Origin of the sequence: Halorubrum sp. GN12_10-3_MGM (genome assembly GCF_005435235.1) — an archaeon.
GTDB lineage: Archaea > Halobacteriota > Halobacteria > Halobacteriales > Haloferacaceae > Halorubrum > Halorubrum ezzemoulense.
The window spans coordinates 54059-107190 of record NZ_SGUB01000011.1 but is presented as its reverse complement, the minus strand read 5'-3'; the positions used below and the strand labels follow the sequence as shown (position 1 = coordinate 107190).

Genomic DNA, 53132 nt, shown 5'->3' with positions numbered 1-53132 from the left:
CATCGTAGTGTTCGCTGTCCGCGGTGGATTCGAGTTCGACGACGACGTCGAAGACCTCGTGTTCGGCGTTCTCGCCAGCGCGCTTCGCGGCAGCGAGAGTATCGCTGCTCATCGGCCCAACCTCCCGGGTATCTTCGCCCTTCCGGCATTAGTCCTCGATATGATATTTATCTCACTGCCACTGTACGCCCGCACAGTCGACTCAAGAAGGAACTTCCGAGCGATAGACGCTCGGTCGCGATCAGCGTCATCTCGCTGTTCAAATTCACCTGCGAGCAGCTGATATATTTCTGTGTTTTCGCAAGAGCTATGCTTAATCCTACTGAACAATCTACTGGTGTGCTTGACACACCATGTCAGAGGCAGGTCCTCGTGCCCGCGCTCTTCCCTCACCTCGGTTCCGGTGTGGACACGCTGATCAGCGTCTTCATGGTTTTCTCTGACTCTCTCAGTCATCACGAGGCTCACCTCCGTAGAGCGCGTGACGAGCGTCTGCGTCGAGGTCGTGAACGCCCTCGTGTTCACGGAACCAGTTCAGGAACTCGCCGGCGGACAATCGGCTGATCTCCACCGACTCCCTGGGCTCGAGATTCCGATCGACGGTCACGAATCGGACTTTCCCGTCGTCATCGGGCTCAGCGCTGTCGAACAGCGCCCAGCCGTCGACAGCGAGCGCGACGCGGCGCATCCTCTCGCCGTCGACGGAGATCTCCTTGGGGACTTCGTCGAGCGTCAGGAAGCGGTCGCCGGCGACGGCGTGGACGTCGGGGTCCTCAACGTCGTCGAGGCTACGGAGACGCTCCCAGAGCTCGCGGTTGTGATGTCGGTACCGGGCGACGTGGTACCCACAGTACGCGACGTCGCCCCCGACCTCGGGCCAGGGCAGCCGGTAACGCTGTTCGCGGTCGCAGTGGCCGCACTCGCAGAGACCGTGTTCGTCGACAGGCCCGACCTCGGGTTCGAGCGCCCGATGGGCGCCCGAGTACCACGGCTGGCTGCGCGGGCGACTCATCGGCTACCTCCGTCGGCGCGCAGAGCGGCACCGACACGCTGACCGCGGTTACGGTTCGGATCCTCGGCGGGGTCGACGAGGTCGACGTCGACCCCGGCGGCGCTGCCGCGGCTGATGCGACGGAAGCAGTCACACCCGAGGCACCGGTGTGCGACGTCGTCCTCATCACCGAAGACAGCCCGGAACCTATCAGAGACGTGACCGTCGCAGTACCGGCACTGCGCGGTTTCGTCGGAACCGCCGGGTTGGCGGTTCATAGCGCACCCCCTGAATGCGGTTTTCGGGCGTTAGAAGGCCCTGAGGCTGCTGATAATGAGAAACCATAAAGAATCTGATGGGACCGCTGAGAGTCGAACTCAGGTCATACGGACCCCATCCGCATAGGATACCACTACCCCACGGTCCCTGACTACACGCTGAAAAACGACGGTCCGGTAATTAAGGACTTCGCTTCAGTCGTCGCCGTCCCGCGGGACCACGAGGTCGCCCGCGTCCCGCACCGCGAGGCTCCCGACCGCGTCGCCCTCGTAGACGGCCAGCCCCTCGGCGCGACCGAGGACGTACCCATCGCGGTCCGCCTCGACCGTCCCGCGCTCCGCGCCCGCGGCGTCGACCACGCTCGCGAGGACATCTCCCTCGTCGAACGCGTCCCCGGCCGCCACCCGGTGCCGGACGAGTCCGGAGATATCGGTCGTCGGCCCGCGGAAGCGCCGCACGGGAAACTCGACAGGGGCCGGGGCCACGCCGACCCCGGGCTCGCTAGCCGACTCGGGTACTTCGTCAAGGAGCCCGAGTTCGACCGCGACGCCGACGACGCCCGCGACGCCAGCGTCGAGGAGCGCGTCGTCGACGACGCTGTGGGCGCCGAGCTCCGCCGTGAACGCCGGGATCCCCGCCTCGTTGAGTACGGCGCCCGCGGTCGATCGCTGGAGGTTCTCTTCGACGTACTCTGCGGCGGGATACTCCCGGACCACCGGAAGCCCGAACGCCTCGACGAGTCGGCCGAGGTCCTCAGAGAGCGCGGCCGCCTCGGCCTCATTCCGTCGGTCACCGTACAGCACGCGGTCGCGGATGGCGAACGGCTCGCTACCGACGCCCGCGGTGTGACAGTCGATCAGCGCGTCCGCGGTCGCGTCGGTGCCGACCGCGTCGACTGAGAACTCGTTCCCCTCGACCGACGACTCGCCGGTGATCGCGGCGTACAGCCGGGCGTCGATCCGCTCTTGGAGCTTCGGCGGGCGGGCCGACTCCGCGTCGGCGTCCGGGAAGTGCCGGTTCGGGTCCTCGTCGGCGTAGTACGTCTCTCGCGCGTTCCGGCGCAGGCCGGCCGGGGAGACGACGGGCACGACGACGACAACGCCGGCGAGGTCGGCGAGGCGGTCGCCGAAGGTCGCGACCGCGTCCTGGACGACCGCGACGCCCGTCGCCTCGTCGCCGTGGACGCCGCCGGTGAGCCACAGCGTCGGCCCGTCGGCGGCACCGTTCGCGACCGCGACCGGGAGCCGTTCCGTGCCGCCGGTCGGCAGGTCCCCGACCGTGAGCCACCCGCGGTCAAGCGTTCCGGGCTCGGCGCTCGCGCTCCCGACGGCTACCACTCCGCCTCCGTCTGCGTCCGGCTCGTCCATGTCCGCATCTGGGGGCGGCGAATTTATAAAAGAACGCGCTCCAAGGCGACGACCGTCCCGTTCTCGGCGTCCGGGTCGCCGACGACGCGCCCGAGGCAGACCGCGGTGCCGTCCGGCGTGAAGCACGCGGCGAGCGGCGGGTCCGGGTCCGTGTCGCGGTCAGTCGGCGCGTCGCCATCCGTGTCGGTCGGCGCGTCGCTATCGTTCGACGCGTCGTCGCGGACCGCCGCCGGGATCGCCGCGTCGTCGACGTCGATCACGCCGGGCGCGTACACGGGAGCCCCGGTCGCGACGCTGCGGGCGGCCGACCGGGCGACCGTCACCGCGGGGAGGTGGGCGAGGGCGTCCTCCGCCGGGCGGACCACCTCGCGGAGGAGCGCGTCGTCGCCGTCCCCGGCCCACGCGAGCGCGTCCACGAGGTCCTGAAGCGTGCGGAGGTCGCGGTCGTCGAACGGGTCCGTGGCGCTGCGCCGGAGGTGTCCCATGTGCGCGCCGCCCCCCGTCGCGAGTCCGATGTCGTGACACAGCTTCCGGACGTACGTCCCCGACTCGCAGCGGATCCGGAGGAGCGCCCGGCGGTCGGCGACCTCCAGCAGGTCCAACTCGTGGACCGTCCGCGTGCGGAGCCGACGGCTCACGGCGCTCTTCCGCGGCGGCTTCTGGTAGATCTCGCCCTCGAACTCGGCGACGACTTCCCGGAAGTCCGACGGGGGTGACCCGTGGAGCTCCAGCACCGCGACGTACTCCTTCGCCCCTTCGAGGAACACCTGCGCCATGCGCGTCGCGTCGCCGGTCAGCGTGGGGAGACAGCCAGTGACCTTCGGATCGAGGGTCCCCGAGTGAGCGACGCCGCGGGTCGGCGGCCCCTCGGGGTCGAGCGTCGCGAGCGTCTCGTCTATGGCGTCCCGCACCCACGCCGACACTTGGTGCGAGGAGGGCCCGGCGGGCTTGTCGAGGTTGACGACGCCGAACCGGAGCAGCTCCGGCACCGACCGCTCTCCGGGAGGCGCTCTGAGCGGGTCGGGGTCGGCGTCGGAAGGATCTGTCATGCGGAGGTCAGTCGCGGGTTCAGAAGTCGTACACGACGCCGTCGACGGGCGCTTTCCCCTCGTCGTCGTCGGGGTCGTACGCTTCGACGGTCGCGACGAGGACGTCGAGGAAGCGCTCGGGCCCCCAGCGGGCGGTGTTGTACGCGGCGTCGTAGATCGAGAGGTCTTCGATGTCGATGTTGTAGTACTCCCGGTACCGCTTGCGCTCGGAGGCCTCGCGGCGCTCCGTCTCCGTTCGCGCGCGGTCGGTCGGCTTCGCCTCGCGCTCCGCGATCCGCTCCGCGCGGACCGACAGCGGCGCGTCGAACCAGAACCGGAAGTCGGCGTGGTCGGCCGCGAGCCACCCGGCGAGCCGCGATTCGAGGACCACGTCGTCGCGCTCGACGGCGATCTCGCGGAGCCGGCGGTCGAGGTCGCGGTCGATCTGCGGGTCCTCCTCGGCGAACTCGTTGAACTCGACCGGCGTCATGTCGCGTTCGGCCGCCATCTCGCGGAAGATGTCGCCGCCGGAGACGTGCCCGAGACCGAGCGCGTCCGCCAGCTGGACGGCGTTGGTGCTCTTCCCGCTTCCAGGCGGGCCGGAGACGGTGATCAACATATCACCACTGCGCGGGTGTCGTTCAAAACGGTTGTCGTTCGGCTGCGGGAGCGCGCGCCCGTCGGCGCCCGTGTCGAGGACTCGCTCGCCGTCACCGACCCGGCTCGCTCACGCCTCGGGGTCGGCCGTCGCGGCCGTCATCGACCAGACGGCGACGAGGCCGAGCAGGAGCGCGGGGACAAGCGGCAGCACGAGGTACGTGGAGAAAAAGGGGAGCCCGAACCACCCGGCCGCGTACGGATACGCGTAGATGATCCCGGGGATGACGATAGCGCAGACGAAAAGCGCCGCCGTCAGCGCCCACCCCTCGCGGCCGAAGCCGTCGGCCGCCGGCTCCCGACCGGCCGACTCCGACGGCCCCGTACCGTCGGCGCCGCCGCTCTCGCCCTCCGGGGCGTGGACATAGCCGCCGTCGGTAGTGCCGTCGGCGCCCGCGGCCGCGTCGCGATCGGCCGCGTCGCCGTCGGCCGCGTCGGTCTCAGAGCTCACTGTCGGGTCTAACCACCACTTTGCCAAAGCCCTCACGGTTCTCGATCATCTCGTGTGCGCGCGCAGCCTCGCTCATCGGGAGGACCTCCCGGACGCGGGGCTCGAAGGTCCCGTCCCAGACCAGTTCCAGGACATCGTCGACCTCGCCCGGCGTCGCCATCGTCGAGCCGATGACGGAGAGCTGGTTCCAGAAGATTCGGTTGAGCCCCGCGCCCGGGTTCGGGCCGGTGGTCGCGCCGCAGGTGACGAGCCGGCCGCCCTTCGCCATCGACTTCAGCGAGTTCGGGTAGGTCGCCTCGCCGACGTGGTCGACGACGACGTCGACGCCTCGTTTGCCGGTGAGCGCCGCGATCTCGTCCGCGAAGTCGTTCGCCTCGTAGTCGATGACGTGGTCGGCGCCGCAGTCCTCGGCGTGCGCGAGCTTCTCCTCGGTGGAGGCGGTCGCGAACACCTCACAGCCCGCGTGGTCGGCGATCTGGACCGCGGCGTGGCCGACGCCGCCGGAGGCGCCCAAGACGAGCACCTTCTCGCCCGCCTCGATGTCCGCGCGCGTCTGGAGCATCCGCCACGCGGTCTGGAACACGAGCGACGCGGAGCCGGCGACCTCCCAGTCGACGCCGTCGGGGACCGGGACGAGGTTCTCGGCCGGGACCGACGCCTTCTCGGCGTGGACGCCGCGGACGTGTTCGCCGATGATGTGGAAGGAGACGCACAGCGACTCCTCGCCGTTCCGGCAGAACTCACAGTTGCCGCAGGAGACGCCGGCGCTCACGGCGACGTGGTCCCCAGGCTCGAAGCGCGTCACGCCCTCACCGACGGCCTCCACGACGCCCGCGGCGTCGCTCCCCGGGATGTGCGGCATCTCCACGTCGATGCCGGGCATTCCGCGGCGAGTCCAGACGTCGAGGTGGTTCAACGCCCCCGCCTTGACGTCGACGAGCACCTCGCCGCGGTCGGGGTCGGGCTCGGGGAACTCGCCGTACTCGATCACGTCGCGGTCGCCGTGGTCGGCGAACTGAACGGCCTTCATATTCGGACCCTCCCGCGGGACCCACTAAACAGTACGCCTCACGGAAACGAGCGACGCGACCATCGAACCGGCGCGGCCACCGGACTGACGCGACCATCGAACCGGCGCGGCCCGCGGGACGACGCTCGCAGCCACCGTGCGAGTCGCCCACAGCGACCCGACCGTTTCGTGATGTTTAAGTACCGAAAGCGGGAGCATACGAACGCACGAACTGTAGGGGCGTCGGGCCCCGAGTCCGAGAGGGCGATGATACAACGCGGGTTGCGGTAGCCAAGCCTGGCCCAAGGCGCAGGGTTGCTAACTCTGTGGCGTCACTGCCTCCGGGGTTCGAATCCCCGCCGCAACGCTCGAACGGACGAGTACCGCCGGATCGCGCCGGTAGGGCTCACCACAACCAACACATGAGCACGGAAGAACCACAGGACGACTCGCCGGAGGAGGAGGAAGACCTCCAGTACTTCGTTCGGATCGGGGGCGCGGACCTCGACGGGACGAAGACGGTCGAGCGAAGCCTGTCCGAACTCGACGGCATCGGCACGCGCACGGCGCGGCTGGTCGCCGAGAAGGCCGACGTGGACCGAAACGCCACGTTCGGGCTCCTCGACGAGGAGGATATCGACGCGGTGGTCGACATCGCCGAGAACCTCGAAGACCACGTCCCGTCGTGGATGACGAACCGACAGAACGACTTCTTCACCGGAGAGACGACGCACCTCGTCGGCACGGACGTCAACGAGAAGCGGCGCCACGACATCAACCGGATGAAGATCATCGAATCGTACAAGGGCGTGCGCCACAAGCGCGGGCAGAAGGTCCGCGGCCAGCGCACCAAGTCCACGGGTCGCTCGGAGGGGACCATCGGGGTCAACGTCGAGGAGATCCGCGAGGAGATGGAAGACGACGAGGGCGGTGACGACGAATGAGCACCGGAAAGAACACCAAGGGCTACGAGACGCCGAACCACCCGTATCAGGGCGAGCGCATCGCCGAGGAGTCCGACCTCCTCTCGCGGTACGGTCTGAAGAACAAAGAGGAGTTCTGGCGCGCCCAGTCCGAACTGCGCAACATGCGCCGAGAGGCCCGACGGCTGCTCGGCGAGGCGCAGGGTGACGTCGACGCCGCACAGGACGCCGGCGCGGAGTTCGTTACGCGGCTCCGCCGGATCGGCATCCTCGGCGACAACGACGACATCTCGACGGTCCTGTCGCTCGACGTGACCGACCTGCTGGAGCGTCGCCTCCAGACGGTCGTCTACCGACAGGGCTTCGCCTCCTCAACCCAGCAGGCCCGCCAGTTCATCGTCCACGGCCACATCACCGTCAACGGCGCCCGCGTCACGCGCCCGTCGGTGAAGGTGGACGTCGACGACGAGGGCGCCATCGCCTTCGACGAGACGAGCCCGCTCGCGGACGATCTCCACCCCGAGCGCGCGGAGTCACAGGAGTAACCAACCATGAGTGAATCCGAGGACGGAAAGTGGGGCATCGCCCACGTGTACGCGTCGTTCAACAACACGCTCATCACGGTCACCGACGAGACGGGCGCCGAGACGATCGCCAAGTCGTCCGGCGGCACCGTGGTGAAGCAGAACCGCGACGAGGCGTCGCCGTACGCCGCCATGCAGATGGCGGAGGTCGTCGCCGAGCGCGTCAAGGACGCCGGTCTGGAGGGCGTGCACGTTCGCGTGCGCGGTCCCGGCGGCAACCTCAACAAGTCCACCGGTCCCGGTGCGCAGGCGACGATCCGCGCGCTCTCGCGGGCGGGCGTCGAGATCGGGCGCATCGAGGACGTCACGCCGATCCCGCACGACGGGACGAAGGCGCCGAAGAACAAGCGAGTCTGACATGACCGAAGACGAATTCGACGTCCAGTACGTCGAACGGGACGAACGCAGCGCGCGGGTGCTGATCCGCGGGCTCACGCCGGCGTTCGCCAACGGCATCCGCCGCGCGATGATCGCCGACGTCCCGACGTTCTCGATCGACACCGTCCGGTTCGTCGAGAACTCCTCGGTCATGTTCGACGAGATGATCGGCCTGCGGCTGGGGCTCGTGCCCCTGACGACGCCGCTCGACGACTTCGAACTCGGCGACGAGGTCACCCTCGCGCTCGACGTCGAAGGTCCGGCGACGGCGTACTCCGGCGACATCGAGAGCAGCGACCCGCTCGTCGAGGTCGCCGACGAGAACGTTCCGATCATCGAGCTGAAGGAGGGACAGCGGTTGGAGTTCGAGGCCGACGCGGTCCTCGACACCGGCAAGGAGCACGCCAAACACCAAGGCGGCGTCTCCGTCGGCTACCGCCACCTCCAGCGCGTCTCGGTCGAGGGCGACCGCGGCGAGTTCGACGACGACGAGCCGAACATCCTCCGCGGCGTCATCGAGACGCCGGACGGGGAGATCGAGCTCACGGACGAGTTCGACAACGACCTCTCGGAACGGTTCCCCGGCAAAGAGGTCGCGGTCGAGGACGTGCCGGGCGCGTTCGTCTTCCACATCGAGACGGACGGCTCGTTCGACGTCGAGGAACTGTTGCTCCGCGCGATCGACTCCATCGAGGAGCGCGCGGACGAACTACAGACGAAAGTCGCAGTATAAGGAAATGACGGCCCTTCGAACCACCCCCCTGACCGTCGCCCCCGCCGGCAGCCGCGGCGCCGCTCCGACCGACGGAGCGCCCGCGGCCGACCGCGGGGACGCCGGGACCGAAAGTGGTTTGAAGGGAGCCGGAATACGGTGGAGTGCACGCAGGGATAGCCAAGTCAGGCCAACGGCGCAGCGTTCAGGGCGCTGTCCTGTAGAGGTCCGCAGGTTCAAATCCTGCTCCCTGCACTCCGTTTTCCACGAACTCTCCGTTCAGGAGGGACAGCTATGAGTAGCAAGACGAATCCGAAACTACAGAACCTCATCGCCGATCTGAAGTCGGTCTCGCGTGACTCCGGTGCCAACGTGTGGCAGGACGTCGCCGACCGACTGGAGAAGCCACGGCGCACGCACGCTGAGGTCAACCTGGGCCGTATCGAACGATACGCGCAGGAAGACGAGACGGTCGTCGTCCCCGGCAAGGTGCTGGGCAGCGGTGTGCTCGAAACGAACGTTACCGTCGCCGCCGTCGACTTCTCCGGAACCGCCCGGACGAAGATCGACCAGGCCGGCGAAGCGGTGACGCTGGAACAGTACGTCGAACAGAACCCCGACGGAAGCAACGTGCGGGTGATCCGATGAGTCTCGCGAAGATCGACGCGGACGTCGTCGTCGACGCCCGCGACTGTATCCTCGGTCGCGTCTCCTCGGAGGTCGCCCAGCGCGTCCTCGCCGGGGAGACCGTCGCCGTCGTCAACGCCGAGCGCGCCGTCATCACCGGCAACGAGGAGGCGACGATGGAGACGTACCACAAGCGCGCGGAGCTCGGCTCGGACAGCGGGCCGTACTACCCCAAGCGCCCCGACCGAATCTTCAAGCGCGCCATCCGCGGCATGCTGCCGTACAAGTCGGAGGACGGCCGCGAGGCGTTCTCGAACGTGCGCGTGTACGTCGGGAACCCCTACGAGCGCGACGAGGACGTCGAGAGCGTCGTCCTCGACGGCACCTCGCTCGACCGCCTCTCGAACATCAAATTCACCACGCTCGGGGAGATCTCCGAGTCTCTGGGAGCCAACGTCACATGGTAACGAACACCTCAGGCAAGAAGAAGACGGCCGTCGCCCGCGCCACCGTGCGCGAGGGCGAGGGTCGCGTTCGCATCAACTCCCAGCCAGTCGAGCTGGTCGAACCGGAGCAGGCGCGGCTCAAAATGCTGGAGCCGTTCCGCATCGCGGGCGAGGAGCTCCGCGACGGCGTCGACATCGACATCGACGTCGAGGGCGGCGGCTTCAGCGGGCAGGCGGACGCGACGCGGACCGCCATCGCCCGCGGCCTCGTCCAGCACCTCGGCGACGCCGAGCTGCGCGACGCGTACATGAACTTCGACCGCACCCTGCTGGTCAACGACGTGCGCCAGTCCGAACCCAAGAAGTGGGGCGGACCCGGCGCGCGCGCTCGCTACCAGAAGTCCTACCGCTGAGGTGATCCAGTCATGATGATCCCCGTCCGGTGTTTCACGTGCGGCAACGTCGTGGGTGAACACTGGGAAGAGTTCAAAGAGCGGGCTCGCGAGGGCGACGAAGACCCCGGCGAGGTGCTCGACGACCTCGGGGTCGACCGGCACTGCTGCCGGCGCATGCTGGTGAGCCACCGCGACCTCGTGGACGTCGTCTCGCCGTACCAGTAACCATGTCAGGACAGCGATACAATCGATACGAGAAGGCACGCATCCTCGGCGCGCGAGCGCTACAGGTGTCCTACGGGGCGCCCGTGCTGATCGACACGGACCAGACGGAGCCGATACTCGTCGCCGCGGAGGAGTACGACGCGGGCGCGCTCCCGTTCACCGTGCGGAGGGAATCCAACTAATGACCCGAATTACCAGCGTCTCGTTGCGTCGCGTGCTCGACTCGCGCGGAAACCCGACGGTCGAGGCCGACGTGCTCACCGAGTCCGGCGGCTTCGGCCGTGGGGCGGCGCCTAGCGGGGCCTCGACCGGGGAGTACGAAGCGATCGAACTGCCGGCGAGCGAGTCCATCGCGAAGGCCCGCGAACACGCGGTCCCGCGCCTCGAGGGCGTCTACGCCGGCGACCAGCGCGCGGTCGACAACGCACTCCGCGCCGCCGACGGGACGGACGACTTCTCCGCCATCGGCGCCAACAGCGCGGTCGCCATCTCGATGGCGGCCGCGAAGGCCGCCGCCGACGTGCTCGGCGCACCGCTGTACCAGCACCTCGGCGGGGCGTTCCGCGGCGAGAACTTCCCGATCCCGCTTGGCAACGTCGTCGGCGGCGGAGAGCACGCCAAGGAGGCGACCCACATTCAGGAGTTCCTCGCGGCGCCCGTCGGCGCGCCGAGCGTCTCGGAGGCCGTCTTCGCGAACGCCGCGGTCCACGCGGCGGTCGCGGACGTGTTAGACGAGCGCGGCGTGCCCGCGGCGAAGGGCGACGAGGGCGCCTGGGCGCCCCCCATCTCGGACGCCGACGCGTTCGAGGTCGTCGACGAGGCGGTCGACCGCGTCGAGGAAGACGTGGGCTTCGAGATCCGCTTCGGTCTCGACATGGCCGCGGCCGAACTGTACGACGACGAGGCCGAGGCGTACGTCTACGGCGACGAGACGAAGTCGGCCGACGAGCAGATCGAGTACGTCGCCGGCCTCGTCGACGAGTACGACCTCGCGTACGTCGAGGACCCGCTCGACGAGAACGACTACGAGGCGTTCGCGGACCTGACCGACCGGGTCGGCGACCGGACGCTGATCTGCGGGGACGACCTGTTCGTCACCAACGTCGAGCGGCTCCAGGACGGCATCGACGCCGGCGCGGCCAACAGCATCCTCATCAAGCCGAACCAGATCGGGACGCTGTCGGACGCGTTCGACGCCGTCGAGCTCGCCGCCCGCAACGGGTACGAGACAGTCATCTCTCACCGTTCGGGCGAGACCGAGGACACCACCATCGCACACCTCGCCGTGGCGACCGACGCCGGTTACATCAAGACCGGGACGGTCGGCGGCGAGCGAACCGCCAAGCTGAACGAACTGGTCCGCATCGCGGACGACGCGGTATGACGGGCCCACACCACGCATGAGCGAAGACAACGACGCGGTCGAACTCGACGACGACGCGGAGACCGAGGCGGTCGACGCGGCGGTCGAGGAGGAGGCCGACACGACCGAGGAACCGACCGCCGACGCGGCCGAGACGGCCGCCGACGCCGAGAGCGAGACCGCCGCGGGCGACGACGAAGCGGACGAGGAGGAGGCCTCCCCGTTCGACGACGACGTCATGCCCGACGACGACGTCGACCTGCTGATCCCCGTCGAGGACTACCTCTCCGCGGGTGTCCACATCGGGACCCAGCAGAAGACGAAGGACATGGAGCGGTTCATTCACCGCGTCCGCGACGACGGGCTGTACGTCCTCGACGTGAGCCTGACCGACCAGCGGATCCGCACGGCCGCGGACTTCCTCGCGAACTACAACCCCGAGCAGATCCTCGTCACATCCTCGCGGCAGTACGGTCGGTTCCCGGCCGAGAAATTCGCGGACGCCATCGGCGCCCGCGCCCGCACCGGTCGCTTCATTCCGGGCACGCTGACGAACCCCGACTACGCCGGCTACATCGAGCCGGACGTGGTCGTGGTCACCGACCCCATCGGCGACGCGCAGGCCGTCAAAGAGGCCATCACCGTCGGTATCCCGGTGATCGCGATGTGCGACTCCAACAACCAGCTGTCGAACGTCGACCTCGTCATCCCGACGAACAACAAGGGTCGGCGCGCGCTGTCGGTCGTCTACTGGCTCCTCGCCAACGAGACGCTCGACCGCCGCGGCGCCGACACGGTGTTCGCCCTCGAAGACTTCGAGGACGAGCTCTAAGCCGGCCGCGTTTTTCTTCGACGCTTCCTGTTTCGTCCGTTCACCGCTCGGAGAGCCGTCGGCGAATCGATCCGCGGCGCGACGCGCTCAGACGATATCGGGCGTGAACGGGTACGAATAGACCCGCCCGTCGTTGGCCTTCACCGTTGCCACGAGGACCAAGACTAGGTCGACGACGCCGATAATCGGGAACAGCAGGAGGCCGATGAACACGAAGCTCAGGAGGGCGGCAATCATGAGCGCGGCGAAGACGACGATCTGGAAGTTCAGCGAATTCTTCGCGTTCCGCTCGACGAGTTCGTCGTTGTCGTCCGCGAGGATCAGGAAGAGAATCGGGCCGAGGAACGACGCGAAGAGCGACGAGGCGTGCGACAGCGCCGCTAGCGTCGTGTCCCCGTCGACGGTCCCGTCGCCGGTCTCAGTTGCTGTGGTTGACATAGCGGGATGGCGGTTTCGGAGCAGATTGATAAATTTTCGGAGACCGACCGGGATACACGGAGGCGGCAGTCGACAGCCACGCTCGAGCCGGCGCCCGTCGCCGACTGCGACCGATCGGTCGTCGGTCGGTCCCCCGCTCAGTCGGGCGTCGGCCGGTCCCCCGCTTAGTCGGTCGTCGACGGCTCGCTGTCGGTCGGTTCGTCGACCGCCCCGCCCGTCGTCTCCTCGAGCACGTCGTGGGTCCACCGCGGCTCTATCTCTCGGTTCGCCATCACGATCCGGTCGCCGCCGTCGGTGTCGATCCGCGTCTTCCGGAGTTCGATGGCGGCGACCGTTCCCGTCACGCCCTTCGACTCGACGCGGTAGCCGACGTTGAAGTCCGGGTCCCGCAGGAGGTAGACGCCCGCCACCGTGTCCTCGATCATCTCGGAGAGCGCGTAGGAGACCCCGAGGGCGATGAAGCCGACGGCGGTGCCGAGGCTCGCCGCGATGTCGCCCATGCCGACGACCTTCAGGAACGTGAGCGCGACGCCGAACCAGAGGAACACGGAGACGAGCGTGACGATGAGGTCGCCGACCAGTTCGCGGTCGCCGACGTACAGCCGTTCGATCGACCCGCGGACGACCGAGAGGACGACCCGCACCGTCAGGTACGCCAGCGCGAGGAAGATCAGCCCCGAGAGCAGCCGCGGGACCGCCACGACCAGCCCCTCGACGAAGTTCGAGAGCGAGCGGGAGACGAGCGACGGGATCTGCGTCATGCCGAACCGCACACGGCGGAGAGTGGAAAAGGTGAGGGCGCCGCCGGCTCAGTTCGCGGCCTCGTCGCCGGTCGCCCCGTCCTCGGACAGCGCCGACCGAGCCTCCGCGACGGTCTCGTCCACGCGAGCCCACGCGACGGGCGGCTCGACCGCCTCGAGCTCCGCGTCGAGCGCGTCGAGCCGCTCGCCGAACTCGCCGTCCCGGCCCGGCCGGTCGCCGAGCGCGTCGGCGTGCTCCGCGACCGCGGATTCGAGATCGTCGATCCGCGCGTCCACGTCGTCCGGGAAGGGGGCGCCGTCGCGGTGGGCCCACGCGCGGAGGTCGTCGGCCTCGGCTCGGAGGTCGGCGACGACGAGGTCGAGGACGCGCGTCTGGACGGCGGCGTCGAACCGCCGTCCTGGGTCCGGGTCGTCCGCGTCCCGCAGCGACTCGACGGTCTCGGTGAGGGCCGCAGCGGACTCCTCGGCGGCCTCGACTTCGTCCACGAGCGCGCCGTGGCGTCGGTTGGCCGAGCGGAGCCACGCCTCGAACGCCTCCAGTTCGGTTTCGAGGTCGTGGGCGACGCGGACGATGTCCTGCGCCTCGGTGGTTATCTCGTGGAGGGCAACCGCGGCGCGGTACACCGCCACCGGCTCGGCTAGCCCCGACCGCGCCGCGCCGAGGTCGTCGCCGAGCGCCTCCACCTCCGCACGGAGGTCGTCCAGCCGGTCCCCGAACGCCCGCCGGCGGACAGTGACGACCTCGAGGTCCGGCGCGTCGTCGGCGGCGGCGGTCGCCTCGTCGTGGGTCCGCGTCGCGAGGTCGACCCGCGTCTCCGCTGTCGCGAGTATCTGCGACACGTCGGTGACGCTCGACTCGATCGCCGCGGACGTCACCCTCCCGTCGTCGGTGAAGGGTTCGAGCCAGGTCCGGATCGACTCCGGTTTCTCGCCGGTCCGGTCGGCCACAGACTCGACGAGTTCGTCGAGGGGCGTCTCCGCGGGCGCGCTCTCACTCATACGGCCGGATTCGGCGTAGTACGGTGTATACCTTCCTAAGAGCGGTGTGTTCGGGGACAGAGGCAAACAGAGCGGTACGTGGTGGTATATAGCTGTCAGAACCGTCTCTTGTACTCACCACCGATACTGTGGACTCTTCGCGTGACAAGAGGTGACTATATTAAAAATATAAACCAGTTTAATAGACTTGCCCGTTGCCACGCCTGATGTCAGACCGGAACTGGGTCGACGGCGGCGTGTCGCGGCGGAAAGTTCTCATCACGTCCGGAGCGCTCGGAACCGCCGGGTTGGCGGGCTGTAGCGGAAGCAGCGACGGCGGCGACGGCGGATCCGGCGGCGACGGCGGCGACGGTGGCTCCGGCGGCTCCGGTGGCGACGGCGACGACGGCTCCGGGCAGAGCACGGCGCTGCTCAACGCCGAGGGCTCCTCGACGGTGTACCCAATCTCGAACACGGGGAGCTCATACTGGAACTCCAACGCCCCGCCGAGCGACGGCGAGTACTGGGGCGCGAACGACGAGGGCTCGGTGCCCGGCTGGGACCAGCTCTCCGCCGACGGCGCGGACGACATGCTCATCGCCGACTACTTCGCAGCGAAGTTCGGCTTCGAGCCGACCGATCAGCGCTCTTCGCCGCCGTTCCCGACGACGGTCGGCCTGAGCCACTCCGGGACCGGCTGTGAGGCCGTCACTGACGGCCTCGTCGACATCGGCAACTCCTCCGGGCCGATCACGGCGGAGCTCGACTGGACCGAGGAGAAGGCCCAGAACACAGTCGTCGACAACGTTGTCGGTCGCGATGGCCAGCCGGTCGTCGTCAGCTCCGACGTCTCCGACGCCGGCGTCGCGCAGCTGACCGGCGAGGAGATCCGCGGCATCTACCAGAACGAGATCACCAACTGGAACGAGATCGACGGGGTCGACTACGATCAGGAGATCTACGCTATCGGCCGCGCCGAGGGCTCCGGGACGGACACCTCGTTCCGCCTGAACATGCTCGGCGCCGCCGACGCCTCGATGTCGGGCGTCGACACGCGCTTCGGGCAGAACCAGCAGGTCGCGCAGGCCGTCTCCCAGAACGAGGGCGCCATCGCGTACATGGCGCTCGCGTTCACCAGCGAAACGGTCATCCCGATCTCCATCGAGTTCGACGGCACGCTGTACGAGACCAGCCGCGACGCGGAGAACACCATCTTCGACAGCGAGTACCCGCTCAACCGCGACCTCCACATGTACACGCTCATCGAGGAGAACAACCCCGAAGCCGGCGGCTACGACCGGCGCGAGGCGGCGTTCGTCAATATGTTCCTCAACGAGTTCGGACAGAGCGTCTTCGTCGAGGGGAACAACTACATCCCGCTCCCGACGAGCGACCTCCAGTCGATGAAAGACAAGGTCTCGTCCGTCGCCACGGAGGATCTCATCTCGCCGTAGTCCGACGACCGACGGTCGATCGACCCGAGACGAGCGTCGTCTCGGCCGACTGACCCCCCCGCGACCGCCCGTCTCTCCGCGGCCGCCGGCGCTCACGGTACGGACGAACATGGCTTCTACGACACACAACACGCGAATGCTCTCGATAACAGACAGATGCCAACGGTAACAGACGCGCTCGGCGGGCGACTGACCGACGCGCTCGGCGCGCAGCGCAGACGGGTCAGGGAGTTCGTCGACGAGACCGAACCCCCCGCGCTGGCGATCATCTCCGCGATGACGCTGTCGCTTCTGGCCACCCTCGTCGGGTTCCTCGCCGTCTCCGACCTCACCATCGCTCCCTTCGTCGTCTTCCTCACGGCGGCGGGGATCGGCTGGTTCCGGTACCAGGAGGAGACCGCGTACACGATCGCGCTGATGATGACGGTGTCGACGATCCTCATCCTCGGACTGATCATCGTCTTCATCTTCCGCGAGTCCGTCCCGGTGATCCGATACGAGAGCGCGACGGCGTTCGGGATCACGGTCCCCGGCCTGCGGATGTTCATCCAGCCGAACTGGGACGCCGTCTCGCCGCCCATCCGGTACTCGATGGTGCCGATGATCCACGGGACGGTGATGGTGACGCTGATCGCCTCCGCGGTCGCCGCGCCCCTCGGTGTTTCCGCGGCGCTCTTCCTCTCGGAGATCGCCCCCGCGACCGTCCGCGAGGTCGTCAAGCCCGGCGTCGAGATCCTCGCCGGCATCCCCTCGATCGTCTACGGGTTCATCGGGTTCACCGTGCTGGGCCCGTGGGCCTCCGACCAGTTCCAGACGACGGGGCAGGGGTCGTACCTGTTCGTCGGCATCGTCGTCGGGCTGATGGCGCTCCCGACCGTCGTCTCCGTGGCCGAAGACGCGCTGAGCAGCGTCCCGGAGTCGATGAAGAGCGGCTCGCTGGCGATGGGAACGACCGACTGGCAGACGATGACCTCGATCACGCTGCCGGCCGCGTTCTCCGGCGTCTCCGCGGCGGTCCTGCTCGGTGTCGGCCGCGCCATCGGCGAGACGATGGCCGCCACGGTGATGCTCCGCGGCGTGCCTCGCCTCACGGAGCCACTCGTCAACGTCTTCTACGGGCAGGAGACGCTGACGTCGATCATCGCGCGGAACTACGGCGAGGCCGACGGCCTCCAGATGGACGCCTTGTTCGTCGCGGGCGTGATCTTGTTCGTCACCGTCCTCGTCATCTCCATCGGCGCGCAGTACATCGAATGGAGAATGCACAAGCGGCTCGGGGGTGAGGTCTGATGGCGGACGCGAGCCAGACGGACGCCAGGCTCGTCGAGTCGGAGACCACGGAGACGGACGCCGTCGCGGGCGTTGCCGTCGGGCTCTCGGCGGTCCTGTTCGCGCTCGCCGTCGCCGCGCTGTTCGAGCGCGTCAGCCTCACCGGCTCGCTGTTCGGGATTCGGACCGTGACGCTGCTCGGCGGGCTCCTGACCGCGCTCGGCGTCGCGGTGGTCGCCTTCGGCGCCGGCTCCCGTCTGGGCTACGTCGAGACCGACCCCGACCCGAGCGCCGGGCTCGTCGCCGGCTTCGGCGCCGCCGTTCCGTGGGTCGTCGTCGGCGGGAGCGTCGCGAGCCAGACGCTCGGTCTCGGCACGACGGTCGGCGTCCTCGCCGGGACGGCCGTCGGCGGCGGCGCGTTCGCGCTCACGGTCCTCCCCCGCGAGGACGTGGGGTCGACGCTCCCGCTCGGGAGCCTCCTCGCGCTGACGGGGCTCGTGTTCCTCACCGGCGTCATCGGCCCGACGTGGGTGTGGGAGCTGGACTGGGCCCAGCAGGCGGCCCTCACCGCGGAGTTCCTCATCCCCGCGGCGACGCTGTTCAGCGCGCTGTACGGCGGCTGGGCCTCGGCGAAGGCGTACGGTGGCTTCGGCGCCCGCGGTCGGCACATGGGCGCGTACGTCCTCGTGTACCTGAACGCGCTCTCGATCGTCGCTTTCCTGTTCGTCCTCGTCGCCTTCGTGGTCGTCCAGGGGGTCCCCGGGCTGTTGAACGGCGTCGAGATCGGCCTCGGCACCGGGCCGCAGACGACGGTCCTCGGCGTCTCGGTCACGCTGCCGGTGTCCGTCCCGTTCGTGATGAACGGCGTCGCCCTCTTCAATGACTTCCAGGGCGTGTTGCCCGCGATCGTCGGCACGGTCTGGCTCGTCCTCGGCGCCGTCGTGCTGGCGGTCCCGCTGGGCGTCGGCGCGGCGCTCTTCCTCACCGAGTACGCGGACCGCGGTCGGTTCACCCAGGTCGTCGAGATCGCGACAAACGGGCTGTGGAGCACCCCCAGCATCGTCTTCGGGCTGTTCGGCTTCGCCTTCCTCATCCCGCGGTTCGGCAACGGGAAGTCGCTGCTCTCCGGGATGATCACGCTCGGGTTCATGCTCCTCCCGCTCGTGGTGATCACCTCCCGGGAGGCGATGCTCTCCGTCCCCGACGAGTACCGCGACGCGAGCGCCGCGCTTGGGGTGTCGAAGTGGCAGACGATCCGGAGCGTCGTCCTCCCGGCGGCGCTGCCCGGCGTCGTCACCGGCGTCATCCTCGGCGTCGGTCGGATCGCCGGCGAGACGGCGCCGATCCTGCTGACGATGGCCGGCGGGACGTTCGTTCCCGGCTCGCAGACGGTCGACGTCCTCGGGAGCTTCCAGTTCACGTCCGCGCCGCCGTTCGTCGCCAATCCGGCCCTGCTGGAGGCAACCTCGGCGCTGCCGTACCAGCTGTACGCTCTGATTTCCGCCGGCGTGGGTGCCAGCAGCAACGTCGGCAACGCGGACGAGTTCCGCTGGGCGACGGCGCTGGTGCTGCTCGTCGTCGTCCTCTCATTCTACGCGATCGGCATCGCGACGCGCTACTACTTCCGGCGACGGCTCACACACACCTGAATCCGATGAGCGAGAACACCACCCAACAGACCCAGACCGCATCGACCGACGACCGCTCGCCGACCGACGGCCGCTCGCCCACCACGACGACCGGCGAGACCGTCGAGCAGACCCGCGACGAGTGGACCGACTACGAGTTCCGCGGCGACGCGAAGCTGGCCGTCGAGGACCTCGACGTCCACTACGGCGACGACCACGCGCTGAAGGGCGTCTCGATGGAGATCCCCGAGGAGAGCGTCACCGCCCTGATCGGCCCCTCGGGCTGCGGGAAGTCGACGTACCTCCGGTGTCTCAACCGGATGAACGATCGGGTCAGCTCCGCCCGGATCGACGGCTCGGTGAAGCTCGACGGGCAAGAGATCTACCGGGACGGGGTCAACCTCGTGGAGCTGCGTAAGCGGGTCGGAATGGTGTTCCAGTCGCCGAACCCCTTCCCCAAGACGATCCGCGAGAACATCGCCTACGGGCCAAAGAAGCACGGCGACCTCGACACGGGCCTCCTCGCCCGCCTGCTGAACCGGAGCGACGCCGACGAGCGCGACGCGCTCGTCGAGCGGTGCCTCCGCGACGCGGCGCTATGGGACGAGGTGAGCGACCGGCTCGACGACAACGCGCTCGGGCTCTCGGGCGGCCAGCAACAGCGGCTCTGTATCGCCCGCTGCCTCTCGGTCGACCCGGAGGTCATCCTGATGGACGAGCCGGCGTCCGCCTTGGACCCCATCGCCACGGCGAAGATAGAGGACCTGATCGACGACCTCGCGGAGGAGTACACCGTCGTCATCGTCACGCACAACATGCAGCAGGCGGCCCGGATATCGGACCAGACCGCCGTCTTCCTCACGGGCGGCGAACTCGTCGAGTACGGCGACACCGATCAGGTGTTCGAGGACCCACACAGCGAGCGCGTCGAGGACTACATCACCGGCAAGTTCGGGTGATCCCATGCCCCGAGAACAGTACCAGGACTCGCTCGACGAGCTCCGGGCGGACGTGCTCGCCATGGGGGATCAGGTGATAGGGCAGGTCGAACGGAGCCTCGACGCCGCGGAGCGCCGCGACGAGCCGCTGGCGAAGAAAGTGGTCGACGCCGACGCCGCGGTCAACGAGACGTACCTGCGCTTGGAGGACCGGTGCGTGGACCTGTTCGCGCTCCAGCAGCCGGTCGCGGGCGACCTCCGACTCGTCACCGCCTCGTTCAAGATCATCACCGACCTCGAACGCATCGGCGACCTCGCGGTCAACCTGGCGGACTACCTCCGGACCGCGACGCGGACGCTCTCGCCGGAGGTTCAGCTCGACGCCATCGGCGAGGCGGCGCGCGACCTCCTCGAACGGAGCCTCGCCGCGTACGAGGCCGAGGACGCGGCCGCGTGCCGCGCGGTCGCGGCCGACGACGACGAGGTCGACGCGCTCTGCCAGCGGGCGAGCGAGAGCGTCACCCGCGATCTGATCGCCGGGACCGACGGGGACGGCTGGGAGGCCGAACGGCTGTTGGACGACGTATCGCGGGTGCTGTTGACGATCCGAGACCTCGAACGGATCGCGGATCACGCCGTGAACATCGCGGCGCGGACGCTGTACATGATCGAAAACGACCCGGAGCTGCTCTACTGAGATGGAGTCGAGAAAGGTCCAAACCGTGGGGAACGGGACGTACACGGTCTCGCTCCCGAAGGACTGGGCGGAGTCGCAGGGCGTCGCGTCCGGCGACACCGTGACGCTCCACGACCACATCGACGGCGTGTTGGCGGTCCAGACCGGGAACGGCGGCGACGGCGACCCGCCCGTCGCCCGGATCGAGTCGGCCGACCCGGAGGTAATCGAGCGGGCGCTGCGGGCGGCCTACGCCGCTGGCGCGCGCGAGGTCACGCTCGAACGGGACGAGCCGCTCACCCCCGACCAGCGGCGCGTCGTCGAGCGGGTCGCCCGCAACCGGATCGGGATGTCGGTGGCCGCGGAGTCGGAGACCGCGACGACGGTTCAGATCATGCTGGACTCGACGGAGGTCTCCGTGAGTCAGTCGCTCCGACAGCTGGCGTTCACGGTCCGCTCGATACACGGCGACGCGGTCGAGGCGCTGGCGACGCCGCCCGACTCGTCGCCGATCGGCTCCCGCGACAAACAGGTCGACCGCCTCGCGTCGATGATCGACCGGTCCGTCTCCCGCGGCATGGCCGACCTCGGGGAGGTCGACGCGCTCGGCACGACCCGCCCGGAGCTGTTCGAGTCGTGGACGGCGATGCGGGAGCTGTGCCGCTTCCGCGACGCGGCGGTGGACATCGGGAGCGCCGCGGCGGCCCTCGACGACCCGCCGTCGGCCGCGCGACTGGCGGCGTGTCGCGACTTCGGTCGCACGGTCCGAGAGGTCGTCTCCGACGGGGTGAGCGTCGCCCTCGGCGACGAGGGCGCCGATGTCGCTCGGAGCGCGGTCGGTGAGCTGCGCCGGGCTCGCGACGACATCGACGCGCTCGATCGGGAACTGGACGAGGCGGGCGCGGGGGCGGCGGAGCTCCGCCGCGTCGCGCGCGCGCTGCGGCGAACCGCGGAGTGCGGGGGCGACGTGGCGGAGATCGGGCTGCGTCGCGCGGTCCGCTGCCGCGAAACGATACGCGACCGCGACCCGGGACGGATGAACGAGTAGATGTCGGGTCCCGCCCAGACCCGCCAAGCGCAACGCCTGTAAGCGCGGGGGGAGAGGAGACTCGTATGACCGTTTGCGAAGCGCCGGGGAAGGTGTACCTCTTCGGCGAACACGCCGTCGTCTACGGCGAGCCGGCCGTGCCCGCGGCGATCGAGCGGCGCGCCACGGTGACCGCCGAGCCGCGCGAGGACGACCACGTGCGCGTCGAGGCCGAGGACCTCTCTCTGAACGGGTTCACCGTGGAGTACGCGGGTGGGACGAGCGACCGGCCCGATGTCGACGTGCCGACGCCGCTCGTCGAGGCCGCGATGGGGTACGTCGACGCGGCCGTCGAGCAGGCGCGCGAGGTGGCCGACGCGCCCGACGCCGGCTTCGACATCACCGTCGAGAGCGACATCCCCCTCGGCGCGGGGCTCGGGTCGTCGGCGGCCGTGGTCGTGGCCGGTATCGACGCCGCGACGCGCGCGCTCGGGGAGCCGCTCGACCGCCGAGAGCTGGCCGAGCGGGCGTATCGGGCCGAGTTCGAGGTCCAGGACGGGCAGGCCTCCAGAGCGGACACCTTCTGCTCGACGATGGGCGGCGCGGTGCGGGTCGAGGGCGACGACTGCGAGCCGATCGACGCGCCGAACCTTCCGTTCGTCGTCGGGTTCGACGGCGGCGCGGGCGATACCGGCGAGCTGGTCGCCGGTGTCCGCGAACTGCGGGCGGAACACGAGTTCGCCGCCGACACGGTCGAATCGATCGGCGACCTCGTCCGGACGGGCGAGGAACTGCTCGCGGATGCCGACCCCGAGAGCGACCCCGACCCGGCGCTGCTCGCGGAACTCGGCGAGCTGATGGACTTCAACCACGGACTGTTAGCGGCGCTCGGCGTCTCCGCCCGGTCGCTCGACGCCATGGTGTGGGCCGCGCGGGACGCGGGCGCGCACGGTGCGAAGCTCACCGGTGCGGGCGGCGGCGGCTGTATCGTCGCGCTCGACGAAAGCGACGCGACGGAGACCGCGCTCTCGTTCACGCAGGGCTGCGAGGAATCGTTCCGCGCCGAGCTGGCGACCGAGGGCGTCCGGGTGGTGGAGCCGTGACGGGGGGCGAAGCCGTCAGTAACGACGACGCCGGCGGAGAGTCCGCTCCCCCCGTCGTCCTCAAGCTCGGCGGGAGTCTGATCACGGAGAAGAACGAGCCCGAAACCCTCGACGAGGCGGCGCTCCACGCGGCCTGCGACGCCGTCGCGGACGCCCTCGCGGCGGGTACGGTCGACCGGCTCGTCGTCGTCCACGGCGGCGGGAGCTTCGGCCACTACCACGCCAGCGAGCACGGCGTCTCGACGACAGACGGGACGCGGGACGCCGAGGCGGCGGCCGCGATTCACGGGGCGATGAAGCGGCTGAACGCGCACGTGTTGGAACGACTCCGCGAGCACGGGGTCCCGGCGGTGCCGGTTCACCCGCTGTCGCTCGCGGCGCGGGCCGGCGGCGCGGACGGCGGGCTCGACCTCCCGCTCGGGTCGACGGCGACGCTGCTCGGCGAGGGGTTCGTTCCGGTCCTCCATGGCGACGGCGTGGCGACGGCGGGCGACGGGGTGACGGTCGTCTCGGGTGACGAGCTGGTCGTCGAGCTCGCGTCCGGACTTGGCGCACGCCGCGTTGGGGTCTGCTCGACGGTGCCCGGCGTCCTCGACGGCGACGGCGACGTGATCCCAGCGATCGACGACTTCGGGTCGGTCGCGGACGCCCTCGGCGCGAGCGGCGCCACCGACGTCTCCGGCGGCATGGCCGCGAAGGTGCGGGAGCTGCTCGCGCTGGACGCGCCGGCGTACGTGTTCGGCGCAGAGGGGCTGGTCCCGTTCCTGCGCGGCGAGGGCGCGGGGACCCGGATCGATTGAGCGGGTGACCGCGGGCGCGTCGCAAACGGTGGCGCGCCCCCGTACAGAACCCTTATTCGACCCACGGCCCTCCTCCCCGGCATGAACGAATCGGACGTACGGGAGCGGCTCGCGGAGGTGCGGGACCCCGACCTCGGCGGCGACATCGTCTCGCTCGGGCTGGTGAACGGCGTCGACGTCGACGAGGCGGACGGAACGGTCCACGTGTCGCTCGCGCTCGGCGCCCCTTTCTCGCCGACCGAGTCGGCCATCGCCGACGACGTGCGCGAGGCGCTCGCCGACACCGGGCTCGACGTCGAGCTGTCGGCGTCGATCCCGGACGACCTCTCGACCGAGGAGCAGGTCCTCCCCGGCGTACAGAACGTGATCGCGGTCGCCTCCGGGAAGGGCGGGGTCGGGAAGTCGACGATGGCGGTCAACATCGCGGCCGGGCTCTCCAAACTCGGCGCCCGCGTCGGCCTGTTCGACGCCGACGTGTACGGGCCCAACGTCCCGCGGATGGTGTCCGCGGAACAGCGCCCGGAAACCGACGGCGAGACGATCGTGCCACCGGAGCGGTTCGGCGTGAAGCTGATGAGCATGGACTTCCTCACCGGCGAGGACGACCCCGTCATCTGGCGCGGCCCGATGGTCCACAAGATCATCACCCAACTCGTCGAGGACGTGGAGTGGGGCGAGCTCGACTACCTCGTGATGGACCTCCCGCCGGGCACCGGCGATACACAGCTCACGATCCTCCAGACGCTGCCGCTGACGGGGGCCGTGATCGTCACCACGCCGCAGGACGTGGCGCTCGACGACGCGGTGAAGGGGCTCCGGATGTTCGGTAAACACGACACGAACGTCCTCGGTATCGCGGAGAACATGGCCGGCTTCCGCTGCCCGGACTGCGGCGGCTTCCACGAGATATTCGGCTCCGGCGGCGGGAAGGCGCTCGCCGCGGACCACGACCTGCCCTTCCTCGGCGGCGTCCCGCTCGACCCCGCGGTCCGGACGGGCGGCGACGACGGCGAGCCCGTCGTCTTGGAGGACGGCGAGACCGCAGACGCGTTCAAGGTGCTCGTCGAGAACGTCGCGAACAACGCCGGGGTCGTCCGCCGCCGCGGGGTGAGCGGCGAGCGATGACCGACGCGGACGACGGCGCGGGGGCCGGCGACGAAACCGGGGCGACCGGCGACGACCCGGAGGACCCCCTCGCGGCCGCGGGCGTCGACCCGGTGGTACCGGACGAGGCGTCGGGCGCGGAGATCCCGGCCGACGCGGAGGTGCGGGAGTTCCTCCGCGAGGTGGCGGCGGACGTACGCGCGGAGAGCTCGGAGAGCAAGCAGCTCTCGGCGATCCTCTACCGGGTGTCGGACTTATACGACGAGGAGGAGGAGACGTCGCCGGAGGAGATCTACCTCAACGTCCGGCACATCATGCGTATCAAGGCGGAGGGCGGGCTGCGTCGCTGAGGCCGCCGGAGCGGACGGCAGTCACGTCGCCGGGCGGGGTCAGTCGTCCGCGTCGGCCGCCGGGGCGGAGTCGATCGGGCTATCGTCCAGCGGCGTCGCGTCGTCGACGACGCGCGCGAGCCCGAGGCGCTCGGCCGTCTCCGGCGTCGGGAGCCCCCGTTCGCCCCACCCGCGTGCCGCGTAGTACCGGTCGAGCAGGCGGTCGAACGCGTCGACGTCGACGCCCGGCGTCCCGTCGGCCGCGTCGGTGCGGAGCGGCTCAGGGAGCGCGTCGTCCGCGCGGTCGAATCCCTCTCGGGCGTTGAACAGTCGGGTGAGCGTCCAGATGCGCTCGCCGGTCGTCGCGAGCGCGGCGGGGGAGGGATCCGGTCGGCCAGCGTCCCTCGCGTCCCCGCGTTCCGACTCGTCGCGGTGCGGGCCGCCGCAGTCGTCGACCGCCGGGTGCTCGATCGCCGCGAGCCACTCCGCGCCGAGGTCGGCACAGACCGCCTCGCCGACGAAGTCGTCGACGACGAGGCTCCACAGGACCGAGCGCGCGTTCTGCTCCCCGACCACGTCGCGCACCCGGTCGGCGAGGGAGCGGTCGGGACGTGCCAGCGGCTCGCGCTCCTGCGGTCGCGCGCGCCGGTGACACGCGCCGCGGTCGCTCGTCGCGTACGCGAGCGCGACGCCGACCGCCGCGCGCGGGTCGAAGCCGGGCAGCGCCATCGACTTCACCGTCGGCACGAGCGCGTCGCCGCCGAATCGGGCCACCGCGGCGTCGACCCCGTCGGCGAGGGCGTCCGGGAGGTCCGGGTCCACGTCGAGATCGGCCGGGGGGTCGCGGGCCGCGATCGCCTTCAGCAGGTGCTCTGCGCCAGCGGCGTCACCGAAGTCGACCGGGCAGTCGACGACCCCAGCCCGCCCGGCGCGGATCGCCCAGGCGACCGCGCTGCCCGCGCCGATCACGTCGAGGCCGAGACGGTCGCAGACCCCGCAGAGCTCCGCGACGCGGTCGAAGTCGTCGATCCCGAGCCCGGCGCCGAGCGTGATTGGGGCCGCGCCGCGCGGGATCACTTCGCCGTCGGGCGTGTCGATCCGGAATCCGCCGGGGACGCCCGCCGGTCCGCTCTCGGCGCCCTCTCGGCCGTCACCGTCACGGCCGGCACTGACGGCTTCGCGTCCGGCCGCGCGCTCCGCCGCGGCCTCGACGCCGATGTCGTCGACCCCGTCGAAGCCGGTCTCCGTCCATCCCTCGGCCGCGAGGATCCCGACCTCGTCCGCGTAGTCGACCGTCTCGATCGTCTCGCCGGCCGCCTGCCACTCGCCGGTCGGCCGCCGCCCGTACGTCTCGGCGTCGCGGTCGCGGCGGGCGGCGAGGTCGTCCGGGACCGCCGGCGGGGGGTCGCGGGCGACGACGGCCTTCAGCCGCTTCGCGCCCATCACCGCGCCGGCGCCGCCGCGCCCGGCGTGGTGGTCGCCGCCGTCGCTCGCGATCGTCGCGTACGCCGCCTCGCGCTCGCCGGCCGGGCCGACGCAGGCGACGCCGGCGTCCGGGAACCGCTCGGCGGTCTCGGCGGCGTCGTCGCCCCACGCGTCGGTCGGCTTGACCCGGGCGCGACCCCCCTCGACCTCGATCCGGACCGGTCTGTCGGCGGTCCCGGTCACGAGCAGGCCGATGCAGTCGTCGAGCGACCCCGCGAGCCGGACGGCGAAGTCGCCGCCGGCGTACGAGTCGAGGAACCCGCCGGTGAGCGGCGACTTCGTCACTGCGGCGTACCGGGTCTCTCCCGGTAGGAAGCCCGCGAGCGGCCCGACGAGGAACGCGAGGAGATTCTCCGGCCCCGTCGGGTCCGTTCCCGGCGAGAGTTCCTCGTAGAGGTAGCGCGCTCCGATCCCCTTCCCGCCAACGAAGTCGCGTCGCCAGTCCCGCGGGACCCGTTCGCTGGTAGTCTCGCGCGTCGAGAGGTCCACGCGAATGACTCGGGTGCGGTTTCGGCGCATCCGGTTGCCCTGCGTGGCGGAGTCGTATCAATTTGTCCGCCGCCGCGACGCCGCCGGTCGGCCGCCCGTCCGACCGCCAGAGTGAGGTCCGATGCGACTGAACGCCCCGGCATGGACCTGACGACCGCGCTCGACGCCCGCGACGCGACCGTTTGCGTCGTCGGCGCGGGCGGCAAGAAGTCGACGCTGTTCGCGCTCGCCGACCGGCTCGACCGGCCGGTCGTGACCGCGAGCGTCCGAATACCGATCTTCGACGACCGGGTCGCCGCGGTGCGCGTGACCGCGGACCCGGTGGCCGCGCTCGGCGAGGCGGGACCCGACGAGTGGCCGCTCGGGCTGGTCCCCGAGCGCGACCGGTCGGACCGGTACCTCGGGTACGACACGGAGACCGTCGCCGAGATCGCCGACGCCGCGCCCGGCGCGACGCTCGTGAAGGCGGACGGGGCGCGCCTCCGCGAGTTCAAGGCGCCGGGCGACCGCGAGCCGCAGATCCCGTCGAACGCGGACATCGTCGCCCCGATCGCGAGCGCGCACGTCGTCGGCGAACCGCTCACGGAGGAGCACGTCCACCGCCCCGAGGAGGTCGCCGCGATCACGGGCCGCGAGATCGGCGACGAGATCCGCCCGGCCGACGTCGCGACGGTCCTCGCGAGTCCCGCGGGCGGGCTGAAGGGGGTCCCCGGCGACGCGACCGCGATCCCGGTCGTGAACAAGGTCGACGACGAGGCGGACGCCGCCGCGGCCCGGGCGCTCGCCGAGGAGATCCTCATGCGCGCGAACGTGCCGCGCGTCGTTCTCACGCGCCTGACCGCGGACGATCCGGTCGTCGAAGTCGTGGAGTAGCGGCGGCGGTCTGGCCGTGCTCGGCCCGGTTCCGTCAGACCGGTTCCTCCAGTATCGTCTCATCCCCGTGCTGGACGACGGCGCGCTCCGGGACGGGAGTCTCCGTGAACGCGACGGCGACTGAGTGCGCGTGGGGCTCAGCGATGTCCGAGCAGCGGCCGACGTCCGAGTCGGGGTCGTCCTCGGAGACGATCCGGAGGCGGAGCGTCCCGTCGTCGAGCGCCGCCTCGAACAGCGTGACGCGTTCACAGCGGCGGGGGCCGTCGAGGAGCGATCCCGCCACGACCAGCCGCGGCGTATCTTCGTCGAGGCGCCGGCGAACCTCGGCGACGTCGATTTCCGCCGGGTCATCGCTCCACGGCGGGGTGGGACACCCTGCGAGCGCGGCGGTCGAGACGGCGGCCACGGACGCGAGGAGGGCTCTGCGTCGCATGCCCGGAGCGACGCGGAGGGCCGTGAAGTGTTTCCGTGGTCGGGGGTGGGGTCGAGCGGCTCGGGAGGAGTGGCCGCCGCCACCGCCGCATCCGAAACCACTATCCCCGATCCGGCGAACTTCCGGGTATGGACTGGCCACACGACCCCGACGGCGAGCAGGGGAGCGAGGGCATGCGGCAGTACGGCCACGCCGTGCTCGCGAAGAAGATCAACGAGGATGAGGACTTCCCGCTGACCGCCGCGGAGTACGTCGAGCAGTACGGCGACCACCCGATCCGGATCGACTACGAGACGGTCGTCTCCGTCGAGGAGATATTCGAGAACGTCGAGCAGGAGGAGTTCGCGGACTTCGTCGAGTTCCACCAGGAGCTCGGCCGCGCGATGCGGGAGAACGGATACTGGTTCTACGAGGGCGCCGACCAGTTCGTTGACGGCAGCGCCTGACTGCTCGAACACTCGTTCCGGCGTCGTTCTCTTTCCCGAAGCCTCGGCTGTTCTGCGATACGTCGTCGCCACCGCGAGGAGCACTTCCGAAGCCCCAGCCGCAAGGCGGGCGCACGCTCGCTGTGCGCTTCGGTCGCTCGCGCTGCTCTCCCTCCAGTGCTTGCGCCACCTGCGCCCGCCTCGCGACTGCCCCTTCGAGTCCCGTCCCGCACCGCGACCGCACCTCACACCTCCCCAGCCTCGTCGACCGCCCGGAGCAACGCGGAGGGCAGTCGACTCCAGCGAGGGACCGAAGGTCCCTCTGGCAGCCGGCGCGTAGCGCCGGCGACCTCGCGCGTGCGACTCGCGCCCTTCGGGCGCTCGTCGGCACGCGCCACCGCGGTTCGTTCGTATCGCTTGGCCGGCCCTCGACTCTTTTAAGAACGCGGGGGGCGAGCGAGCCACCATGGACCACGAGCGGATCGCCGTCCTCGCCCACGAGAAGTTCCCCGACCGCGCGAAGACCGCGCTCGGCGTGCTGCGCTACGGCGACCAAGACGTCCGGGCCGTCCTCGACCGCGACCGCGCCGGCGACCGCGTGAGCGATCACGTCGCGGACGTGGGGGACGCGCCGATCGTCGCGTCGTTCGAGGAGGCGCACGCGGCGGTCGACGGCGACCTCGACGCCTTGTACATCGGAATCGCGCCGATCGGCGGCGGCTTCGACGAATCGTGGCGGTCGGACGTCGAGGCCGCGATCGAGGCGGGCTGTGACGTGGTGAGCGGTCTCCACTACTTCCTGAACGAGGACGAGGAGCTGGCCGCGCTCGCGGACGACCACGGTGTCGACCTCGTCGACGTGCGCGAGCCGGACGACGACCTCACGGTCGCGACGGGCGCGTCCGGCGACGTGGACGCCGACGTGCTGCTCACTGTCGGGACCGACTGCTCGGTCGGGAAGATGACCGCCTCGCTGGAGATCGTCGCGGCCGCCCGCGAGCGCGGCATCGACGCCGCGTTCGTCCCGACCGGCCAGACCGGGATCATGATCGCCGGCTGGGGGAACCCGATCGACCGCGTCGTCTCCGACTTCGCCGCCGGCGCGGTCGAGGACATGCTCGCCGAGGTCGGCGACGACCACGACCTCCTCGTCGTTGAGGGGCAGGGGAGCATCGTCCACCCCGCCTACTCGGCGGTCACCTGCGGCATCCTCCACGGGTCGATGGCCGACGGGCTCGTCCTCTGTCACGCCGCGGGCCGCGAGGTCGTCCACGGTTACGAGGAGTTCGCCCTCCCGCCGCTCGCCGACTACGTCGACCTCTACCAGGACTTGGCGGCGCCCGTCCACGAGGCGGGCGTCGTCGCGGGGGCGGTGAACACGAAGGACATCGACGAGGACGAGGCGGCCGCCGAGGCGGTCGCCGCGTTCGCCGACGAGACCGGGGTTCCCGCGATCGACCCGGTACGCCACGGCGCGGACGCCGTCGTCGACGCCGCCCTTGACGCCGGACTGGGCGCGGTCGACGCCGCGGACGCCGACTCGGAGGTCGACGGGGAGGAAGCGGCCGAATGAGCCTCGACACCGAGTTCGAGCGGGTGTCGCTGCCGCTCGAGAACGCGTTCACCATCTCGCGGGGGACGCAGACGGCGGCCGAGAACGTGGTCGTCCGCGTGACGGACGACGCGGGGATGACCGGGGTCGGCGGCGCGGCGCCGTCGACCCACTACGGCGAGACGGCCGACACGGTCGCGGCGGTCATGCCGGACCTCCTCGACGTCGTCGAGCGCGTCGGCGACCCCCACGCAGTCCGCGAGATCGAGACCGAGCTGCGGGCGGTCGTGAACGGGAACCCCGCCGCCCGCTGTGCCGTCTCGATCGCCGTCCACGACCTCGCCGCGAAGCGGCTCGGCGTCCCCCTCCACCGCCTGTGGGGGCTCGACCCGAGCGACGCGCCGAAGACGTCGTTCACCGTCGGACTCGACGAGACCGACCGCGTCCGCGAGAAGGCCGCCGACGCCGTCGCGGCGGGCCACGACGTGTTGAAGCTCAAGCTCGGGACCGACCGCGACCGCGAGCTGGTCGACGCCGTCCGCGAGGCGGCGCCCGACGCGCGGCTCCGGGTCGACGCGAACGAGGCGTGGACGCCGAAGGAGGCGGTCGCGAAGAGCGCGTGGCTCGCCGACCGCGACGTGGAGTTCGTCGAGCAGCCCGTCTCGGCCGACGACCCCGAGGGGCTCCGGTACGTCTACGAGCGGTCGGAACTCCCGATCGCCGCCGACGAGTCCTGCGTGACCGCGGCGGACGTGCCCGCGATCGCCGACCGCTGCGACATCGCGAACCTGAAGCTGATGAAGGCCGGGAGCCTGTCCGAGGCCCGGCGGGTGATCGCCGCCGCGCGAGCGCACGGGCTGGAGGTGATGTGCGGCTGTATGATCGAGTCGAACGCCTCCATCGCGGCCGCCGCGCAGCTCGCGCCCCTCCTCGATTACGCCGATATCGACGGGTCGCTGCTGCTCGACGACGACCCGTACGAGGGTATCGATCTCCCGGACGGTGAGATCCGGCTCGCCGATCAGGACCGCGCGGGGACCGGCGCGCGCCCGGCGTCGGAGTGAACCGAGTCTGAGGCGGGGACGAAAGGAACGGGGACCGCGGGGACCGAGCGCAGATCTGCTGGGGACCTCAGTTCCGCTTCTCGTCGGCTTGAGACTCCGACTCCTCTAGCTCAACGTCGAGCTCCTCGTCGAGGTCGGCGTTCGCATCACCGTCAAGATCGCTCTCTAAGTCGTCGGCGTCGATCTCCGACTCGATGTCCTCCAGTTCGGCGTCGACGTCCTCGTCGCTGACGGCGGCCTCGCCGTTCGACGACTCGCCCTTGCCGAGCTCGCCCTTCAGCGTCTCCAGCTCGGCGTCGACCTCGCTGTTCGTCGAGAGGCTCTCCAGCTCGCGGTCGATGCTGTCCTTGTCGGAGAGCGCGTCTTCGAACGCGCCGGAGTCCTCCAGCTCGTCCATCGCCTCCGAGCGCGCCTCCATCTCCTCGGTGCGCTCCTCGGCGCGCTCGATGGAGCGGCTCACGTCCTCCATCTCGTCGCCGACGCCCGTCATCGCCTCGGAGACGCGGGTGGACGCCTCGGCCGCCTCGTAGCGGGCCTTCATCGTCTCCTTCTTGGTGCGGAACTCCTCGATGCGGTTCTGGAGCTTGTTCTTCTTCTCGACGAGCTGCTCTTGGGTGTTGTTCAGGTCGGCGATCTGCCCTTCGAGCTCCTCGATCTGGGTCATCTTCGACTTCTTCTTCTCGAGGGCCTTGCGCGCGAGGTCGTCGCGGTCCTGCTGGACCGCCTCGCGAGCCTGTCGGTTGTGCTTCTCGACGTTCTCCTCGAGCTTGCGCTTCTGGATCTCCAGGCGCTTCTTCTGGGTCGTCAGGTCGGCGATCCCCTGTTTGACATCTTGGAGTTCGTCGCGCATCTGTTCGTACGAGTAGTCGAGCGATTCCGTCGGGTCCTCCGCCCGGTTGAGGAGGGCGTTCACCTTCGAGCGGACGACGTAGGAGGCGCGCGAGAGGATTCCCATACCACATCGTACGCGTTCCACCCGTTAAAACCTCATGCGGTTCGCGGCGCCAGCGCGGGCAACGCGCCGGAGACACCGCCGTCGTCGTCGCCGACGCGCGCCGGCCGCGGCGGCCGAGCGCCCCCGCGGCGGCGCTTCCTGAACACTTATTCGTGACGTTCGTGTAGCCTCGGCCATGGACATCGGCGTGTTGACGGTTCCACTGGGCGGCGAACCGCTCGACGACGCGGCCGCGTACCTCGACGGCATCGGCGTCGACGCCGTCGAACTCGGTGTCGGCGGCTGGCCCGGCGAGGACCACGTCGACCGCGAAGCGCTCCTCGACGACCCGGCCGGGAGAGAGGAGCTGCTCTCGCTGCTCGACGACCGCGGGCTGCGGATCTCGGCGCTGGCGACGCACAACAACCCGCTCCACCCCAGCGAGGAGCGGGCCGCGGCGGCCGACCGCGAGCTGCGCGAGGCGATCGAGTTAGCCGACCTGCTCGGCGTCGACACGGTCACCTGTTTCTCCGGGCTCCCGGCGGGCGCGCCCGGCGACTCAACGCCGAACTGGGTCACGGCGCCGTGGCCGACCGAACACGCCGACGCGCTCGACTACCAGTGGGACGAGGTCGCGATCCCGTACTGGCGCGACCTGGCGGCCCACGCCGACCACCACGGGGTCGACGTGGCTATCGAGATGCACCCGAACATGCTGGTCTACGAGCCGACCGGACTGGTCGCGCTGCGGGAGGCGACGAACGACCGGATCGGCGCCAACTTCGATCCCTCGCACCTCTACTGGCAGGGGATCGACGTGACGGAGGCGATCCGGTTCCTCGGCGAGCGCGACGCGATCCACCACGTCCACGCGAAGGACACGAAGGTGTACGAGGCCGAGAGCCGCGTGAAGGGCGTGCTCGACACGACGAGCTACGCCGACACCGCAGACCGCTCGTGGCTGTTCCGTTCGATCGGCTACGGCCACGGCGAGGAACACTGGAAGGACGTGGTCTCGACGCTCCGGCTGGTCGACTACGAGGGCGCGCTCTCCATCGAACACGAGGACGCGCTCACCTCCTCGCGCGAGGGATTAGAGAAGGCGGTCGACGTGTTGGACCGGGCGGTGTTCGAGACGGAACCGGGCGACGCGTACTGGGCGGAGTGAGGCGGGGGAGGATCCGATGACACGAGAACCACTGAAGATCGGCGTACTGGGGTATCGCTTCATGGGCAGGGCGCACGCGAACGCCATGGCGCGGCTCCCGATGTTCTTTCCGGACGCGCCCGAAATCGAGCGGCACACGCTCGTCGGGCGCGACGAGGCGGCGCTCGCGGACGCGGCCGACCGGTTCGGCTTCCCGCACACCGCGACCGACTGGGAGGCTGCGATAGACGAGGTGGACGTCTTCTACAACCTCGGACCGAACCACGTCCACGCCGAGCCGTCGATCGCGGCTCTTGAGGCCGGGGTACCCGTGCTCTGTGAGAAGCCGCTCGCGCCGACGCTGGAGGAGGCGGCAGCGATGCGCGACGCGGCGGCCGCGACCGACGTGACCAGCGGCACCGCGTTCAACTATCGGTTCGTCCCCGCGATCCGCCACGCGAAGCGGCTGATCGAGGACGGCGCGCTGGGCGAGATCCGGCAGGTCCGCGGGCGCTACCTCCAGGACTGGCTCGTCGACCCCGAGGCGCCGTGGGCGTGGCGGATGGACGCCGACATGGCGGGATCGGGCGCACTCGGCGACCTCGGCGCGCACACGCTCGACCTCGCGCGGTTTCTCGTCGGCGACCGCGTCGGCGAGTTCGAGCGCGTCGCTGGACAGTTGACGACGTTCGTCGACGAGCGCCCCGTCCACGACGAGGACGGCGGGGTCGCCGAGTACCGCGACGTGACCGTCGACGACGCGTACAGCGCGCAGGTCGAGTACGAGTCGGGCGCGACCGGAACCTTCGAGGCGAGCCGGGTCGCCGAGGGGCACAAGAACGACCACACAATCGCGGTCCACGGGACAAAGGGGAGCCTGAAGTTCTCCTTAGAGCGGCTCAACGAGTTAGAGGTGCTGCGCGAGGGGAACCGCGGCTACGAGACGGTGTTGGTCACCGAGGAGTCGGACCCGTACGTCGACCGTTGGTGGCCCCCCGGCCACGTGATCGGGTGGGAGCACACGTTCGTCCATGAGAACTACGAGTTCCTCTCGGCGGTCGCCGAGGGCGAGTCGTTCGAGCCGTCGTTCGCGGACGGCTACGAGGTCCAGCGCGTGCTCGCGGCGATCGAGCGGGCCGACGAGCGCGGCGAGCGTGTTCCGGTCGAGTGAGAGCTCCGCCTCCGCGTTGAGCGCGACCTCGACACCGAACCGACCTCAGACTCCGACGCCGCCGCCCGGCGTGCTGCCGCCGTTCTCCTCGCTCCACTCCTCTATCGCGGAGTCCTCGCCGTTGTACCTTCCGAGCGTCTCCCGGGTGTCGAACGCGACCGGCTCCCAGACGACCTCGAAGTTCTCGTTGCCGGTCGCGTTCGGGACTGGGACCCGATCGCCCGGCCGGACGACGCCGTCGCCGGGCCACGCGCCGAACTGGACGTTCCCGTCCGGGTCCTCGCCGCGGACGTACAGCTCCTCGGCCGGGACCGGCTCGGGCCCGAGCGCGACGACGACGAGCTCGCCGCCCTCCTGTCGCCCCTCAAACTCGGCGTCGGGCGGGGCGACGCCGTCGATGAGGCCGAACACCGCCGCGCCGACGATGGCGAGCAGCAGCACGACGACCCCGACGAGCAGTCCGGTCCCCGCCAGCGGGGTGAACCCTCGCTCGTCGTCTCGGAACGCCACCATTCGGCTGTCACTCCGACACCGCCGATATAAGGGTTTGCGCACCGCGTATCAGCCCTGATAAGAATGAGGCGGTGTGGGGCCCGGCTCGGGACGGACGCGTGGCTGAACCAGCCACCGACGCGGGGTCGAACTGCCCACCGACTCGGGATCGAACCGGAAACGGGTTATTCCGCGCGGCCGAACTCCGACCGTGACGACTCGGATGAGCGACTCGGCGGGCGGACGCCCCCGCGGTCCGCGAGGGATCGCGCGCACCTGGATCGAGGTCCTCGTTCGTCCGCGGCGGGCGTTCGCGAACGGGATCACGCCCGGGGACCAGGCTCCGGCGCTGACGTTCGCGGTCGCGGTCGCCGCCGCGTTCACGCTCGGCCTGATCGCGACCGACTCCGGAGCGGTGCCCGTCGTCGTCCCCTCCTCGCGGCTCCTCTCGGACCTCGTCGTCTTCCTCGTCGCGGTCGCGCTGGCGGCGCCGGTCGGCCTCCACCTGACCGCCGCGGTCGCGACCGTCTCCGTCGTGGTCGCGAGCGTCGAGGTCGCCGACGGGAGCTTCTCGCTGCGCGACCGCGGCGGCGTGAGCGAGACGGTCCAGGTCGTCGCGTACGCGAGTTCGCCGATGGCGCTGGCCGGCCCGGCGATACCCGAACTCAGAGTCCTCTGCGGCGCGTACGCGGCGGTGCTGCTGTTCGTCGGGTTCCGCGCGGTTCACGGGCTGGGCGCGGTCCGGACGGTTGCGGCCGCGATCCCGCCCGCCGCGCTCGGGTACGGCGTCGGCTACCGCGTCGTGGCGGCGGGACGAACGCTGCTCGGCGCCTGACGCGTCGGGCCGTCGCGGCGTGACGACCGCGAACCCGCCGCGCTCCGATCGAGTCGCCGAGCCGGCTTTCGACAACCGTTTTAGGCCCGAGACTCTCGGTGTACTCAAATGGGATCCTGTATCATCTGTGGCACCGACGTCGGGGGCGGTCGCGTCTGCGACTCGCACCAAGAAGACGTCGCGTTCGACTTCCGCGGCGACTCTCCCGACGACCTGGTTCCGAGCCGCTTCTACCGGGGCGTCGTCGACGGATACGCCGAGTTCGGCGTGTTCGTCGACCTCGCGCCGGGCGTCACCGGACTGCTCCACCGCTCCGAGCTCGACCGTCGCCTCGACAGCCTCGACTGGGAGCCGGGCGACGACGTGTTCGTCCAAGTGAAAGGCGTCCGCGACAACGGGAACGTCGACCTCGGCTGGTCGATTCGACAGGCCGACCGCGAGTTCCGCGGCGTCCTCGTACAAGAGCCCTCCGGCGAGCACCTCCCCGACGAGGCGTCGGGCGACGACGTCGAAGAGTCCGAAGCCGACGACGACGCTGGCGCCGCGGAGTCCGCAGACGAGGACGAGACGGAAGCCGACGCGGAACCCGAGGCGCCGAGCGAGGAGGCCGAAGAGGCCGATGCGGAGCCGAGTGAGTCCCAATCGACGGACGCTCCTGAAGCGGATGCGGCCGCGGACGAGGGCGTCGGATCGGACGACGCGGACGCGTCGGAGGAGCCCGCGTCCGAGACGACCGCAGAAGACGAGGCGTCCGCGGAGACAGACACGGACGAGTCTGACGTGGACGAACCGGAGCCCGAGCGCGTGTCGATCACGTCGCTCGGCGACGCGGTCGGAGACTCGGTCCGGATCGAGGGCGAGGTCGTCGGCGTCCGCCAGACCGGCGGCCCGACGGTGTTCGAGGTCAGCGACGCGACGGGCGCCGTCGACGTGGCCGCGTTCGTCGAGCCCGGCGTCCGGGCGCACCCGGACGTGGAGGTCGGCGACGCGGTGCGGGTCGACGGGGAGGTCGAGAGCCACCGCGGCGACGTTCAGGTCGAGTCCGAGGCGCTCGTCCTCCTCGACGGCGAGGACGCCGAAACGGTCCGCCGCCGCCTCGCCGAGGCCCTCACCGACGAGGCGCGCCCCGAGGGGCTCCAGCCGCTGGCCGGCGACGAGACCGTCGCCGAGCTCGCTGACGACCTGCTCGACGCCGCTGAGGCGGTCCGCCGCGCGGTCCTCGAATCGCGCCCGATCGTCGTGCGCCACCCGGCGACCGCCGACGGCTACGTCGCGGGCGCCGCGGTCGAGCGCGCCGTCCTCCCGCTGATCCGCGACGAGCACGCGAAGAGCGACGCGGAGTACCACTACTTCACCCGCCGCCCGCTCGACGAGCCGGTGTACGGGATGGACGCGGCCACCAACGACGCGACGCGGATGCTCCAAGACCGCGACCGCCACGACGAGAAGCTCCCGCTCTTCCTCCTCGTCGGCGCCGGATCGACGACCGAGTCCGCCGACGGCATCGACCTGCTGTCGGTGTACGGGGTCGACGCGGTCGTCGTCGACGCCGCGGTCGCCGACCCCGAGACGCGGGACGCGGTCGACACGCTCGTCTCGCCGGAGCTGGCCGACGCCGACGGCGACGAGACGCTCTCGACGGGCGCGCTCGTCGCCTCGCTCGCGTCGGCGATCAACGACGGGGTCCGCGCCGACCTGCGACACCTGCCGGCCGTGAGCTACTGGGCGGACGCCCCCGATCGGTACGTCGACCTCGCGCGCGACGCGGGCTACGACGCCGAGCGCGTCGCCGAGCTCCGCGAGGCGGTCGCGCTGGAGGCGTACTACCAGTCGTACCAGGACAAGCGTGAGCTGATCGCCGACCTCCTGTTCTCGGACGGCGGCGACCTCGCGGCGCACGTCTCCGAGCAGTTCCGGGAGAAGCTGGAGGCCGAGGTCGAGACCGCGGACGCGAACGTCGTGACCGAGGCGGTCGACGGCGTCGAGTTCGCCCTGCTCGACACCGACGGCTACACCCACCGGTACGACTTCCCGCCGACGCCCCTCCTCCTCGACGACCTCCACCGGCGCCGCGCCGACGGCGAGCCGTTCGCGACGGTCGGCGTCGGCACCGACGAGCTGTACGTGCGCACGACCGCGGACGTCTCCGTCCGCGACGTTGCCGACCGCGCGGCCGAGCTCGCGCCGGGCGCGGACATCGCCACCGCCGGCGTCCGCGAGGGGAAGATAGAGTTCCTCTCCGGCGAGCGCGACGAGGTCGAGGACGCCGTCGTCGCCGCCGTCTCCGAGTCGTTCTGAGGCGTCACGCGGTCAGCTTTTTCGGACGCGGCGGAGTCAGCGACGCGTGAACGGCCCGGGCGGGAGGATGAGGTCGTCGAGCTCGGGACGCTGTTTCACGTTGAACACGACCGACAGCTCGTCGGTCAGCGGGTAGCCGTTACAGGAGAGCCGGAACCCCCGCTCGGCGAGGTCGTCGGGCATGATGTGGTCGGTCGGCTGCGAGAGCTCGCCCTCGGCGAGGTACACCGCGCAGTTCGCGCAGGCGCCGCCGCGACAGGAGAAGGGCCACGCGAAGCCGCTGCGCTCGGCCGCCTCAAGCAGACTCTCGTCCGCGTGGACGAGCAGGCGACCGTGGGCGTCGGGGCCGAGGTCGGCGTGGGCGGCCTTCCGGAACAGCTCGTCGTCCTCGAGCGACCAGCCGTAGTCGACGACCGCCTCGTAGTCGAGGAACTCGACGCGGGTCGACCGCGGCTCGCGCGCGTCGTCGCCCTCGGTGAGGTCGACGTCAGCCGGGTCGGTCCCGTCGCCCGCGTCGCCGTTCCCGTCGCGTTCGGACAGCTCGCGGTAGGCTCGGCGGACGAGCTGGAACTCCTCGATCGAGCCGCCCTGGTCCGGGTGCGCACGCTTCACGCGCTCGCGGTAGGCCCGTTCGACCGCCTCGTCGTCGGCGTCCTCGTCGACCTCCAACACCTCGAACGGGGAAACCATTCAGACGCCTCGCCGTACGCGCGTGACGCACATAAACTGCCCAGAAGTCGGCAGGCGGATCGCGGCGGGAGCCGAAGCGACTGCGGGCCGCGAACCGCCGCCGGTCCCCCCGACCCGTCAGCGTTTAACAGCGACGCGCCCCACTGACGGGTAATGGGAAACGCCGACTTGCGCGACCTCGCGTCGATCCGCGACGCGCCCTTCGCGGAGATCGAGGGGGGCGTCGTTGCCGTCGACGCGCACAACTGGCTGTACCGGTACCTCACGACGACGGTGAAGTGGACAAGCGACGAGAAGTACACCACCGCCGACGGCGTCGAGGTCGCGAACCTGATCGGGGTCGTTCAGGGGCTTCCGAAGTTCTTCGAGCACGACCTGATCCCGGTGATGGTGTTCGACGGCGCGGTCACCGACCTGAAGGCCGACGAGGTAGCGGAGCGCCGCGAGAAGCGCGAGGCGGCCGAGGAACGCCGGGCAGCCGCCGAGGAGCGCGGGGACGCCGTCGAGGCCGCGCGCTTGGAGGCGCGCACGCAGCGGCTCACGGACACGATACAGGAGACGACCCGCGAGCTGCTGGGACTGCTCGACGTGCCCGTCGTCGAGGCGCCCGCGGAGGGGGAAGCGCAGTGCGCGCACATGGCCGCGACGGGGATGGTGGACCACGCCGGCAGCGAGGACTACGACACGCTGCTGTTCGGCGCGCCGACGACGCTCCGTCAGCTGACGAGCAAGGGCGACCCGGAGCTGATGGACCTGTCGGCGACCCTGGAGGACCTCGGCCTCGACCGGCAGGGGCTCGTCGACGTCGCGATGCTCTGTGGCACCGACTTCAACGAGGGGGTCCGCGGGATCGGGCCGAAGACGGCGGTGAAGGCGATCGCGGAACACGGCGATCTGTGGGGGGTCCTCGACGCCCGGGACGCCGAGATCCCGAACGCCGAGGCGATCCGGGAGCTGTTCATGGACCCGCCGGCCGAGGACGTCGCGGTCGACGCCGACGTGAACCCGGACGTCGAGGCCGCCCGCGAGTACGTCGTCGACGAGTGGGGCGTCGCCGCGGGCGAGGTCGAGCGGGGGTTCGAGCGCATCGCCGAGTCGCAGGTCCAGACCGGGCTCGATCGGTGGACCTGACGGGGCGCCGAGGCGGGTGACGGAGGAGCTCGGACGCCGGGGTCGAGGTGGTTCAGACGCCGGGACCGATCCGGCGCTCCGGGCCGCCGTTCCCCGGCTCGACCGCCGCGAACACACCTTTTATTTCCTCGTCGTCAGAAGGATGATTCACACGTGTCGCGGACCGGAACCCGATCGGACCGCGGCGACCCCGACAAATGAGCTTCGACGTTCCCGACGACAGACGGTACTTGGAATCGCACGAGTGGGCGACGACCGGCGGCGACACCGTTCGGATCGGCGTCTCCGACTTCGCGCAGGACGAGCTCGGCGACGTAGTGTTCGTCGAGCTCCCCGAGGTCGGCGACGAGGTCTCCGCCGGCGAGTCGTTCGGCGTCGTCGAGTCGATCAAGGCGGTGTCGGACCTGTACGCGCCCGTCTCGGGCGAGGTCGTCGCGGTCAACGAAGCCCTGTTCGACCGCCCCGAACTCGTCAACGAGGACCCGTACGGCGAGGGGTGGATGCTCGAGGTCGACCCGGCTGAGGGCGGCGACGCCGATGGGACTCTCGACGCCGACGAGTACGACCAGCAGATCGCTTGACCGCGCCGACCCGGATCCGACGACGGACATTCGACACCGCACCCGATCATGACAACGCAACGTTTCGACCGACGAGCCGCGAACCGAGGAGCGAACGACGGCCGGGCGACGGCCCGGGGACGCGGGGGAGCGACCAGATGAGCCGGGCCAACGGCACCCCGTACGCACCGCACACGGACGAGGAGACCGCGGCGATGCTGGCGGCGATCGGCGTCGAGGACGAGGAGGCCCTGTTCGACATCCCCGACCCGGTCGCCTTCGACGGTGACTTCGGCATCGAGCCGCGGACGGAACGCGAGATCCGCGACGAGTGCGCGCGGATCTTCGCGCGCAACGACGACCTCACGGAGTTCCTCGGCCGGGGGCACTACGGCCACTACGTGCCGAGCGTCGTCGACCACCTCGCCGACCGCGCGGAGTTCCTCACGAGCTACACCCAGTACCAGCCGGAGGTGTCGCAGGGGTTCCTCCAGGCGCTCTTCGAGTACCAGTCGATGCTCGTCGAGCTGACCGGGCTCGACGTCGCGAACTGCTCGATGTACGACGCCGCGACCGCGCTCGGCGAGGCCGCGACGCTGGCGGACCGCGTCCGCTCGACATCGGGCGACGTGGTCCTCGTGCCCGAGCAGCTCCGCGAGGGGAAGCGGGCGGTACTGGAGAACTACTGCGACGGCGCCGACATGACCGTCGAGACGTACCCGGTGGCGGACGGCACGGCCGACGTCGACGCGCTCGCGGACCGCGCGGGCGACGACGTCGTGATGCTGTACGCCGAGAGCCCGACGGTGCGGGGCTGCCTCGAAGAGCGGCTCGCGGCGATCGGCGACCTCGCCGACGAGACCGGCGCGCTGTTCGCGCTCGGCTCCGACGTCGTCGCGCTGTCGGTGCTCGAATCGCCCGCGTCGGTCGGCGCCGACGTGGTCGTCGGCGAGGCCGGTTCGCTCGGCCTGCCGACCAGCTACGGGATGGGGCTCGGCATCTTCGCCTGCCGCGACGACTTCCTTCGGCAGGTCCCCGGTCGGCTCGTCGGGGCGAGCGAGGACGCGAACGGCGACCGCGCGTACACGCTGACGCTCCAGACGCGCGAGCAGCACATCCGCAAGGAGCGCGCCACATCGAACATCTGTACGAACCAGGCGTGGGTCGCGCTCCGGGCGGCGATCCACGCGGCGACGCTGGGGCCCGACGGCCTCGTCGACCTCGCGAACGACTGCGTCCGCGACGCCGAGGCGCTGGCGGCCCGGATCGAAGGCCTGTCGGGCGCGACCGCCCCCGTCCACGACCGTCACCACTTCCGCGAGTTCGTGGTCCACGTCGACCAGCCCGCCCCGGCGGTCGCCGAGGACCTGGAGGCCGAGGGGTTCGCGGTCCACGCGATCGACGACCACCTGCTTCAGGTGTGCGTCACTGACCTGAACGCGGAACGGACGGACGGGCTCGTCGCGGCCTTCGAGGAGGTGCTCTGATGATCCACGACCAAGCGAACTACGAGCGAGACGGCGAGGACGTCCGGGAGCCGCTGCTCTCGGAGAAGGGGCAAGCGACCGTCGACGTGCGCGAGGGCTCTCCACTGCCGGACGACCTGACCCGCGAGGAGCTGACGCTGCCGAACCCCTCGGAGCCGGAGACGGCGCGCCACTACACCCGGCTCTCGCAGATGAACTGGGCCATCGACGCGGGGCCGTACCCGCTGGGGAGCTGTACGATGAAGTACAACCCCAAGTTCACCGAGGACGTGGCGGCCGACCCGAACGCCGCCGTCCACCCCGACCGCTCCGCGCGCTCCGCGCAGGGGAACCTCGAACTCCAGTACCGGCTCCAGGAGGCGCTCGCCGACATCGGGGGGATGGACGCCGTCACGCTCCAGCCGCCCGCGGGCGCGGCGGGCGAACTGACGGGGATCCTCGTCACGAAGGCGTATCACGAGCACCACGGCAACGACCGCTCGGAGGTCGTGATCCCGGCGTCGGCCCACGGGACGAACTTCGCGACAGCGGCGACCGCCGGCTACGACGTGGTCGAACTGCCCTCCGGCGAGGACGGGCGCGTCGACCTCGAGGCCTTGGAGGCGGCCGTCGGCGACGACACCGCCGCGCTGATGCTCACGAACCCGAACACGGTGGGCCTCTTCGAGCGCGACATCACCGAGATCGCGGAGATCGTCCACGACGCCGGCGGCCTGCTCTACTACGACGGCGCGAACCTCAACGCGCTGCTCGGCCGCGGCCGGCCCGGCGACATGGGGTTCGACGTGATGCACTACAACGTCCACAAGACGTTCGCGACGCCGCACGGCGGCGGCGGTCCCGGCGCCGGCCCGGTCGGCGTCGTCGACGAACTGGCGCCGTTTCTCCCGACGCCGCGGGTCCGCGAGGCCGAGACGGGGTCGGGGTACGAGCGCTTCGAGCCGGACCGCACGATCGGCCGGGTCCACGGCTTCGCCGGCAACTGGCTCGTGCTGATCAAGGCGTACGCGTACGTCGCCCGCCTGGGCGACGAGGGGCTCGCCGACGCGGCGGCGAAGGCCGTCCTCAACGCGAACTACCTCGCCGAGCGGATCGACCTCGACGTTCCCTTCGGCCCGTTCCACCACGAGTTCGCGGCGACCGCGGGCGACCGCGACGCGGCCGACGTGGCGAAGCGAATGCTCGATTTCGGCGTCCACCCGCCGACGACGAAGTGGCCGGAGATGGTCCCCGAGGCGATGCTGACCGAGCCGACGGAGATCGAGGGGCAGTCCTCGCTCGACGACCTCGCCGAGGCGTTCAACCTCGCGTACGCGGACACCGACGAGGCGCTCGACGCGGCGCCGAACCGGACCGCCGCCGCGCGGATCGACCAGGTCGGCGCCGCGCGGGACCCGCGGCTCTCGTGGCAGGCGCTCGACGGGGAATAGCACGCTCGCACACACGCGAACCGACCGGCCGACCCGCGGCCCGGTCGCGCCGGGCCCGTCGACGCAGAACTAGTCGGCGTCGAGCTTGTCGGCGTCGGGCTCGTCGGCCTCGAGCAAGGCCGCCCCGGGGGGCGCGCGCTTCGCCGTTGGCCAGCCCTCGGCGTCCGACGGCGAGTCGAACGGCCCCTCGCCGTCGACGAACCGGCGCATCACCCGTCCCTCGGCGCGGTGGAGCGTCTCGCTGCACGTCGACTTCGCGATCCCGTTCGCCTCGGCCAGCTCCGTGAGCGTACACCGCCGCGGGGTGTCGTAGTAGCCCCTCTCGACCGCCGCGAAGACGAGGTCGCGCTGCGCCTCGGTGAGCGTCCGATCCGGCTCGTCGCCCCCGGTCGCGGCGACGCCGACCGTCACCCCGTCGTCCGCGAGCCGACGCCCGAACGCTTCTATCCGGTCCCGATCGCCGACGACCGTCACCGTGGCGCGGCCGTCGGCGACCTCGACCGTCGACTCGATGGGGAGGCCGACCGCCCGCGCCGCGGGGAGGTAGACGGGGGCGCGGCCGACCACGCGGAGCGTGCGAACGTCGCCGCGGCGCTCGACCGCCGTCACGCGCGCGACGCGCTCGTGGCCCCGGACCATGTCCTCCACGCGGTCCCTGTCGGTGCCGGCGACCCGAACGGTCGCCGCGGTCTCCGGAGCGTCGCCGTCGACGGCGATCGTCTCCGCGATCCGGAGCGTCGCCGCGGGGACGCCCCGCGACGCGTCGGCGAGCCACGACCCGGTCGGGAGGTCCAACCGGAGCACCGTCCGACTCATCGCTTCCACCTCGCTCCACCCCACGGACCCGCCGTCCGGGCGGTCGCTGGTACACGCATCTCCCGTGGGAGTACCGTCCCGACTCCCCTCCGCCTACCGCTTCATACGTTTCGGACCTAAGTACCCCGGGCAGAGGCGGGCGGACCGCGGGCCGCCTCGCTCGCCGAAACGTGACCGTCTCGGTCGCCGAAGCGAGGCCGCTTCGGTGGTCGGGCCGACACCGCCGCGACCGCAGCACCGAAGGCCCCGGCGCCCGGGCGCGCTGGCATGGAGACCACGGACGCGTTCGTCGGCCTGACATGCGTCGACTGCGGGGAGACGTTCGACGCGGAGGCGGCGACCCACCGGTGTCCCGACTGCGACGGCATCCTCGACCCGACGTACGACTACGACCGCGTCGGGCTCACGCCGGAGACGCTCGACGCCCGCCCCGACGGGTCGATGTGGCGGTACGACGAGCTCCTCCCGTTCCCCGCCGAGACCGCGGTGTCGCTCGGCGAGGGGGCCACCCCGCTCGTGGAGTGTCCCGGGCTGGCGGACGCGATGGGCGTGGGGCGGGTCTTGTTGAAAGACGAGGGCGCGAACCCGACGGGGACGTTCAAAGACCGGGGGCAGGCGGCCGCGATGACGGCGGCGCGCGAGCACGGCGCAAGCGAGGTCGCCCTGAACAGCGCGGGCAACGCGGGGCAGGCGGCAGCGGCGTACGCGGCCCGCGCAGACCTCGACGCGCACGTGTTCCTCCCCTCGCGGGCGGGGTTCACCCAGAAGGCGATGACCGAGGTCCACGGCGCGGACCTGACCGTTACCGACCCGGTGGACGGCAGCTCCCAGATCGGCGACGCCGGAGAAGCGTACGCCGAGGCGATGGCTGACAACCCGGAGTGGTACTCGACGAAGACGTTCGTCACGCCGTACCGCCACGAGGGAAAGAAGACGATGGCACTGGAGCTGCTGGCACAGCTCGACTGGGAAACCCCCGAAGCGGTCGTCTACCCGACCGGCGGCGGCGTCGGGCTGGTCGGGATGCACAAGGCCGCCCGGGAGGCGAGAGAGCTGGGGTGGACCGACGAACTGGTCCCGATGTACGCCGCGCAGGCCGCGGGCTGCGCCCCGGTCGTCCGCGCCTACGAGTCCGGGGCGGACCGCCACGAGCCGCTCGCGGCCGACGAGGTCGACACTGCGTGCAACGGGATCGCGATCCCGGATCCGGGCGCGAGTCACCTCATCTTGGAGGCGGTCCGCGAGTCCGACGGCGGTGCGGTGGCAACGACCGACCGGGAGATCCTCGACGCCGCGGTCGACGTGGCTCGCACGGAGGGGCTCGAGGTGGGCGCGACCTGCGCGGCCGCCGTCTCGGGGGCGTTCGCGCTCGCGGAATCTGGCGAGTTCGGTCCCGACGACACCGTCGTCCTGCTCAACACCGGCGCGGGCAACAAGGACGTGGACGCGCTGCGCGCGCACCTCGGAGAGCGAGAGGCGGCGGCCGCCGAGCGCGACGGAGTCTGAACTCTCGGGCACCTGAGTTCCCAGTCGCCGGAGCGGCTACATCTCCCAGTAGTCGACCGCGTCGTCGATCTCGTGGAAGCCGGACAAGGAGCGCTCGTCGCGGCCGCCGGGCGGCGACCCGACGAAGACGCCGAACGTCTCCGAATCGGGGTACACCGTCACGTCCGGCTCGGTCATCGTCGACAGCGCGAGGTAGCGCACGGGGTCGTCGCCCTCGTTGACGACGCGGTGCGCGCCCGACTCGTCGGCGGCGAAGGCGACGTAGTCGCCGGCCGCGATCTCTTCCGTCTCTCCCCCGTGGCGGAGCGTGGCCTCGCCCGCGAGGACGTAGAGCGCCTCCTCGTTGGCGGTGTGGTAGTGGTACGGCCACGACTTCGCCCCGGCGGGGAGCTCGTAGAGGCTACAGCCGATCGCCTCGCCGTCGGCCGCTTCGGCCAGTTGCTTCCGGCAGAATCGGGTCCCGCCGCGGTCCGTCTCGCTCCAGTCGAGGTCGCCTTCGTTGACGCGTCCCATGACCCCGGCACTCCGCGGGAGCTAAAAACGGTTCGGGAGACCGCATTCCCGCTCGTCGACGACGGCAGCCCGAGGCCGAGATCGGCTACTGACCCGGGCCCGGGGTCGCCCGGCGAACCGGAACCACTACGGCCGGGCCCCGCCACGCCTCGCGTATGGAACTCGGGGTCATCGGACTCGGGCGGATGGGGCAGATCGTCGCGAACCGGTCGCTGTCGGCGGGCCACGACGTGGTCGCGTTCGACCTCTCGGCAGAGGCGACCGCGGAGGCGGCCGAGAACGGCGCGGAGCCCGCAGATTCGCTCGCGGACCTCTGCGACCGGCTGGACCGGTCCGGCGGCGACGAGGACGCCGGCAAGCGGATCTGGCTGATGGTGCCCGCGGGCGACGCGGTCGACGCCACGCTCGCGGACCTAGAACCGTACCTCGACGGTGACGACGTGGTCGTCGACGGCGGCAACTCCCACTTCGAGGCGTCCACGCGGCGCGCCGCGGATACCGACGCCGCATACCTCGACTGCGGCACCTCCGGCGGCCCCGCGAGCGCGGAGGCGGGCTTCTCGCTGATGGTCGGCGGTCCGGCGTGGGCCTACGAGGCGATGGTACCCGTGTTTGACGCGGTGGCGACCGGACCGGACGGCCACGACCGCATGGGCGAGTCCGGGTCGGGCCACTACGTGAAGATGGTCCACAACGGCGTCGAGTACGCCCTGATGCAGGCGTACGGCGAGGGGTTCGAGCTCCTCGCCGACGGGCGCTACGACCTCGACATGGAGTCGGTGGCGCGCACGTGGAACAACGGCGCGGTGATCCGGTCGTGGCTCTTGGAGCTCTGCGAGGAGGCGTTCCGCGAGGAGGGATCGGAGCTCGGCGACGTGGCGGACCACGTCGCGGGCGGCTCGACGGGGACGTGGACCGTCGAGGAGGCGCTCGAACAGGAGGTCCCGGTGCCGATCATCTACCAGGCGCTCGCGGAGCGGTTCGACTCGCGCAACGAGGGCCGCTTCTCGCGACGGCTCGCGAACCGACTCCGGTACGGGTTCGGTCGCCACGAGGTCGCGCGGCGGTCGGACGAGGAGTGAGGGCGAGCACCCCGCGGACCGCTCGGTCACGGCGCGCTTGAGGACGCTGACTGAGAACCGGGCGCGTTCCGTCCCCGATTATCAGGGCCGGTCACGGCCGAGAAACACTTATGTATGGTCGTGGTAGGTGTTGACACGCATAGAATGTTCGAGCGATTCTCGAGCGGCTACTACCTGGGGGAACTGTACGTGGAACCCCATGACGGCGAGCGCGCCGTCATCCGGCGGGCGGACCACGAACACGTCAACGAGCAGCTGTACGCGGACGGGGACGGCGTCGAGCGACTCGACGCCCCGCTCGTCATGAAAGTCGACGGCGGCCACATCCCGGTCGGCGGCGACGACGACGTACCGAGCGGCACGCTCGCGATTCCGCAGGGACTCGCCGACGAGACGCTCCCGGACCGGCGGAACGTGCTGTTGGCGGACGCGGACCGCGCCGAGACGCTCCTCCGCTGGGAGGGGTGGGAGCCGTTCGTGAACGCGTAGGACGCCGCCGCGTGTCTGAGGGAGTCGCGAACGGCGAAGGCCGCGGCGGTAGCGCCCGGAGACCGATAGGGGCGGGCCCGCGCGTCGAGTCGAACTGCGCGTGGGACCGACCGGCATAGCGACCGCGTAGGCGGGAAATGGTTCGATGTCGGGCCGCGGACGCCGCCGGAGCCGCCCGATCGGGCACTCGTGTTATTATGCCGGTCCGGCTCGTGTCGAACGTATGGCGCTCGCGCTCTCGGCCGGGCTGGTTGCGACCGTCGCGGTCGTCGTCGCGGTCGCGGGCGCCGTCAACGGGGTCGCGGGGTTCGGCTTCGCGGTCGTGGGGACGACGGTGCTCGCGTCGACGCTCGACCCGGCGGCCGCCGTCGCGTTCATGATCGTCCCGATGTTCGCGGTGAACGTCGCCCTCGTCGGAGAGCTCACGCGCGAGGAACTGCGGACCTGCGGGGCCCGGTTCGCACCGCTGCTCGTGGCCGCGCTCGTCGGCACCCTCGCGGGGATGGCGCTGCTCGATCGCCTCCCGGCGGCTCCCCTGCGCGTCCTGCTCGGCGTCGTCTCGCTCGGGTTCGTGGCGACCGCGCAGCGCGCGGTCGCGCTCCCGTCGCTGCCGACTTCGGCCGACCGCGAGCGCGCCGAAGGCCCGCTCGTCATGGGGGTCGTGGGCGTCGTCTCCGGCGTCCTGTTCGGCGCGACGAACGTCGGCGTCCAGCTGGTCGCGTTCGTCCGGAGCTTCGACCTCTCGCACGGGGTGTTCGTCGGCGTCGTGGCGCTGGTGTTCGTCGGGATCAACGGCCTTCGCGTCGGGGCCGCGGGCGCGCTCGGACTCTACCCGGACGCCGCGTTCGCGCTCGCGTCGGCCGCCGCCGCGGTCCCTGCGGTCGCCGGCGTCGCCGTCGGGACTCGCCTCCGAGACCGCGTGAGCGAGCGGCTCCGGCGCGGCCTCGTCCTCGGCCTCCTCACGGTCATCGGGCTCCGGCTGATACTCGGCGGCGCGGGCGTCGCCTGACCGGTGTCGCCGTCGCTCCGCCGGAGTCGCCGCCGGTCAGTCGACTGCGGCCTCGATGTCGCGGACGACGGACAGCACCGCCCGCCACTGCTCGACCGTCCCGGGCGGCTCGCGGTCGACGGTCCCGGTCCGGTCGGTGATCGACCGTCGGACCGCCTGCGGGTCGTTGATCCGGCGGAGCTCGAGGTCCGGCCCGCCGGCGACTTCGATCGTGACCGTGCCGTACCCGAACGCGGAACCGGTCACCGATTGACTGTACGCCGTGTTCTGTACCTGTGCCAGCCCGACGCGGCGGACCTTTCGGCCGAGCACGCCGCGTTTCGACCAGATCGCTCGAGTCGTGACCACGTAGTCGGTCCGTGTGACGCGGAGCAGTTCCCAGCCGGCGATGCCGACGCCCAGCGGGCTCGCCGCGGCGATGCGCGGGTCGACCGCGGCCGCCGCGAGGAGCGCGACGGCGACGGTCGCGACGCCGACGACGCCCCCGCCGAGCGCCGCCGACAGCCGCGGGCGACCCGTCCACACGACGGTCTCGTCGTCGTGCCGAAACCACCAGTCGCCGGTCATCGGTCCTCGCGCGCCGTCTCCGACGCGGTCCGCTCGGCGCCGACGTCCTCGCCGGTCGCGGTCGGCGTCTCGGCGTCGCCGCCGGCACCGTCGTCGGTGACCGCGGAGCGGATCGCGCGAAGTTCGACGAGGATCTCGGCGAGCACGTCGTCGGCGTCGCCGCCGCCGTCGGCGCTGTCCCGCTTTCCGGCGTCGATCTCCCTGGCGATCAGCTCCTGGACCGACGCCGGGTCCGGAATGCTCCGGAACCGTAGCTCGACGCCGGAGCCGCCGGCGGTGCTGACCTCGACCGACCCGTACCCGAGCGACGAACCGATGGCCGACTGCGAGTAGGAGATGTTCTGTACCTTCTCGAACCCGATCTGTTTCACGTCCCGGGAGAGGATGCCCCGCTTGCTGTAGAGCCCCTTGTTCGTGACGACGTAGTTCGTGTTCTTGTACTGGAGGTAGCTCGCGGCGACGATCGGGATCCCGACGAGGACGAGCGACAGGGGAACGCCGACGAGAAGCGCCGGGACGACGCTGTACCTGTGCGGCGTGCTCGCCCAGCGGATCTCCTCGTCGTCGTCGAGCGACAGCCAGTCGAGGTCGAGGTCGGCGGTGACGCCGTTGCCGGTCTTCGGTTCCTCCTGGAGGGACGGAGACAACATATCCCCCGAAGCGTCGGGAGACGCTAAAACGGTGGCGGAGGCGCACCGATCGGGTCACGCGCGAAGCGGACGACGTGAACGCGGCGACGAACGGTCGCGCGGGAGACGGCGGCGGACGGTGGCGCGACGCGCGGACGGCCCGGAGAGCGGCGTCCGTCTCCGCCGCAGACGCACCTTTTACGTCGCGGCGGGTCGCGAATTCGGTATGATCGACAGGCTGCTCGGGCGCGCCGAGCTGAAGGAGCGCATCGAGGAGTTGGAGGAGGAGAAGAGTCACCTCGAACGCCGCGCCGAGGCCGAGGAGGAGCGGCGGTCCGACGCGGTCGCCGACCGGCAGCGCGCCGAGGAGCGCGTGAACGAGCTCGAACACCGGATCGAGTCGTTAGAGGAGCGGCTGGAGCGCGCCGAGGGGACGGAGGAGACGGTCGAGTTCCGCCGCGTGAGCGACCGCAGCGGCTCGCGGCTGACGGACGCGCTCGAGCGGTTCCGGGCCGTCGAGAGCGACGACCCGGAGGGGTTGCTCACGGCGTATGTGCCGGACGCAGACTCGGTCCCCGCGACCGTGTCGGACTGGCTCGGCGACCGGACGGCGCTCGTCCGGCGGGCCGCGCCCGCGGTCGTCCTCGCCGACGACACGGGCGCGGTGAGCGCCGCGCTGACGCCGCCGGTCGAACCCGAACCGTTCGACCGGTGGAGCGACCGGTTCCGGCTCGACGACGCGTGGTTCCGCCCGACCGGCCGGTTCGCGTTCGCCGTGGTCCGCTCGGACACCTTCGCGGTCGGCACCTACGAGGGCGACGAGCGGGTCGCTTTCGAGGGGTTCACCACCGACGTGAAGGAGGCACACTCGAAGGGCGGCTTCTCGCAGGGGCGATTCGAACGCCGCCGGGAGGGGCAGATCGACGACCACCTCGACCGGGCCGACGAGGCGCTCGCCGCGGTCGCCGCGGGAGAGGACCTCGACCGCGTGATCGTCGTCGGCGAGCGCAGCGTGCTGGGCCGGGTTCGGGACCGCGCCGACGTCACCGACGTGTCGGACGCAACCGGCAAGCCGAAGGGGGCGCTTGACGACGCGTTCCGCGACTTCTGGCGGGTGCGGATCCGCGCGATCTGAACCGGGGACGCCCGTCCGGCGTCAGAACGGGCTCTCAGGCCCCTCGTCGGGATCGCTGGCGGCCGGCTCGTCCGACGCGGGCAGGTCGCCGATTTCCCGCTCCCACGCCTCGATGCCGCCGCGGAGGCTGTCGACGCGCGCGTCCTGCGTCCCCTCGTAGCTGCCGATGAGCTGGGCCGCCTGCTGGCTGGCGACGCCGTGGGGGCAGACGGTGACGATGCGGTCGCCGCCCTCGAGCTCCGCGATCCGGTTCGTCAGCTCCGGGAACGGGATGCACTCGCTGTCGGGGAGGTGCCCTCGGTCGAACGCGCGCCGGTCGCGGATGTCGACGATGCGGAGCGACTCGTCGGGAGAGCTGTCGCCGCGCTCGTCGAGCAGGGCTGACAGCTCTTCGGGGTCGATTTCGCCGTCCATCAGTGGAGCGGGGCGAGGGTGGCCGTGAGCACGGCTCGGTCGTCGGTGTCGTTGCGGGCGCCGTGGACCGCGCCCCGGGCGTTCTCCACCACTGCCGGGGCCGCGAGCGCCTCTTCCTCGCCGTCGCGGATCACCGTCGGTTCCCCCTCCAGCACGTGGAACACGTTCGTGGCGTCCGCGTGCTCGTGGGGGTCGACGGTCGCGTCCGGGCCGAGGACGAACGCCTTCACGAGCGCGTCGTCGGTGACGACGACCTCCGCCGTCTCGACCTCGCCGGGAGCCGGGTCGAGATCGGCGACCGCCGCCGCGTAGCTGTCGAGCGTCATACCCGCACCTCGCGCGGGACGGGGAAAAATCGCGCGCTCGGGGCGGCTCAGTACGTCGGCGACTCCTCGGGCTCGCCGTCACGCGCGTTCGCGACGCGGCCGAGGGTGAAGAGGAGGTCAGAGAGGCGGTTGAGGTAGGTGACGACCGACTCGTTGATCGGCTCCGAGCGCGCCAGGTCGACGACGCGCCGCTCCGCGCGCCGGACGACGGCGCGCGCGTGGTGGAGCGCCGCCCCCGCCTCGCCGCCGCCCGGGAGAATGAACGACCGAAGGGGCTCCAGCTCCTCGTCGAACGCGTCGATGCGCTCCTCCAGCAGGTCGGCATGGTCGGGCTCCACCTGCGGGTCGTCCGGGTCGGGGTCGGGGTTCGCGAGGTCGGCCTGAACGACGTGAAGATGGTTCTGTATCGTCTCCAGCAGCTCGTCGATGTCCTCGTGGCCCGTCGGGCGGACCGTTCCGAGCAGCGCGTTCGCCTCGTCGACCGAGCCGTACGCCTCGATGCGGTGGCTGGACTTCGACACCCGGCTCATGTCCCGGAGGTCGGTCTCCCCCTCGTCGCCGCGACCGGTGTAGATGCTCATGCGAGGGTCCTCTCGACGTAGTCGACGATGTTCGCGCTCTCGGCCATCGTCACGCCGCGACCCTCGTCGACGAGGACGGGGACGCCGCGCTGGCCGCTCACTCGCTTCACCTCGTTCCGGTCGGAGTGGAGCGCTTCCACCCACTCCGTCTCGTACTCGACGCCCGCGTCGTCCAGGGCGTCGGCCGCCTTCTCGCACCACGGACACCCGTCGAGGGCGTACAGTCGAACGCTCATACCGATCGATCGGTCCGCGCGGTCAAGAAGGTGTGCGTCCGACCGCGACGGTGGGGGAGGCCTCGTATCGCAGCCCCGGGCCGCGGGCCGCCCCCTCAGCGATCTCGGTACGACGCCATCGCCTCCCGGTGTGCCTCCGGGATCGGCGTCGGCTCGCCCGTCTCCGGGTCCACGGCGACGAGCGTCGCCTCGGCTTCCGCCGCGACGGCGTCGCCGATCCGGATCTCGTGCGTCATCGTCGCGCTCGACCGGCCGAGATCCGCTATCTCGACGCTCACCGCGACCGCGTCGTCGTCGAGTTCGACCGGTCGCCGGAAGTCGATCGACAGCGACGCCAGCACGGTCGACGCCCCCGAGATGTCGAGGTCGAGGACATCGCGGAAGAAGCGCGTCCGCGCCTGCTCGATGTACGTCGCGTAGACGGCGTTGTTGACGTGGCCCATCGCGTCGATGTCGCGGAACCGAACGTCGATGTCCGCGGTGTAGGTCGCCATATCCGACCCACTGGCGGGGATCGTATGTAGGCGTCGGGATCGGCGTCGACCGCGGCGGCGCCGGGCG

62 protein-coding genes and 3 tRNA genes (1 of these 65 cut by a window edge) are annotated in these 53132 nt (G+C 70.7%); 40 read left to right on the top strand and 25 right to left on the bottom strand.

Annotation, left to right across the window (positions count from 1 at the left end):
- The 8 genes from EXE47_RS10280 to EXE47_RS10240 all read right to left on the bottom strand — a co-directional run.
- A protein-coding gene (locus EXE47_RS10280) for a hypothetical protein (RefSeq protein ID WP_137708257.1) crosses the window boundary here: on the bottom strand, positions 1-112 show its beginning. 365 nt of this gene lie to the left of the window's left edge; the window shows 112 of its 477 coding nt (coding positions 1-112); the start codon lies at positions 110-112; its stop codon lies off the left edge, out of view.
- 336 nt (positions 113-448) lie between these two features.
- Positions 449-1012, bottom strand: coding sequence for a hypothetical protein (locus EXE47_RS10275; RefSeq protein ID WP_137708256.1), 564 nt, complete (start codon positions 1010-1012; stop codon positions 449-451).
- Between the two features lie 335 nt (positions 1013-1347).
- Positions 1348-1418, bottom strand: a tRNA-Pro gene (locus tag EXE47_RS10265).
- A gap of 46 nt (positions 1419-1464) precedes the next feature.
- Entirely contained in the window at positions 1465-2637 is a 1173-nt protein-coding gene (locus tag EXE47_RS10260) for a succinylglutamate desuccinylase/aspartoacylase family protein (RefSeq protein ID WP_089308637.1), read from the bottom strand.
- Positions 2638-2660: 23 nt separating this feature from the next.
- Entirely contained in the window at positions 2661-3686 is a 1026-nt protein-coding gene (locus EXE47_RS10255) for an RNA-guided pseudouridylation complex pseudouridine synthase subunit Cbf5 (RefSeq protein WP_089308636.1), read from the bottom strand.
- A 19-nt stretch (positions 3687-3705) separates the two neighbouring features.
- Positions 3706-4284, bottom strand: coding sequence for a (d)CMP kinase (gene cmk / locus EXE47_RS10250; RefSeq protein WP_049930728.1), 579 nt, complete (start codon positions 4282-4284; stop codon positions 3706-3708).
- Positions 4285-4392: 108 nt separating this feature from the next.
- Positions 4393-4773 carry a hypothetical protein gene (locus EXE47_RS10245; protein ID WP_089308635.1) on the bottom strand — a complete coding sequence of 127 codons (381 nt, stop codon included), beginning with the start codon at positions 4771-4773 and terminating at the stop codon, positions 4393-4395.
- Positions 4763-5803: a zinc-binding dehydrogenase gene (locus tag EXE47_RS10240; RefSeq protein WP_086215735.1), complete on the bottom strand. Its 1041-nt coding sequence runs from the start codon at positions 5801-5803 to the stop codon at positions 4763-4765. Before EXE47_RS10240 ends, EXE47_RS10245 begins: the two co-directional genes overlap by 11 nt.
- Positions 5804-6063: 260 nt before the next feature.
- Between EXE47_RS10240 and EXE47_RS10235 the strand changes: the two genes are divergently transcribed.
- From EXE47_RS10235 to rpsB, 13 genes are all read left to right on the top strand, one after another.
- Positions 6064-6149, top strand: a tRNA-Ser gene (locus EXE47_RS10235).
- A gap of 55 nt (positions 6150-6204) precedes the next feature.
- A complete protein-coding gene (locus EXE47_RS10230) occupies positions 6205-6726 on the top strand; it encodes a 30S ribosomal protein S13 (protein WP_049930734.1) in 522 nt (173 codons plus the stop codon).
- Positions 6723-7250 carry a 30S ribosomal protein S4 gene (locus EXE47_RS10225; RefSeq protein WP_006112313.1) on the top strand — a complete coding sequence of 176 codons (528 nt, stop codon included), beginning with the start codon at positions 6723-6725 and terminating at the stop codon, positions 7248-7250. Before EXE47_RS10230 ends, EXE47_RS10225 begins: the two co-directional genes overlap by 4 nt.
- Before the next feature lie 6 nt (positions 7251-7256).
- Positions 7257-7646, top strand: coding sequence for a 30S ribosomal protein S11 (locus EXE47_RS10220; RefSeq protein WP_004046448.1), 390 nt, complete (start codon positions 7257-7259; stop codon positions 7644-7646).
- Between the two features lies 1 nt (position 7647).
- Positions 7648-8400 (top strand): DNA-directed RNA polymerase subunit D, encoded by a 753-nt coding sequence (locus tag EXE47_RS10215; RefSeq protein WP_089308634.1) that lies wholly within the window; start codon positions 7648-7650, stop codon positions 8398-8400.
- 149 nt (positions 8401-8549) lie between these two features.
- Positions 8550-8634, top strand: a tRNA-Leu gene (locus EXE47_RS10210).
- 39 nt (positions 8635-8673) lie between these two features.
- Complete coding sequence (locus EXE47_RS10205; protein ID WP_089308633.1) at positions 8674-9027, top strand: 50S ribosomal protein L18e; 354 nt, start codon at positions 8674-8676, stop codon at positions 9025-9027.
- Positions 9024-9473: a 50S ribosomal protein L13 gene (locus tag EXE47_RS10200; protein WP_008367868.1), complete on the top strand. Its 450-nt coding sequence runs from the start codon at positions 9024-9026 to the stop codon at positions 9471-9473. Before EXE47_RS10205 ends, EXE47_RS10200 begins: the two co-directional genes overlap by 4 nt.
- A complete protein-coding gene (locus EXE47_RS10195) occupies positions 9467-9865 on the top strand; it encodes a 30S ribosomal protein S9 (protein WP_004595258.1) in 399 nt (132 codons plus the stop codon). Before EXE47_RS10200 ends, EXE47_RS10195 begins: the two co-directional genes overlap by 7 nt.
- A 12-nt stretch (positions 9866-9877) precedes the next feature.
- Entirely contained in the window at positions 9878-10072 is a 195-nt protein-coding gene (locus tag EXE47_RS10190) for a DNA-directed RNA polymerase subunit N (protein WP_006628058.1), read from the top strand.
- A gap of 2 nt (positions 10073-10074) precedes the next feature.
- Positions 10075-10254 carry a DNA-directed RNA polymerase subunit K gene (locus EXE47_RS10185; protein WP_049930742.1) on the top strand — a complete coding sequence of 60 codons (180 nt, stop codon included), beginning with the start codon at positions 10075-10077 and terminating at the stop codon, positions 10252-10254.
- Positions 10254-11456 carry a phosphopyruvate hydratase gene (gene eno / locus EXE47_RS10180; RefSeq protein WP_089308632.1) on the top strand — a complete coding sequence of 401 codons (1203 nt, stop codon included), beginning with the start codon at positions 10254-10256 and terminating at the stop codon, positions 11454-11456. Before EXE47_RS10185 ends, eno begins: the two co-directional genes overlap by 1 nt.
- Positions 11457-11472: 16 nt before the next feature.
- Positions 11473-12267, top strand: a complete 795-nt coding sequence (gene rpsB / locus EXE47_RS10175) for a 30S ribosomal protein S2 (protein ID WP_049930745.1) — start codon at positions 11473-11475, stop codon at positions 12265-12267.
- Between the two features lie 87 nt (positions 12268-12354).
- Here the strand turns inward: rpsB and EXE47_RS10170 are convergent, their stop codons facing one another.
- From EXE47_RS10170 to EXE47_RS10160, 3 genes are all read right to left on the bottom strand, one after another.
- Complete coding sequence (locus tag EXE47_RS10170) at positions 12355-12705, bottom strand: DUF4870 domain-containing protein (protein ID WP_089308631.1); 351 nt, start codon at positions 12703-12705, stop codon at positions 12355-12357.
- A 164-nt stretch (positions 12706-12869) separates the two neighbouring features.
- A complete protein-coding gene (locus EXE47_RS10165; protein WP_089308630.1) occupies positions 12870-13466 on the bottom strand; it encodes a mechanosensitive ion channel domain-containing protein in 597 nt (198 codons plus the stop codon).
- A 48-nt stretch (positions 13467-13514) separates the two neighbouring features.
- A complete protein-coding gene (locus EXE47_RS10160; protein ID WP_089308629.1) occupies positions 13515-14465 on the bottom strand; it encodes a halo transducer protein in 951 nt (316 codons plus the stop codon).
- Between the two features lie 206 nt (positions 14466-14671).
- Between EXE47_RS10160 and EXE47_RS10155 the strand changes: the two genes are divergently transcribed.
- The 10 genes from EXE47_RS10155 to EXE47_RS10110 all read left to right on the top strand — a co-directional run bounded on the left by EXE47_RS10155 (position 14672) and on the right by EXE47_RS10110 (position 24793).
- The gene (locus EXE47_RS10155) at positions 14672-15898 is read left to right on the top strand and encodes a PstS family phosphate ABC transporter substrate-binding protein (protein WP_086215726.1); all 1227 of its coding nucleotides are present in this window, start codon (positions 14672-14674) and stop codon (positions 15896-15898) included.
- A gap of 156 nt (positions 15899-16054) precedes the next feature.
- Complete coding sequence (gene pstC / locus EXE47_RS10150) at positions 16055-17188, top strand: phosphate ABC transporter permease subunit PstC (protein WP_086215725.1); 1134 nt, start codon at positions 16055-16057, stop codon at positions 17186-17188.
- On the top strand, positions 17188-18816 hold the full coding sequence (pstA, locus tag EXE47_RS10145) for a phosphate ABC transporter permease PstA (protein WP_089308628.1): 1629 nt from the start codon (positions 17188-17190) through the stop codon (positions 18814-18816). Before pstC ends, pstA begins: the two co-directional genes overlap by 1 nt.
- A gap of 5 nt (positions 18817-18821) precedes the next feature.
- Entirely contained in the window at positions 18822-19754 is a 933-nt protein-coding gene (gene pstB / locus EXE47_RS10140; RefSeq protein ID WP_089308627.1) for a phosphate ABC transporter ATP-binding protein PstB, read from the top strand.
- 4 nt (positions 19755-19758) lie between these two features.
- Complete coding sequence (gene phoU, locus EXE47_RS10135; RefSeq protein ID WP_089308626.1) at positions 19759-20430, top strand: phosphate signaling complex protein PhoU; 672 nt, start codon at positions 19759-19761, stop codon at positions 20428-20430.
- 1 nt (position 20431) lies between these two features.
- Complete coding sequence (locus EXE47_RS10130; RefSeq protein ID WP_089308625.1) at positions 20432-21457, top strand: AbrB/MazE/SpoVT family DNA-binding domain-containing protein; 1026 nt, start codon at positions 20432-20434, stop codon at positions 21455-21457.
- 65 nt (positions 21458-21522) lie between these two features.
- Positions 21523-22539 (top strand): mevalonate kinase, encoded by a 1017-nt coding sequence (mvk, locus tag EXE47_RS10125; protein WP_089308624.1) that lies wholly within the window; start codon positions 21523-21525, stop codon positions 22537-22539.
- Positions 22536-23339 carry an isopentenyl phosphate kinase gene (locus EXE47_RS10120; protein ID WP_089308623.1) on the top strand — a complete coding sequence of 268 codons (804 nt, stop codon included), beginning with the start codon at positions 22536-22538 and terminating at the stop codon, positions 23337-23339. Before mvk ends, EXE47_RS10120 begins: the two co-directional genes overlap by 4 nt.
- A gap of 81 nt (positions 23340-23420) precedes the next feature.
- Positions 23421-24464, top strand: coding sequence for an Mrp/NBP35 family ATP-binding protein (locus tag EXE47_RS10115; protein ID WP_089308622.1), 1044 nt, complete (start codon positions 23421-23423; stop codon positions 24462-24464).
- On the top strand, positions 24461-24793 hold the full coding sequence (locus EXE47_RS10110) for a hypothetical protein (protein ID WP_049930761.1): 333 nt from the start codon (positions 24461-24463) through the stop codon (positions 24791-24793). The genes EXE47_RS10115 and EXE47_RS10110 overlap by 4 nt, the downstream gene beginning before the upstream one ends.
- Before the next feature lie 39 nt (positions 24794-24832).
- Here EXE47_RS10110 and EXE47_RS10105 read toward each other — a convergent pair whose 3' ends face one another.
- Positions 24833-26776, bottom strand: a complete 1944-nt coding sequence (locus EXE47_RS10105; RefSeq protein WP_089308621.1) for an aldehyde ferredoxin oxidoreductase family protein — start codon at positions 26774-26776, stop codon at positions 24833-24835.
- A gap of 111 nt (positions 26777-26887) precedes the next feature.
- On the opposite strand from EXE47_RS10105, the gene yqeC reads away from it, so the two are divergent.
- The gene (yqeC, locus tag EXE47_RS10100) at positions 26888-27619 is read left to right on the top strand and encodes a selenium cofactor biosynthesis protein YqeC (RefSeq protein WP_089308620.1); all 732 of its coding nucleotides are present in this window, start codon (positions 26888-26890) and stop codon (positions 27617-27619) included.
- A 34-nt stretch (positions 27620-27653) separates the two neighbouring features.
- Here yqeC and EXE47_RS10095 read toward each other — a convergent pair whose 3' ends face one another.
- Positions 27654-28052 carry a hypothetical protein gene (locus EXE47_RS10095; protein WP_089308619.1) on the bottom strand — a complete coding sequence of 133 codons (399 nt, stop codon included), beginning with the start codon at positions 28050-28052 and terminating at the stop codon, positions 27654-27656.
- 128 nt (positions 28053-28180) lie between these two features.
- Here EXE47_RS10095 and EXE47_RS10090 point away from each other — a divergent pair, with 128 nt between their 5' ends.
- The 3 genes from EXE47_RS10090 (at position 28181) to EXE47_RS10080 (ending at position 31093) form a co-directional block, all read left to right on the top strand.
- Positions 28181-28498 carry a DUF5785 family protein gene (locus tag EXE47_RS10090; RefSeq protein WP_089308618.1) on the top strand — a complete coding sequence of 106 codons (318 nt, stop codon included), beginning with the start codon at positions 28181-28183 and terminating at the stop codon, positions 28496-28498.
- A 445-nt stretch (positions 28499-28943) separates the two neighbouring features.
- Positions 28944-30050: a DUF1611 domain-containing protein gene (locus tag EXE47_RS10085; RefSeq protein WP_137708255.1), complete on the top strand. Its 1107-nt coding sequence runs from the start codon at positions 28944-28946 to the stop codon at positions 30048-30050.
- Positions 30047-31093, top strand: coding sequence for a dipeptide epimerase (locus EXE47_RS10080; RefSeq protein WP_089308616.1), 1047 nt, complete (start codon positions 30047-30049; stop codon positions 31091-31093). Before EXE47_RS10085 ends, EXE47_RS10080 begins: the two co-directional genes overlap by 4 nt.
- Positions 31094-31160: 67 nt before the next feature.
- Here the strand turns inward: EXE47_RS10080 and EXE47_RS10075 are convergent, their stop codons facing one another.
- Positions 31161-32048 carry a PspA/IM30 family protein gene (locus tag EXE47_RS10075; protein ID WP_086216435.1) on the bottom strand — a complete coding sequence of 296 codons (888 nt, stop codon included), beginning with the start codon at positions 32046-32048 and terminating at the stop codon, positions 31161-31163.
- Positions 32049-32223: 175 nt separating this feature from the next.
- Between EXE47_RS10075 and EXE47_RS10070 the strand changes: the two genes are divergently transcribed.
- Entirely contained in the window at positions 32224-33195 is a 972-nt protein-coding gene (locus EXE47_RS10070; RefSeq protein ID WP_086216436.1) for a sugar phosphate isomerase/epimerase, read from the top strand.
- Positions 33196-33211: 16 nt separating this feature from the next.
- Entirely contained in the window at positions 33212-34345 is a 1134-nt protein-coding gene (locus EXE47_RS10065; protein WP_089308615.1) for a Gfo/Idh/MocA family protein, read from the top strand.
- A gap of 45 nt (positions 34346-34390) precedes the next feature.
- Here EXE47_RS10065 and EXE47_RS10060 read toward each other — a convergent pair whose 3' ends face one another.
- Positions 34391-34858: a type IV pilin gene (locus EXE47_RS10060; protein ID WP_049930779.1), complete on the bottom strand. Its 468-nt coding sequence runs from the start codon at positions 34856-34858 to the stop codon at positions 34391-34393.
- 202 nt (positions 34859-35060) lie between these two features.
- On the opposite strand from EXE47_RS10060, the gene EXE47_RS10055 reads away from it, so the two are divergent.
- Both EXE47_RS10055 and EXE47_RS10050 read left to right on the top strand, forming a co-directional pair.
- A complete protein-coding gene (locus tag EXE47_RS10055) occupies positions 35061-35672 on the top strand; it encodes a YIP1 family protein (RefSeq protein ID WP_089308614.1) in 612 nt (203 codons plus the stop codon).
- A gap of 108 nt (positions 35673-35780) precedes the next feature.
- On the top strand, positions 35781-37970 hold the full coding sequence (locus EXE47_RS10050; protein WP_089308613.1) for a DHH family phosphoesterase: 2190 nt from the start codon (positions 35781-35783) through the stop codon (positions 37968-37970).
- Positions 37971-38006: 36 nt separating this feature from the next.
- Here the strand turns inward: EXE47_RS10050 and fer are convergent, their stop codons facing one another.
- The gene (gene fer, locus EXE47_RS10045) at positions 38007-38660 is read right to left on the bottom strand and encodes a ferredoxin Fer (protein ID WP_049930784.1); all 654 of its coding nucleotides are present in this window, start codon (positions 38658-38660) and stop codon (positions 38007-38009) included.
- Between the two features lie 153 nt (positions 38661-38813).
- On the opposite strand from fer, the gene fen reads away from it, so the two are divergent.
- The 4 genes from fen to gcvPB all read left to right on the top strand — a co-directional run bounded on the left by fen (position 38814) and on the right by gcvPB (position 43268).
- Positions 38814-39791 (top strand): flap endonuclease-1, encoded by a 978-nt coding sequence (gene fen / locus EXE47_RS10040; RefSeq protein WP_089308612.1) that lies wholly within the window; start codon positions 38814-38816, stop codon positions 39789-39791.
- A gap of 197 nt (positions 39792-39988) precedes the next feature.
- On the top strand, positions 39989-40372 hold the full coding sequence (gene gcvH, locus EXE47_RS10035) for a glycine cleavage system protein GcvH (RefSeq protein ID WP_089308611.1): 384 nt from the start codon (positions 39989-39991) through the stop codon (positions 40370-40372).
- 137 nt (positions 40373-40509) lie between these two features.
- Positions 40510-41838 (top strand): aminomethyl-transferring glycine dehydrogenase subunit GcvPA, encoded by a 1329-nt coding sequence (gcvPA, locus tag EXE47_RS10030; RefSeq protein WP_089308610.1) that lies wholly within the window; start codon positions 40510-40512, stop codon positions 41836-41838.
- On the top strand, positions 41838-43268 hold the full coding sequence (gcvPB, locus tag EXE47_RS10025) for an aminomethyl-transferring glycine dehydrogenase subunit GcvPB (RefSeq protein ID WP_089308609.1): 1431 nt from the start codon (positions 41838-41840) through the stop codon (positions 43266-43268). The genes gcvPA and gcvPB overlap by 1 nt, the downstream gene beginning before the upstream one ends.
- A 69-nt stretch (positions 43269-43337) precedes the next feature.
- On the opposite strand, the gene EXE47_RS10020 is transcribed toward gcvPB, so the two are convergent.
- Positions 43338-44084: a helix-turn-helix domain-containing protein gene (locus EXE47_RS10020; RefSeq protein ID WP_089308648.1), complete on the bottom strand. Its 747-nt coding sequence runs from the start codon at positions 44082-44084 to the stop codon at positions 43338-43340.
- Between the two features lie 267 nt (positions 44085-44351).
- Between EXE47_RS10020 and EXE47_RS10015 the strand changes: the two genes are divergently transcribed.
- Positions 44352-45590 (top strand): threonine synthase, encoded by a 1239-nt coding sequence (locus EXE47_RS10015; protein ID WP_089308608.1) that lies wholly within the window; start codon positions 44352-44354, stop codon positions 45588-45590.
- A gap of 36 nt (positions 45591-45626) precedes the next feature.
- On the opposite strand, the gene EXE47_RS10010 is transcribed toward EXE47_RS10015, so the two are convergent.
- Positions 45627-46103 (bottom strand): cupin domain-containing protein, encoded by a 477-nt coding sequence (locus EXE47_RS10010; RefSeq protein ID WP_089308607.1) that lies wholly within the window; start codon positions 46101-46103, stop codon positions 45627-45629.
- Between the two features lie 155 nt (positions 46104-46258).
- On the opposite strand from EXE47_RS10010, the gene EXE47_RS10005 reads away from it, so the two are divergent.
- The 3 genes from EXE47_RS10005 (at position 46259) to EXE47_RS09995 (ending at position 48683) form a co-directional block, all read left to right on the top strand.
- Positions 46259-47185, top strand: a complete 927-nt coding sequence (locus EXE47_RS10005; protein WP_049930795.1) for an NADP-dependent phosphogluconate dehydrogenase — start codon at positions 46259-46261, stop codon at positions 47183-47185.
- Between the two features lie 144 nt (positions 47186-47329).
- Positions 47330-47674 carry a DUF5802 family protein gene (locus tag EXE47_RS10000; RefSeq protein WP_049930796.1) on the top strand — a complete coding sequence of 115 codons (345 nt, stop codon included), beginning with the start codon at positions 47330-47332 and terminating at the stop codon, positions 47672-47674.
- 223 nt (positions 47675-47897) lie between these two features.
- On the top strand, positions 47898-48683 hold the full coding sequence (locus tag EXE47_RS09995; protein WP_089308606.1) for a TSUP family transporter: 786 nt from the start codon (positions 47898-47900) through the stop codon (positions 48681-48683).
- A 36-nt stretch (positions 48684-48719) separates the two neighbouring features.
- Here the strand turns inward: EXE47_RS09995 and EXE47_RS09990 are convergent, their stop codons facing one another.
- Together EXE47_RS09990 and EXE47_RS09985 are read right to left on the bottom strand one after the other, a co-directional pair.
- Positions 48720-49250 (bottom strand): PH domain-containing protein, encoded by a 531-nt coding sequence (locus EXE47_RS09990; RefSeq protein ID WP_049930800.1) that lies wholly within the window; start codon positions 49248-49250, stop codon positions 48720-48722.
- Positions 49247-49900, bottom strand: a complete 654-nt coding sequence (locus EXE47_RS09985) for a PH domain-containing protein (protein ID WP_089308605.1) — start codon at positions 49898-49900, stop codon at positions 49247-49249. Before EXE47_RS09985 ends, EXE47_RS09990 begins: the two co-directional genes overlap by 4 nt.
- 205 nt (positions 49901-50105) lie before the next feature.
- Here EXE47_RS09985 and EXE47_RS09980 point away from each other — a divergent pair, with 205 nt between their 5' ends.
- A complete protein-coding gene (locus tag EXE47_RS09980) occupies positions 50106-51014 on the top strand; it encodes a Vms1/Ankzf1 family peptidyl-tRNA hydrolase (protein ID WP_089308604.1) in 909 nt (302 codons plus the stop codon).
- Positions 51015-51035: 21 nt separating this feature from the next.
- Here the strand turns inward: EXE47_RS09980 and EXE47_RS09975 are convergent, their stop codons facing one another.
- The 5 genes from EXE47_RS09975 to EXE47_RS09955 all read right to left on the bottom strand — a co-directional run bounded on the left by EXE47_RS09975 (position 51036) and on the right by EXE47_RS09955 (position 53065).
- Positions 51036-51428: a rhodanese-like domain-containing protein gene (locus EXE47_RS09975; RefSeq protein ID WP_086215398.1), complete on the bottom strand. Its 393-nt coding sequence runs from the start codon at positions 51426-51428 to the stop codon at positions 51036-51038.
- Positions 51428-51754, bottom strand: coding sequence for a cupin domain-containing protein (locus EXE47_RS09970; RefSeq protein WP_049930806.1), 327 nt, complete (start codon positions 51752-51754; stop codon positions 51428-51430). Before EXE47_RS09970 ends, EXE47_RS09975 begins: the two co-directional genes overlap by 1 nt.
- A gap of 47 nt (positions 51755-51801) precedes the next feature.
- Positions 51802-52335: a cob(I)yrinic acid a,c-diamide adenosyltransferase gene (locus tag EXE47_RS09965; RefSeq protein ID WP_049930808.1), complete on the bottom strand. Its 534-nt coding sequence runs from the start codon at positions 52333-52335 to the stop codon at positions 51802-51804.
- Positions 52332-52571, bottom strand: a complete 240-nt coding sequence (locus tag EXE47_RS09960) for a glutaredoxin family protein (RefSeq protein WP_049930810.1) — start codon at positions 52569-52571, stop codon at positions 52332-52334. Before EXE47_RS09960 ends, EXE47_RS09965 begins: the two co-directional genes overlap by 4 nt.
- A 95-nt stretch (positions 52572-52666) precedes the next feature.
- Positions 52667-53065 (bottom strand): thioesterase family protein, encoded by a 399-nt coding sequence (locus tag EXE47_RS09955; RefSeq protein ID WP_086219098.1) that lies wholly within the window; start codon positions 53063-53065, stop codon positions 52667-52669.
- Positions 53066-53132 lie beyond the last annotated feature (67 nt).

Coding starts and splice junctions, on each gene's coding strand:
- EXE47_RS10275 (WP_137708256.1), bottom strand. CDS start 1,012: ATGAGTCGCCCGCGCAGCCAGCCGTGGTACTCGGGCGCCCATCGGGCG.
- EXE47_RS10260 (WP_089308637.1), bottom strand. CDS start 2,637: ATGGACGAGCCGGACGCAGACGGAGGCGGAGTGGTAGCCGTCGGGAGC.
- EXE47_RS10255 (WP_089308636.1), bottom strand. CDS start 3,686: ATGACAGATCCTTCCGACGCCGACCCCGACCCGCTCAGAGCGCCTCCC.
- cmk (WP_049930728.1), bottom strand. CDS start 4,284: ATGTTGATCACCGTCTCCGGCCCGCCTGGAAGCGGGAAGAGCACCAAC.
- EXE47_RS10240 (WP_086215735.1), bottom strand. CDS start 5,803: ATGAAGGCCGTTCAGTTCGCCGACCACGGCGACCGCGACGTGATCGAG.
- EXE47_RS10230 (WP_049930734.1), top strand. CDS start 6,205: ATGAGCACGGAAGAACCACAGGACGACTCGCCGGAGGAGGAGGAAGAC.
- EXE47_RS10225 (WP_006112313.1), top strand. CDS start 6,723: ATGAGCACCGGAAAGAACACCAAGGGCTACGAGACGCCGAACCACCCG.
- EXE47_RS10220 (WP_004046448.1), top strand. CDS start 7,257: ATGAGTGAATCCGAGGACGGAAAGTGGGGCATCGCCCACGTGTACGCG.
- EXE47_RS10215 (WP_089308634.1), top strand. CDS start 7,648: ATGACCGAAGACGAATTCGACGTCCAGTACGTCGAACGGGACGAACGC.
- EXE47_RS10205 (WP_089308633.1), top strand. CDS start 8,674: ATGAGTAGCAAGACGAATCCGAAACTACAGAACCTCATCGCCGATCTG.
- EXE47_RS10200 (WP_008367868.1), top strand. CDS start 9,024: ATGAGTCTCGCGAAGATCGACGCGGACGTCGTCGTCGACGCCCGCGAC.
- EXE47_RS10195 (WP_004595258.1), top strand. CDS start 9,467: ATGGTAACGAACACCTCAGGCAAGAAGAAGACGGCCGTCGCCCGCGCC.
- EXE47_RS10190 (WP_006628058.1), top strand. CDS start 9,878: ATGATGATCCCCGTCCGGTGTTTCACGTGCGGCAACGTCGTGGGTGAA.
- EXE47_RS10185 (WP_049930742.1), top strand. CDS start 10,075: ATGTCAGGACAGCGATACAATCGATACGAGAAGGCACGCATCCTCGGC.
- eno (WP_089308632.1), top strand. CDS start 10,254: ATGACCCGAATTACCAGCGTCTCGTTGCGTCGCGTGCTCGACTCGCGC.
- rpsB (WP_049930745.1), top strand. CDS start 11,473: ATGAGCGAAGACAACGACGCGGTCGAACTCGACGACGACGCGGAGACC.
- EXE47_RS10170 (WP_089308631.1), bottom strand. CDS start 12,705: ATGTCAACCACAGCAACTGAGACCGGCGACGGGACCGTCGACGGGGAC.
- EXE47_RS10165 (WP_089308630.1), bottom strand. CDS start 13,466: ATGACGCAGATCCCGTCGCTCGTCTCCCGCTCGCTCTCGAACTTCGTC.
- EXE47_RS10160 (WP_089308629.1), bottom strand. CDS start 14,465: ATGAGTGAGAGCGCGCCCGCGGAGACGCCCCTCGACGAACTCGTCGAG.
- EXE47_RS10155 (WP_086215726.1), top strand. CDS start 14,672: ATGTCAGACCGGAACTGGGTCGACGGCGGCGTGTCGCGGCGGAAAGTT.
- pstC (WP_086215725.1), top strand. CDS start 16,055: ATGCCAACGGTAACAGACGCGCTCGGCGGGCGACTGACCGACGCGCTC.
- pstA (WP_089308628.1), top strand. CDS start 17,188: ATGGCGGACGCGAGCCAGACGGACGCCAGGCTCGTCGAGTCGGAGACC.
- pstB (WP_089308627.1), top strand. CDS start 18,822: ATGAGCGAGAACACCACCCAACAGACCCAGACCGCATCGACCGACGAC.
- phoU (WP_089308626.1), top strand. CDS start 19,759: ATGCCCCGAGAACAGTACCAGGACTCGCTCGACGAGCTCCGGGCGGAC.
- EXE47_RS10130 (WP_089308625.1), top strand. CDS start 20,432: ATGGAGTCGAGAAAGGTCCAAACCGTGGGGAACGGGACGTACACGGTC.
- mvk (WP_089308624.1), top strand. CDS start 21,523: ATGACCGTTTGCGAAGCGCCGGGGAAGGTGTACCTCTTCGGCGAACAC.
- EXE47_RS10115 (WP_089308622.1), top strand. CDS start 23,421: ATGAACGAATCGGACGTACGGGAGCGGCTCGCGGAGGTGCGGGACCCC.
- EXE47_RS10110 (WP_049930761.1), top strand. CDS start 24,461: ATGACCGACGCGGACGACGGCGCGGGGGCCGGCGACGAAACCGGGGCG.
- EXE47_RS10105 (WP_089308621.1), bottom strand. CDS start 26,776: ATGCGCCGAAACCGCACCCGAGTCATTCGCGTGGACCTCTCGACGCGC.
- yqeC (WP_089308620.1), top strand. CDS start 26,888: ATGGACCTGACGACCGCGCTCGACGCCCGCGACGCGACCGTTTGCGTC.
- EXE47_RS10095 (WP_089308619.1), bottom strand. CDS start 28,052: ATGCGACGCAGAGCCCTCCTCGCGTCCGTGGCCGCCGTCTCGACCGCC.
- EXE47_RS10090 (WP_089308618.1), top strand. CDS start 28,181: ATGGACTGGCCACACGACCCCGACGGCGAGCAGGGGAGCGAGGGCATG.
- EXE47_RS10085 (WP_137708255.1), top strand. CDS start 28,944: ATGGACCACGAGCGGATCGCCGTCCTCGCCCACGAGAAGTTCCCCGAC.
- EXE47_RS10080 (WP_089308616.1), top strand. CDS start 30,047: ATGAGCCTCGACACCGAGTTCGAGCGGGTGTCGCTGCCGCTCGAGAAC.
- EXE47_RS10075 (WP_086216435.1), bottom strand. CDS start 32,048: ATGGGAATCCTCTCGCGCGCCTCCTACGTCGTCCGCTCGAAGGTGAAC.
- EXE47_RS10070 (WP_086216436.1), top strand. CDS start 32,224: ATGGACATCGGCGTGTTGACGGTTCCACTGGGCGGCGAACCGCTCGAC.
- EXE47_RS10065 (WP_089308615.1), top strand. CDS start 33,212: ATGACACGAGAACCACTGAAGATCGGCGTACTGGGGTATCGCTTCATG.
- EXE47_RS10060 (WP_049930779.1), bottom strand. CDS start 34,858: ATGGTGGCGTTCCGAGACGACGAGCGAGGGTTCACCCCGCTGGCGGGG.
- EXE47_RS10055 (WP_089308614.1), top strand. CDS start 35,061: ATGAGCGACTCGGCGGGCGGACGCCCCCGCGGTCCGCGAGGGATCGCG.
- EXE47_RS10050 (WP_089308613.1), top strand. CDS start 35,781: ATGGGATCCTGTATCATCTGTGGCACCGACGTCGGGGGCGGTCGCGTC.
- fer (WP_049930784.1), bottom strand. CDS start 38,660: ATGGTTTCCCCGTTCGAGGTGTTGGAGGTCGACGAGGACGCCGACGAC.
- fen (WP_089308612.1), top strand. CDS start 38,814: ATGGGAAACGCCGACTTGCGCGACCTCGCGTCGATCCGCGACGCGCCC.
- gcvH (WP_089308611.1), top strand. CDS start 39,989: ATGAGCTTCGACGTTCCCGACGACAGACGGTACTTGGAATCGCACGAG.
- gcvPA (WP_089308610.1), top strand. CDS start 40,510: ATGAGCCGGGCCAACGGCACCCCGTACGCACCGCACACGGACGAGGAG.
- gcvPB (WP_089308609.1), top strand. CDS start 41,838: ATGATCCACGACCAAGCGAACTACGAGCGAGACGGCGAGGACGTCCGG.
- EXE47_RS10020 (WP_089308648.1), bottom strand. CDS start 44,084: ATGAGTCGGACGGTGCTCCGGTTGGACCTCCCGACCGGGTCGTGGCTC.
- EXE47_RS10015 (WP_089308608.1), top strand. CDS start 44,352: ATGGAGACCACGGACGCGTTCGTCGGCCTGACATGCGTCGACTGCGGG.
- EXE47_RS10010 (WP_089308607.1), bottom strand. CDS start 46,103: ATGGGACGCGTCAACGAAGGCGACCTCGACTGGAGCGAGACGGACCGC.
- EXE47_RS10005 (WP_049930795.1), top strand. CDS start 46,259: ATGGAACTCGGGGTCATCGGACTCGGGCGGATGGGGCAGATCGTCGCG.
- EXE47_RS10000 (WP_049930796.1), top strand. CDS start 47,330: ATGTTCGAGCGATTCTCGAGCGGCTACTACCTGGGGGAACTGTACGTG.
- EXE47_RS09995 (WP_089308606.1), top strand. CDS start 47,898: ATGGCGCTCGCGCTCTCGGCCGGGCTGGTTGCGACCGTCGCGGTCGTC.
- EXE47_RS09990 (WP_049930800.1), bottom strand. CDS start 49,250: ATGACCGGCGACTGGTGGTTTCGGCACGACGACGAGACCGTCGTGTGG.
- EXE47_RS09985 (WP_089308605.1), bottom strand. CDS start 49,900: ATGTTGTCTCCGTCCCTCCAGGAGGAACCGAAGACCGGCAACGGCGTC.
- EXE47_RS09980 (WP_089308604.1), top strand. CDS start 50,106: ATGATCGACAGGCTGCTCGGGCGCGCCGAGCTGAAGGAGCGCATCGAG.
- EXE47_RS09975 (WP_086215398.1), bottom strand. CDS start 51,428: ATGGACGGCGAAATCGACCCCGAAGAGCTGTCAGCCCTGCTCGACGAG.
- EXE47_RS09970 (WP_049930806.1), bottom strand. CDS start 51,754: ATGACGCTCGACAGCTACGCGGCGGCGGTCGCCGATCTCGACCCGGCT.
- EXE47_RS09965 (WP_049930808.1), bottom strand. CDS start 52,335: ATGAGCATCTACACCGGTCGCGGCGACGAGGGGGAGACCGACCTCCGG.
- EXE47_RS09960 (WP_049930810.1), bottom strand. CDS start 52,571: ATGAGCGTTCGACTGTACGCCCTCGACGGGTGTCCGTGGTGCGAGAAG.
- EXE47_RS09955 (WP_086219098.1), bottom strand. CDS start 53,065: ATGGCGACCTACACCGCGGACATCGACGTTCGGTTCCGCGACATCGAC.